Source organism: Eikenella sp. NML99-0057 (genome assembly GCF_001648535.1).
GTDB classification, from domain to species: Bacteria; Pseudomonadota; Gammaproteobacteria; order Burkholderiales; family Neisseriaceae; genus Eikenella; species Eikenella exigua.
In genome coordinates this window covers 1-56,696 of sequence record NZ_LXST01000005.1, presented here as the reverse complement: position 1 = coordinate 56,696, position 56,696 = coordinate 1, and the positions used below count along the sequence as shown (strand labels likewise).

The 56,696-nt window shown below is 54.5% G+C and carries 54 protein-coding genes, 1 tRNA gene, 1 other RNA gene and 2 pseudogenes (1 of these 58 running past the window's edge); 25 read left to right on the top strand and 33 right to left on the bottom strand.

The annotated features are described in order from the left end of the window. Together hslU and A7Q03_RS07040 are read left to right on the top strand one after the other, a co-directional pair. Positions 1-623: the final stretch of an ATP-dependent protease ATPase subunit HslU gene (hslU, locus tag A7Q03_RS07045; protein WP_197474753.1), read on the top strand. Its footprint begins 715 nt before the window's first position; 623 of the gene's 1,338 nt are visible here — the last part of the coding sequence; the start codon falls outside the window, past its left edge; the stop codon is at positions 621-623. A gap of 261 nt (positions 624-884) precedes the next feature. Beyond that, complete coding sequence (locus A7Q03_RS07040; protein ID WP_067448529.1) at positions 885-1,091, top strand: hypothetical protein; 207 nt, start codon at positions 885-887, stop codon at positions 1,089-1,091. Positions 1,092-1,196: 105 nt separating this feature from the next. Here the strand turns inward: A7Q03_RS07040 and A7Q03_RS07035 are convergent, their stop codons facing one another. Beyond that, a complete protein-coding gene (locus A7Q03_RS07035) occupies positions 1,197-2,984 on the bottom strand; it encodes a M48 family metalloprotease (RefSeq protein WP_067448528.1) in 1,788 nt (595 codons plus the stop codon). 261 nt (positions 2,985-3,245) lie between these two features. Here A7Q03_RS07035 and A7Q03_RS07030 point away from each other — a divergent pair, with 261 nt between their 5' ends. From A7Q03_RS07030 to metK, 15 genes are all read left to right on the top strand, one after another. Further along, positions 3,246-3,677, top strand: coding sequence for an HIT family protein (locus A7Q03_RS07030; protein ID WP_067448525.1), 432 nt, complete (start codon positions 3,246-3,248; stop codon positions 3,675-3,677). Positions 3,678-3,849: 172 nt separating this feature from the next. Next, complete coding sequence (locus A7Q03_RS07025; protein ID WP_067448523.1) at positions 3,850-5,034, top strand: LD-carboxypeptidase; 1,185 nt, start codon at positions 3,850-3,852, stop codon at positions 5,032-5,034. 114 nt (positions 5,035-5,148) lie between these two features. Next, positions 5,149-5,775, top strand: a complete 627-nt coding sequence (recR, locus tag A7Q03_RS07020; protein ID WP_067448521.1) for a recombination mediator RecR — start codon at positions 5,149-5,151, stop codon at positions 5,773-5,775. 163 nt (positions 5,776-5,938) lie between these two features. Continuing rightward, positions 5,939-6,502, top strand: a complete 564-nt coding sequence (locus A7Q03_RS07015; RefSeq protein ID WP_067448519.1) for a TIGR01440 family protein — start codon at positions 5,939-5,941, stop codon at positions 6,500-6,502. A 176-nt stretch (positions 6,503-6,678) separates the two neighbouring features. Further along, on the top strand, positions 6,679-7,299 hold the full coding sequence (locus A7Q03_RS07010; protein WP_067448517.1) for a DUF4189 domain-containing protein: 621 nt from the start codon (positions 6,679-6,681) through the stop codon (positions 7,297-7,299). 126 nt (positions 7,300-7,425) lie between these two features. Next, a complete protein-coding gene (locus tag A7Q03_RS07005; RefSeq protein ID WP_067448515.1) occupies positions 7,426-9,444 on the top strand; it encodes a prolyl oligopeptidase family protein in 2,019 nt (672 codons plus the stop codon). Positions 9,445-9,722: 278 nt separating this feature from the next. Continuing rightward, positions 9,723-9,959, top strand: a complete 237-nt coding sequence (gene acpP, locus A7Q03_RS07000) for an acyl carrier protein (RefSeq protein ID WP_003824915.1) — start codon at positions 9,723-9,725, stop codon at positions 9,957-9,959. 117 nt (positions 9,960-10,076) lie between these two features. Further along, the gene (gene fabF, locus A7Q03_RS06995; RefSeq protein WP_067448513.1) at positions 10,077-11,324 is read left to right on the top strand and encodes a beta-ketoacyl-ACP synthase II; all 1,248 of its coding nucleotides are present in this window, start codon (positions 10,077-10,079) and stop codon (positions 11,322-11,324) included. Positions 11,325-11,558: 234 nt separating this feature from the next. Then, on the top strand, positions 11,559-12,539 hold the full coding sequence (locus A7Q03_RS06990; protein WP_067448511.1) for an NAD(P)H-dependent glycerol-3-phosphate dehydrogenase: 981 nt from the start codon (positions 11,559-11,561) through the stop codon (positions 12,537-12,539). Positions 12,540-12,700: 161 nt separating this feature from the next. Then, on the top strand, positions 12,701-13,036 hold the full coding sequence (locus A7Q03_RS06985) for a hypothetical protein (RefSeq protein ID WP_067448509.1): 336 nt from the start codon (positions 12,701-12,703) through the stop codon (positions 13,034-13,036). Then, positions 13,033-13,329 (top strand): cell division protein ZapA, encoded by a 297-nt coding sequence (locus tag A7Q03_RS06980; RefSeq protein ID WP_064105706.1) that lies wholly within the window; start codon positions 13,033-13,035, stop codon positions 13,327-13,329. The genes A7Q03_RS06985 and A7Q03_RS06980 overlap by 4 nt, the downstream gene beginning before the upstream one ends. A 17-nt stretch (positions 13,330-13,346) precedes the next feature. Next, a non-coding RNA gene (ssrS, locus tag A7Q03_RS06975) (6S RNA) lies at positions 13,347-13,525 on the top strand. A 169-nt stretch (positions 13,526-13,694) separates the two neighbouring features. Further along, on the top strand, positions 13,695-15,554 hold the full coding sequence (gene hscA / locus A7Q03_RS06970) for a Fe-S protein assembly chaperone HscA (protein ID WP_067448507.1): 1,860 nt from the start codon (positions 13,695-13,697) through the stop codon (positions 15,552-15,554). 188 nt (positions 15,555-15,742) lie between these two features. Beyond that, complete coding sequence (locus tag A7Q03_RS10745; protein WP_255361311.1) at positions 15,743-15,865, top strand: hypothetical protein; 123 nt, start codon at positions 15,743-15,745, stop codon at positions 15,863-15,865. 49 nt (positions 15,866-15,914) lie between these two features. Next, positions 15,915-17,084: a methionine adenosyltransferase gene (gene metK, locus A7Q03_RS06965; RefSeq protein WP_049258140.1), complete on the top strand. Its 1,170-nt coding sequence runs from the start codon at positions 15,915-15,917 to the stop codon at positions 17,082-17,084. A 107-nt stretch (positions 17,085-17,191) separates the two neighbouring features. Here the strand turns inward: metK and A7Q03_RS06960 are convergent, their stop codons facing one another. The 3 genes from A7Q03_RS06960 to A7Q03_RS06950 form a co-directional block, all read right to left on the bottom strand. Beyond that, on the bottom strand, positions 17,192-17,743 hold the full coding sequence (locus tag A7Q03_RS06960; protein ID WP_067448505.1) for a hypothetical protein: 552 nt from the start codon (positions 17,741-17,743) through the stop codon (positions 17,192-17,194). A 221-nt stretch (positions 17,744-17,964) separates the two neighbouring features. Continuing rightward, entirely contained in the window at positions 17,965-19,872 is a 1,908-nt protein-coding gene (gene thrS / locus A7Q03_RS06955) for a threonine--tRNA ligase (protein ID WP_067448504.1), read from the bottom strand. 363 nt (positions 19,873-20,235) lie between these two features. Beyond that, positions 20,236-20,312: transfer RNA gene (locus tag A7Q03_RS06950), tRNA-Val, on the bottom strand. Between the two features lie 212 nt (positions 20,313-20,524). Between A7Q03_RS06950 and tgt the strand changes: the two genes are divergently transcribed. From tgt to A7Q03_RS10740, 3 genes are all read left to right on the top strand, one after another. Then, positions 20,525-21,640: a tRNA guanosine(34) transglycosylase Tgt gene (gene tgt, locus A7Q03_RS06945; protein WP_067448502.1), complete on the top strand. Its 1,116-nt coding sequence runs from the start codon at positions 20,525-20,527 to the stop codon at positions 21,638-21,640. A 223-nt stretch (positions 21,641-21,863) separates the two neighbouring features. Next, complete coding sequence (locus tag A7Q03_RS06940) at positions 21,864-23,489, top strand: DUF4874 domain-containing protein (RefSeq protein ID WP_067448500.1); 1,626 nt, start codon at positions 21,864-21,866, stop codon at positions 23,487-23,489. Positions 23,490-23,781: 292 nt separating this feature from the next. Continuing rightward, positions 23,782-23,907 carry a hypothetical protein gene (locus A7Q03_RS10740; protein WP_255361310.1) on the top strand — a complete coding sequence of 42 codons (126 nt, stop codon included), beginning with the start codon at positions 23,782-23,784 and terminating at the stop codon, positions 23,905-23,907. A gap of 181 nt (positions 23,908-24,088) precedes the next feature. On the opposite strand, the gene guaA is transcribed toward A7Q03_RS10740, so the two are convergent. From guaA to A7Q03_RS06905, 7 genes are all read right to left on the bottom strand, one after another. Next, positions 24,089-25,657, bottom strand: coding sequence for a glutamine-hydrolyzing GMP synthase (guaA, locus tag A7Q03_RS06935; RefSeq protein WP_067448498.1), 1,569 nt, complete (start codon positions 25,655-25,657; stop codon positions 24,089-24,091). Positions 25,658-25,774: 117 nt separating this feature from the next. Further along, complete coding sequence (locus A7Q03_RS06930; RefSeq protein WP_067448496.1) at positions 25,775-26,128, bottom strand: hypothetical protein; 354 nt, start codon at positions 26,126-26,128, stop codon at positions 25,775-25,777. Between the two features lie 90 nt (positions 26,129-26,218). Continuing rightward, positions 26,219-26,524: a hypothetical protein gene (locus A7Q03_RS06925; RefSeq protein WP_067448494.1), complete on the bottom strand. Its 306-nt coding sequence runs from the start codon at positions 26,522-26,524 to the stop codon at positions 26,219-26,221. Further along, on the bottom strand, positions 26,521-27,057 hold the full coding sequence (locus A7Q03_RS06920) for an RNA pyrophosphohydrolase (RefSeq protein ID WP_067448492.1): 537 nt from the start codon (positions 27,055-27,057) through the stop codon (positions 26,521-26,523). Before A7Q03_RS06920 ends, A7Q03_RS06925 begins: the two co-directional genes overlap by 4 nt. A gap of 131 nt (positions 27,058-27,188) precedes the next feature. Then, a complete protein-coding gene (gene xerD, locus A7Q03_RS06915; RefSeq protein ID WP_067448622.1) occupies positions 27,189-28,094 on the bottom strand; it encodes a site-specific tyrosine recombinase XerD in 906 nt (301 codons plus the stop codon). Further along, the gene (locus A7Q03_RS06910; RefSeq protein ID WP_067448490.1) at positions 28,088-28,549 is read right to left on the bottom strand and encodes a methylated-DNA--[protein]-cysteine S-methyltransferase; all 462 of its coding nucleotides are present in this window, start codon (positions 28,547-28,549) and stop codon (positions 28,088-28,090) included. The genes xerD and A7Q03_RS06910 overlap by 7 nt, the downstream gene beginning before the upstream one ends. Before the next feature lie 12 nt (positions 28,550-28,561). Further along, positions 28,562-29,008 carry a peroxiredoxin gene (locus tag A7Q03_RS06905; protein WP_067448488.1) on the bottom strand — a complete coding sequence of 149 codons (447 nt, stop codon included), beginning with the start codon at positions 29,006-29,008 and terminating at the stop codon, positions 28,562-28,564. 128 nt (positions 29,009-29,136) lie between these two features. On the opposite strand from A7Q03_RS06905, the pseudogene A7Q03_RS06900 reads away from it, so the two are divergent. Further along, positions 29,137-29,687 (top strand): annotated as a pseudogene (locus A7Q03_RS06900) (nitroreductase family protein). Positions 29,688-29,921: 234 nt separating this feature from the next. Here A7Q03_RS06900 and A7Q03_RS06895 read toward each other — a convergent pair. The 5 genes from A7Q03_RS06895 to ligA all read right to left on the bottom strand — a co-directional run bounded on the left by A7Q03_RS06895 (position 29,922) and on the right by ligA (position 35,921). Then, positions 29,922-30,224, bottom strand: coding sequence for an integration host factor subunit beta (locus A7Q03_RS06895; RefSeq protein WP_067448486.1), 303 nt, complete (start codon positions 30,222-30,224; stop codon positions 29,922-29,924). A 12-nt stretch (positions 30,225-30,236) separates the two neighbouring features. After that, positions 30,237-31,913: a 30S ribosomal protein S1 gene (gene rpsA / locus A7Q03_RS06890; RefSeq protein ID WP_067448485.1), complete on the bottom strand. Its 1,677-nt coding sequence runs from the start codon at positions 31,911-31,913 to the stop codon at positions 30,237-30,239. A 164-nt stretch (positions 31,914-32,077) separates the two neighbouring features. Continuing rightward, complete coding sequence (gene cmk, locus A7Q03_RS06885; RefSeq protein ID WP_067448483.1) at positions 32,078-32,731, bottom strand: (d)CMP kinase; 654 nt, start codon at positions 32,729-32,731, stop codon at positions 32,078-32,080. Between the two features lie 222 nt (positions 32,732-32,953). Next, on the bottom strand, positions 32,954-33,499 hold the full coding sequence (locus A7Q03_RS06880) for a ClbS/DfsB family four-helix bundle protein (protein WP_197474752.1): 546 nt from the start codon (positions 33,497-33,499) through the stop codon (positions 32,954-32,956). Between the two features lie 85 nt (positions 33,500-33,584). Beyond that, positions 33,585-35,921 (bottom strand): NAD-dependent DNA ligase LigA, encoded by a 2,337-nt coding sequence (gene ligA / locus A7Q03_RS06875; RefSeq protein WP_067448481.1) that lies wholly within the window; start codon positions 35,919-35,921, stop codon positions 33,585-33,587. Positions 35,922-36,056: 135 nt separating this feature from the next. Here ligA and A7Q03_RS06870 point away from each other — a divergent pair, with 135 nt between their 5' ends. The 3 genes and pseudogenes from A7Q03_RS06870 to metE form a co-directional block, all read left to right on the top strand. Next, on the top strand, positions 36,057-36,506 hold the full coding sequence (locus A7Q03_RS06870) for a hypothetical protein (protein WP_067448479.1): 450 nt from the start codon (positions 36,057-36,059) through the stop codon (positions 36,504-36,506). Between the two features lie 318 nt (positions 36,507-36,824). Continuing rightward, positions 36,825-37,346 (top strand): hypothetical protein, encoded by a 522-nt coding sequence (locus A7Q03_RS06860; RefSeq protein ID WP_067448476.1) that lies wholly within the window; start codon positions 36,825-36,827, stop codon positions 37,344-37,346. A gap of 317 nt (positions 37,347-37,663) precedes the next feature. Further along, positions 37,664-39,904, top strand: a pseudogene (gene metE, locus A7Q03_RS06855) (5-methyltetrahydropteroyltriglutamate--homocysteine S-methyltransferase); the annotation flags it as partial. A gap of 78 nt (positions 39,905-39,982) precedes the next feature. Here metE and rfbD read toward each other — a convergent pair. The 17 genes from rfbD to minC form a co-directional block, all read right to left on the bottom strand. Then, entirely contained in the window at positions 39,983-40,855 is an 873-nt protein-coding gene (gene rfbD / locus A7Q03_RS06850) for a dTDP-4-dehydrorhamnose reductase (protein WP_067448474.1), read from the bottom strand. Between the two features lie 236 nt (positions 40,856-41,091). Beyond that, positions 41,092-41,220: a hypothetical protein gene (locus A7Q03_RS10735; protein WP_255361309.1), complete on the bottom strand. Its 129-nt coding sequence runs from the start codon at positions 41,218-41,220 to the stop codon at positions 41,092-41,094. A gap of 114 nt (positions 41,221-41,334) precedes the next feature. Then, positions 41,335-41,523: a hypothetical protein gene (locus tag A7Q03_RS06845; RefSeq protein WP_067448471.1), complete on the bottom strand. Its 189-nt coding sequence runs from the start codon at positions 41,521-41,523 to the stop codon at positions 41,335-41,337. 20 nt (positions 41,524-41,543) lie between these two features. Continuing rightward, positions 41,544-42,410 carry a glucose-1-phosphate thymidylyltransferase RfbA gene (rfbA, locus tag A7Q03_RS06840; RefSeq protein ID WP_067448469.1) on the bottom strand — a complete coding sequence of 289 codons (867 nt, stop codon included), beginning with the start codon at positions 42,408-42,410 and terminating at the stop codon, positions 41,544-41,546. Positions 42,411-42,483: 73 nt separating this feature from the next. Further along, positions 42,484-42,858: a hypothetical protein gene (locus A7Q03_RS06835; RefSeq protein ID WP_082880716.1), complete on the bottom strand. Its 375-nt coding sequence runs from the start codon at positions 42,856-42,858 to the stop codon at positions 42,484-42,486. Between the two features lie 14 nt (positions 42,859-42,872). Then, positions 42,873-43,943 carry a dTDP-glucose 4,6-dehydratase gene (gene rfbB / locus A7Q03_RS06830; RefSeq protein WP_067448467.1) on the bottom strand — a complete coding sequence of 357 codons (1,071 nt, stop codon included), beginning with the start codon at positions 43,941-43,943 and terminating at the stop codon, positions 42,873-42,875. A gap of 21 nt (positions 43,944-43,964) precedes the next feature. After that, positions 43,965-45,026, bottom strand: a complete 1,062-nt coding sequence (locus tag A7Q03_RS06825) for a glycosyltransferase family 4 protein (RefSeq protein WP_067448465.1) — start codon at positions 45,024-45,026, stop codon at positions 43,965-43,967. Next, the gene (locus A7Q03_RS09870) at positions 45,019-46,125 is read right to left on the bottom strand and encodes a glycosyltransferase family 9 protein (protein WP_067687250.1); all 1,107 of its coding nucleotides are present in this window, start codon (positions 46,123-46,125) and stop codon (positions 45,019-45,021) included. The genes A7Q03_RS06825 and A7Q03_RS09870 overlap by 8 nt, the downstream gene beginning before the upstream one ends. A 21-nt stretch (positions 46,126-46,146) precedes the next feature. Further along, entirely contained in the window at positions 46,147-47,358 is a 1,212-nt protein-coding gene (locus A7Q03_RS06820; protein WP_167508165.1) for a glycosyltransferase family 9 protein, read from the bottom strand. A 29-nt stretch (positions 47,359-47,387) separates the two neighbouring features. After that, entirely contained in the window at positions 47,388-48,461 is a 1,074-nt protein-coding gene (locus A7Q03_RS09865) for a glycosyltransferase family 9 protein (RefSeq protein ID WP_082880715.1), read from the bottom strand. A gap of 32 nt (positions 48,462-48,493) precedes the next feature. Further along, positions 48,494-49,405: an FkbM family methyltransferase gene (locus A7Q03_RS06815; protein WP_197474140.1), complete on the bottom strand. Its 912-nt coding sequence runs from the start codon at positions 49,403-49,405 to the stop codon at positions 48,494-48,496. Between the two features lie 129 nt (positions 49,406-49,534). After that, positions 49,535-51,598 carry a glycine--tRNA ligase subunit beta gene (gene glyS, locus A7Q03_RS06810; protein ID WP_067448459.1) on the bottom strand — a complete coding sequence of 688 codons (2,064 nt, stop codon included), beginning with the start codon at positions 51,596-51,598 and terminating at the stop codon, positions 49,535-49,537. A gap of 112 nt (positions 51,599-51,710) precedes the next feature. Then, positions 51,711-52,622, bottom strand: coding sequence for a glycine--tRNA ligase subunit alpha (gene glyQ / locus A7Q03_RS06805; protein ID WP_067448457.1), 912 nt, complete (start codon positions 52,620-52,622; stop codon positions 51,711-51,713). A 238-nt stretch (positions 52,623-52,860) separates the two neighbouring features. Next, positions 52,861-53,781, bottom strand: a complete 921-nt coding sequence (locus A7Q03_RS06800; protein WP_067448455.1) for a hydrogen peroxide-inducible genes activator — start codon at positions 53,779-53,781, stop codon at positions 52,861-52,863. 3 nt (positions 53,782-53,784) lie between these two features. Further along, positions 53,785-54,057 carry a cell division topological specificity factor MinE gene (gene minE, locus A7Q03_RS06795; protein WP_067441713.1) on the bottom strand — a complete coding sequence of 91 codons (273 nt, stop codon included), beginning with the start codon at positions 54,055-54,057 and terminating at the stop codon, positions 53,785-53,787. A gap of 3 nt (positions 54,058-54,060) precedes the next feature. Next, positions 54,061-54,873: a septum site-determining protein MinD gene (gene minD, locus A7Q03_RS06790; protein ID WP_067441717.1), complete on the bottom strand. Its 813-nt coding sequence runs from the start codon at positions 54,871-54,873 to the stop codon at positions 54,061-54,063. Positions 54,874-55,007: 134 nt separating this feature from the next. Continuing rightward, positions 55,008-55,727 (bottom strand): septum site-determining protein MinC, encoded by a 720-nt coding sequence (gene minC, locus A7Q03_RS06785; protein ID WP_067448453.1) that lies wholly within the window; start codon positions 55,725-55,727, stop codon positions 55,008-55,010. A gap of 208 nt (positions 55,728-55,935) precedes the next feature. Here minC and ruvC point away from each other — a divergent pair, with 208 nt between their 5' ends. Beyond that, on the top strand, positions 55,936-56,472 hold the full coding sequence (gene ruvC, locus A7Q03_RS06780) for a crossover junction endodeoxyribonuclease RuvC (RefSeq protein ID WP_067441723.1): 537 nt from the start codon (positions 55,936-55,938) through the stop codon (positions 56,470-56,472). Positions 56,473-56,696: the final 224 nt, after the last annotated feature.

Here is a 56,696-nt window from a genome sequence, read left to right as displayed (position 1 = left end):
TTAACGAAGAAGAACTGCGCGAACAGGCCGTACACGCCGTCGAGCAGCATGGCATCGTATTCCTCGACGAAATCGACAAAATCGCGGCCGACAGCAACCGATACGGCGGCGACGTATCGCGCCAAGGCGTGCAACGCGACCTTTTGCCGTTGGTGGAAGGCACCACCGTGCAAACCAAATACGGCATGATTAAAACCGACCACATCCTCTTCATCGCTTCCGGCGCCTTCCATTTAAGCAAACCCAGCGACCTGATTCCCGAGCTGCAAGGCCGCTTCCCCATCCGCGTGGAATTGAGCAGCCTTACTGTGGAAGACTTCCAAGCCATCCTCACCAGCACCGATGCCAGCCTCACCAAGCAATACCAAGCCCTGCTGGCTACCGACGGCGTAGAGCTCGATTTCGCCCCCGACGGCATCACCCGCCTGGCCGAAATCGCTTTCCAGGTGAACGAGAAAACCGAAAACATCGGCGCCCGCCGCCTGCACACCGTGCTGGAAAAACTGCTGGAAGACGTATCTTTCCACGCCCCGCAAGGCACTACGCAGATTACTGCCGCCTATGTAGACGAGCGGCTGGCCGAAGTAGCCGAACAGGAAGATTTGGCGCGGTATGTGCTGTAAGCCGTTCGGATAAGGAAAAGGCTACCTGAAAATTTTAGCTTCGCAGAAACTCGCGAGCTCGTTTTCAGGTAGCCTTTTCCTCTGTATACAGCTTTATTTCAGTCGGCCGCAGGCAGCTTTAGCTTCAGTTGGCTAGGCGTTCGTTTTCGGGGGCGTTCGGTGGCGAAGCTGTAGTATTGGGCGAGGCGGGTGGCGGCGGTAGTGTCGCCGTTTTCGGCTTTGGTTTGCAGGCGGGCGAGTTGATGTGGTTTGAGCTGGAAGATGCTGCTGGTAAATCAAGGGGGCTTGGGGGATGTCGTGTTGTTCGTCCAACACTGTTTGCAGGCATGGTGGCAGGGCAATGCCGCGCTATTTGAGCCGGTATGCCCAGCTGGCAGCATCAAGATAGTGGTATTGAGCGAGGAAGCTTTCGGTGGCGGCGAGCTGGGTTGGGCGTTGAGCATAGCGGGGATTTTTGGCAGGTGGTGAAGGAAGAGGGGGCAGGTGTTGTATGGTTATTTGTCTATGCTCTGGCAGTTTTGTATTGGATAAAGGCTACCTGAAAAATCGAGTCGGCGAAGTTTTAGGTGGTTTCTAACCTTTACTGCCTGCTATACCGAAGTGCCAGGCACCGATATCGAGGCGCACACAGAGGTAGCGCCAGAGCAGGGGGCGGCGAACGGGGAGGGTGGCGGCAAGGGGGCGTAGCAGGGCGATTTTGGCGGGATCGGTGAGCAGTAACGCGCCTTTCACGGCGGTTTGCAGTTGTTTGGGCGAGAGCTCGCCAGCGCGGGTTAGGGCTGCGGCAGCAGGATGTTGCGCGAGGCGGCTAGTTGGCGGGGTGGGGGCAAGATAGGCTTTGAGCAGCAGCCAGAGATAGGCTTGCTCGAGGTTGGTGCCGTGTTGGTGGAAGCGGTTGCGGATTTGGTCGAGTAGGGCTTGCAGGACATGCTCTTCCTGCATTACGAGGGCGGGCAGGAGATGTTCGAGCAGCTCGGTGCTGGGCAGCAGGGGATGCTGCTGAAGGCGGGCGAGCTGCTGCCAAACGAAGGGGCTGATGCCGCCGTTGTGTTCGGCCTGGTGCCAGCAGCTGGCGGGCAGGGCGGGCACTTGAAACAGGCAGAGCAGGGCGGCAGAGGCATATTCGCCATCGTAGGCGGCGGCTTGCCAGTCGGCTTGCAGGGGCAGATACGGGGCAGACGGGCGGTGGCGGTGGATGCGCGCCTGCATCAGGGCCTGCCGCTGGCGGTAGAGGTTTTCGGCTTCTTCAGCTTCGGCGCTCATCGGTTGCGGGGCGGCGAAGCTGAGGTGAACGGGGGAAGGCAGGGTGAGGCTGTCAGCGTCGGCCAGTTCTCCGGCCAGTCGGCGGGCAGCGGTGGCATCGAGCCTGCGGATGCGTTCGATAAGTGGCGGGTGGGTGGCGGCGAGGCTGCCGGGGCGGATGCGGCCGAACATCAGGTGGGCGTATTCGGGGGCTTCGGGGGAGGCGAGGCGGCAGGAGGCGGTGCGGGCGCTTTTGCGCAGGGCTTCGATGAGCGGGGCAGTTTGGCGGGTGAGCTGCACGGCGGAAGCGTCGGCCATAAATTCGCGCTCGCGGCACACGGCGGCCTGCAGCCAGAGGGCAAACACGCTGCCCACCGAGCCTAGCGCAATCAGAAGTGCGCCGAGGGCTTGCAGCGGCAGGGTTTGCATGATGATTTCCACGCCGTTGTCGAAAGGATGGTTGTCTACATTTTTGCGGCGGCGGTATTCCAGATAATGTTCGTTGTCGCGGCCGTAAAGGAAATAGCGCCCGCTGCTGGCGATGCCCTGCAGGCCGTGCAGCCAGGCGGCCAGATAGCAGTTGAGCCGCATGTCGCCGTTGCGGATGTGGCTGAATTCGTGGGCAACGATGGCTTGCAGCTCGTCGCGTGTGAACAGGTTGATGGCGCCTTGGGTAACGCCGATTACGGCGCTGCGCGGGCTCATGCCGGCGGCAAAGGCGTTGATGCTGCCGTCGCGGCGCAGCAGGTACACCGGCGGGGTGGGCAGGCCGGCGGAAAGCGCGGTTTCCGCCACCACGTTGAGCAGCCGCCGTTCGGCAAAGGTGGCGTCGGCCAGCAGCAAGGCCTCGCCGCCCAGCCGCTTGGCTATCGCTTCGCCGCCACGCCGCAGCTCGCGCAGGCGGTGCAGGCTCAGACCGATGGTGAGCGCACACACAAACAGGGCAGGCGGCAGGTAGTACCACCACAGGCTGTGCCGTACTTTGGCGCTGAACAAAAACGGCAGGCTGCCGAGCCCGGCGGAAGTGATGGCGACTGTGCCGATCAGAGCCAGCACATAGAACACCACCAGCCGCACGGTGCGGCGGCGCGATTGCTGCTGGCGGTGGAAGAAGCGCATGGGGAAATCCTTGGGAGGGGGAATATGGCTAAAATCATGATTTCTTCCTACAAGGCGAGCTAACGCAGTAGGAAGGAAGCTATCGCTTGAATATAGCCAATCTGGCGGAGGAGGTAAAGGCTACCTGAAAAGAGGATTTGCACTTGTTTTAACTTCGTTGAAGCTGCGCTTTCAGGTAGCCTTTCTCCCGCTCCACTTGGCAAACCTGTCGTCGTGCTATACCCTTGCCCCGATTCGTTAAACCACCTTGAAGGAACTGAAATGCCTGCCTCCTGCCCGCTGTGCCGTGCTGAAAATGAAACCGTGCTGTGGCAAAACAGCCGATTGCGCGTGATTGCCGTAAACGACACGCCCGCCGCACCCGCGTTTTGCCGCGTGATTTGGCGCGACCATGTGGCCGAGATGACGGATTTGCCCGCAGCAGAGCGGCAGGAAATGATGGCGGCGGTGTGGCGCACCGAAGCGGCGATGCGCCGGGTGTTGCGCCCGGCTAAAATCAATCTGGCCAGTTTCGGCAACCAAGTGCCACACCTGCATTGGCATGTGATTGCCCGCTTTGAAAACGATGAGTTTTTCCCCGATTCGATTTGGGCCGCCCCGCGCCGCGAAGCCGTGCCCGAGCTGCCGGAAGGCTGGCAGCGGCAGGTGGCCGAATTGTTGGCCAAGGAAGGGGCGGCGGACGGGCTGGTATAATGCCCGCCGTCTGCCAAATTTGAAGGCTACCTGAAACATGGTTGGCACAACATTTTCAGGTAGCCTCCACACCACTAACAGGTTGTCTGAACCTCAGTTTGATTTTTCGTTTTAACTGCGTTGAAGCTTGCGCTTTCAGGTAGCCTCCACTCAATGATTAAGGAAACCCGCCATGCTGTTCCCCCATCTTTCCCGCCGCCGTTTTCTCAGCGCCTCCGCCACCCTGGCCGGAGCAGGCGTGTTGCAGGCGTGCAGTGCTCCCGCCATGCCCGTGCTGCCGACCAACCAGAGCAGCACAGGCAGCGGCAATACGTCAGCCCGCCCTGCCCGCAGCGGTAGCGGCACCACCTTGCGCGTGGTGGCTCCTTCCGGCTTCGCGCCCAAGCCCGAACAGGCGCAGGCCGGGCTGTTGCGCCTGTATAACGCCGGTTTCACCATCACCAACCAGCAGGCTGTGGAGCGCCGCAGCCAGCGGTTTGCCGGCACCGACGCCGAACGCATCGCCGATTTCCAAGACGTGGCTTCCGGCAAAGTGCCCACCCCGCAAGTGCTGATGGGCATGCGCGGCGGCTACGGCGCAGTACGCTTGCTGCCCCATATCGACTGGCCTTCGCTCGGCGCACGCATGCGCGAACACGGCACCCAGCTTTTCGGCTTCAGCGACGTGTGCGCCATCCAGCTCGCCCTGCTCGCCCAAGGCAATATGTGCAGCTTCGCCGGCCCCATGCTTTATAGCGGCTTCGGCAAAGCCCAGCCCTCGGTATACACCATGCAAGCCTTTATCGACGGCAGCACCCGCGCCGATTTGAGCATTCAAGTATCGGAAGTGCAGGCCGCCAACGTGCCCACCCTGCACGGCACTATGTGGGGCGGCAACCTCAGCGTGATTGCCTCCCTGGCCGGTTCGGCCTACCTGCCTCAGCCCGAAGGCGGCATCCTCTTCCTCGAAGACGTGGGCGAACAGCCCTACCGCCTCGAACGCATGCTGCAAACCCTGCATCTGGCCGGCATCCTCAAACGCCAACAGGCCATCGTGCTCGGCAACTTCCGCATGGGCAGCGCGCGCGACGTGTACGACGGCGGCTATGACCTCTCCAGCGTGATCCGCACCCTGCGCCGCATCAGCGGCATCCCCGTGCTCACCGGCTTCCCCTTCGGCCACATCAGCGACATCGCCACCTTCCCGCTGGGCGTGCAAACCACCATCCGCGGCAACAGCCCCGGCGGCTACAGCGCCTCCTTCAGCGGCCACCCCACGCTCAACCCCGCCGCCCTCACGCTCAGCAACCTGCTGCCGCCCCCGCCCTCGTTCGACAGCCCCGCCGCAGCGGAAGACAACAGCGAAGCCAGCGAATAGCCGTAGGATTTCAGGTAGCCTTCTCAAAGCAAAAAGGCTACCTGAAAAATAACAAGCAGAGCGTATTCTGCCGCCCAATCCCTTGCCAGCCAAAGGCTACCTGAAACCCAAACCATGACCCGCAAAAAAAACGACGCCTTTACCCGCCTCACCCAAGCCCTCGAAGTTTTGCCCAACGTCGGCCCCAAATCCGCCCGCCGCATGGCCTACGAACTGTTGCGCCACAAGCGCGAAGGCGCCGCCGAGCTAGCCGCCGCCCTGCAGCACGCCCTCACCGCCGTGCAGCATTGCCGCCTGTGCAACACCTTCTGCGAAGGCGAGCTCTGCGCCATCTGCGCCGACCCCGCGCGCGACGGCCGCCGCCTGATGATTGTGCACCTGCCCGCCGACGTGGCCGGCATGGAAGCCGCCCATTGCCACGACGGCCTCTATTTCGTGCTCATGGGGCAAATCAGCCACGCGCAGGGCATGGATTTGCAGCACATCGCGCTCGACAAACTCGTTGCCCGCCTGCAAGAGAGCGAAGTGGAAGAAGTGATTATCGCCACCGCCTTCACCCCCGAAGGCAATGCCACCGCCTATGTGTTGGCCGAGCTTTTTAAAAATCTGCCCTACCGCGTGAGCCGACTGGCGCAGGGCATGCCGCTGGGCAGCGAGCTGGAATACATCGACGCCGGCACACTGGCGCAATCCGTGTATGAACGGCGGCTAGTGAAAGAGCAGGGAGGAAAGGGCGAATAGCCAGTGGGCAGGAAAGGAAAAGAGGCTACCTGAAAGGTTCAGGCAGCCTTTTCCGCACACCGCCAAGCCGTATTTTATTCTTTATCAAAACCACTTCCGCCCGAAGCTGCTAAAATCCCTCATGCCGCACAGTTTGCGGCGATCAGCATAAAGGAGGCATCTCATGGATCTAACCCGATTAGCCGAACAAACCCGCGCCCTTGCGCTCGATATCCTGCACCAATCCGCCATCGGCGAAGGGCAGATTTTCGTGCTCGGCCTTTCCACCAGCGAAGTGGTCGGCGGCCGTATCGGCAAAAATTCCAATCAGGAAGTGGGCGAAGTGATCGTGAAAACCCTGCTCGACATCCTGAACGAACGCAAAATCTACCTCGCCGTGCAAGGCTGCGAGCACATCAACCGCGCCTTGGCCGTGGAGCGCGAGCTGGCCGAACAATACGGGCTGGAAATCGTGAACGTATTGCCCGGCCTGCATGCCGGCGGCAGTGCGCAGCTGGCCGCCTTCAAATATATGCGCGACCCGGTGGAAGTGGAATTCATCACCGCCCACGCCGGGCTCGACATCGGCGATACTTCCATCGGCATGCACATCAAACACGTGCAAATCCCCCTGCGCCCGCAACAGCGCGAACTGGGCTCCGCCCACGTCTGCGCCCTGGCCAGCCGCCCGCGCCTGATCGGCGGCGAACGCGCCGGGCACTATAAAGACAGCATCCGCCGCGTGTGAAGCCAACCGGCAGGACAAAGGCTACCTGAAAGTATGAGCCGCAACGCAGTTCAAATCACGGCACGCTTTTCAGGTAGCCTTCAAGCAGCGGGATAGATGTTTACAATATCTTGTTTTTTGTTACAATCCGATCATCGGCAATACCCTTATTCCCCTTTCCAAACAGGAGCGGCAAGATGAAGCAAACCATGATGAACACGGCAGCGGGCGTATTGGCGGTGCTGCTATTGGGCAGTGCGGGCTTGGCTTGGGCACAACTCACACCAGCGCAAATTCAGCAACAAGAATTCCAGCGGCAGCAAAACGAAATCGGTATGTATTACCAACAGCAGCAGAATAATCAGCAAGCTACTCCACGCGGCCCCACCGCCGCCGAAATACGCGCCTGGGAGCAGCGCGAGGCGGAGGTGCAAGCCGAAATCGCGGAACTGCGCCGCACGCCGTTTTATGGAGTGGTTGCGTTTGATTTTTCTGCCAGCAAGTTGGTATGGGTAGCCGGTTTTAAGAGTGAGCAAGTGGCACGGCAAAGGGCAATGCGCCGGTGCTCGACATCCGATTGCCGAGTGGTGGCGGTATTCAACAACACCTGCGCGGTGCTGACCACGCCAGACAGCGGAGTGAAGGCACCGTCTGATTTATTCTTCGGCTACGACACAGACGACAAACTCGCGGCAGAAAAATCCATGCAGCAATGCGAGCTGGCAAACGGGCGGGGTAATTGTGGATATTCCTCCGTGGAAACGAAACATGGCACGGCATTCTGTACGGGCTACGATTACAGTGCGTACGGGCAGTAGATAAAATCCCCGGTTGGAGGCTGAAAAGGCTACCTGAAATATTTTCAGGTAGCCTTTCCTCTTGCCGGCCCGCCAATACTGCTACAATGCCCGCCTTCCGAAACCACCTGCCAAAGGCTACCTGAAATGTCTGCCGACCGTTATGCCGTGTTTGAAAACCTAAACACTCCCGAAACCAGTGCTTTCGCTGCCGCCGAACATGCGCAAACGCAGGCCTGGCTGGAGAGCCGGCCGGATTACGAGCCGATGCGCCGCGATATTTTGGCGGTGTTGCAAGACGAGCAGCAGATTCCGTTTTGTCAGGAGCACCGCGCGCGGATGTATCACTTTTATCAGAGCGAGGAGTTTCCGAAGGGCGTGTACCGCGTGTGCAGCACGGCTTCGTATCGCGCCGGGCTGCCGGAATGGGAGGTGTTGTTTTCGGTGGCGGATTTCGATGAGGTGTTGGGCGCGGATGTGTATTTAGACGGCGTGTCGCACTATGTGGAGCAACCGAACCGGGTGTTGCTCTCGCTCAGCCCGGGCGGCGGCGATGCGGCGTTTACGCTGGAATTCGATTTGGAAACGCGCCAAGTGGTGCCCAACGGTTTCCACTTTCCGGCGGGCAAAAACCATATTGCCTGGCGTGATGAAGACAGTGTGTGGGTGTGCCCGGCTTGGGACGAGCGCCAGCTTACGGCTTCGGGCTATCCGCGCGAGGCGTGGCTGTTGCGGCGCGGGCAGAGTTTCGAGGAAGCGCAGCCGCTGCTGCAAACGGCGGCGGAATCGGTGTGGGTGCACGCTTGGCGTTATCTGGATGCGCAGGGCGCGCCGCTGGATTTGCTGGAAGAAAGCACGGGCTTTTTCAGCCGCCGTTATTTTCAGGTAGCCTCCGACGGGGCGTTGCTGCCTTTGGGGCTACCTGAGACTTGCGAAATCTGCGGCTATTTGGGCTGCTGGCTGCTGGTGTTGCTCAAGCACGACTGGCAGCGGGCCAACCAAAGCTATGCGGCGGGCAGCCTGGTGGCGGTGAAGCTGAACAAGGGCGTGTTGGGGAAGGCGCAATGCCTGTTTGCGCCGCAGTCGGGGCAATCGGTGGAGGGCGTGGAAACCACGCGCCATTTTGTGGCGGCCACCTTGCTGGATAATGTTTCAGGTAGCCTCAAAGCCTGGCGTTTGCAGCAGGGGCAGTGGCAGCCGGCCGAAGTGCCCGAACTGCCTCTGGAAGGGGCGGGCGTGCTGGAATTTGCCGACCAGCCTTGGGGCGGTGATGTGCTGTATATCGCGGCCAGCAGCTTCCTTTCGCCGCTCACGCTCTATACGCTGGATTTGCAGAGGCAGGAGTGGTGCGTGATGCGGCGGCAGCCTGCGCAGTTTGATCCGGAGGGGTTGGGCGTGCAGCAGTTGCACGCTGTGTCGGCCGACGGCGAGCGCATTCCGTATTATCACGTGGGCAACGGCGAGCCGAAGGCGCCCGCGCTGGTGTATGCCTACGGCGGCTTCGGCGTGCCGGAACTGCCGTATTATTTGGGCATCATCGGCCGGCATTGGCTCGCGCAGGGCGGTGCGTTTGTGTTGGCCAACATCCGGGGCGGCGGCGAATTCGGCCCGGCTTGGCACGCTGCCGCCCAAGGCGCGGCGCGCAAACATAAAAGCGCGGAAGATTTGGTGGCTGTGGCGCAGGATTTGGCCGTGCGCGGTTTGTCTGCGCCCGAACGCATCGTGTTGCAGGGCGGCAGCAACGGCGGATTAGTATGCGCCGCTGCTTATTGTGCCGCGCCGCAGAGCATCGGCGGCATGGTGTGCGAAGTGCCGCTCACCGATATGTTGCGCTATCCGCACCTCTTAGCCGGCGCTTCGTGGCAGGAAGAATACGGCAATCCCGATGCCGAGCCGGATAGGGGCTACCTGAAAAAACTTTCGCCCTACCATAATCTGCACGATGGCCAAACCTACCCGCCCGCCCTCATCACCACCAATCTGAGCGACGACCGCGTGCACCCCGCCCACGCGCTCAAATTCCACGCCCGCCTGCGTGAAATCGGTGTGAATAGCCGCCTCTACGCCCCCGAAGCCGGCGGTCATGCGGGCAATGCCTCGCAGGAAGAAGTGGCTGCCGAGCTGGCTGCTGTGCTGGTGTTTTTGCGACAAACGGTGGGCAAATAGCGGTATGGCTGCAGCGGATACCGGGTTGGCGAATGCCGCAGCGGTTGCCGAAATTTCACTATAAAGGCAGATGCCTGCTATTGCTTGTTGATATCGGCTTTTTGGCGCAGTTTGCAAAGGCCGTGCGCTATGCTAATATGCGCACCGTTGTTTTCAGGTAGCCTCAAATCTTTGCAGGGCACGGATAGCAAAACGCATATAAATCCGTTACAATGCCGTTTTTAGAGAACTACCTTTAAAAATTTTTTCCCCGTTTATTTAAGGACAAGGACCCCGCAATGGAAAATATCGAACAACGTGTGAAGAAAATCGTTGCCGAACAATTGGGTAAGAGCGAAAGCGAAGTGAAAAACGAATCTTCTTTCAGCGAAGATTTGGGCGCCGACTCTCTGGACGTGGTTGAGCTGGTAATGGCTTTGGAAGAAGCTTTCGGCTGCGACATCCCCGATGAAGAAGCTGAAAAAATCACTACCGTTCAACAAGCCATTGACTTTGTTACTTCCCGCTCCAACTAATCGGCAGCAGGTTTAACAGCAGAATATCAGCCTCTGCCCCGGCGCATTTCCCGCCAAGGGCAGGGGTTTTTGTTATTGCGGCCGCTTTTGGGCAGGCCGGAGGATAGATAACTAATCATGAGTCAGAGAAGAGTGGTGGTAACCGGGCTGGGGCAGATTTCCCCGGTGGGCAACAACGTGGCCGATGCCTGGCAAAACCTGTTGGCCGGCGTGAGCGGCATTGGCCGGATTACCCGTTTTGACGCGGGCGAATTAAGCGCCCAAATTGCCGGCGAAGTGAAAGATTTCCAAATCGGCGATTATATCGGCGCCAAAGAAGCGCGACGCATGGATGCCTTCATCCACTACGGCATTGCCGCTGCCTTGCAGGCTGTGGCCGACGCTGGGCTGGACGACTACGCCGCCTTGGATAAAACCCGCGTGGGTGTGAACATCGGTTCCGGCATTGGCGGCCTGCCTTCCATTGAAGAAACCGGTATTGTGGTGCACGAAAACGGCCCGCGCCGCATCAACCCCTTCTTTATTCCCGGCTCGTTGATCAACCTGATTGCTGGCCACGTCACCATCCTTAAAGGCTACCAAGGCCCCAGCTACGGCATTGTATCTGCCTGTACCACCGGCGCGCACTGTATCGGCGATGCCGCCCGCATGATTCAATACGGCGATGCCGACGTGATGTTGGCCGGCGGTGCCGAATGCGCGGTGTGTATGCTTGGCGTGGGCGGTTTTGCCGCCATGAAGGCGTTGTCTACCCGCAATGACGACCCCGCCACTGCTTCCCGTCCGTGGGATAAAGACCGCGACGGCTTCGTGATGGGCGAAGGTGCCGGCGTGCTGGTGTTGGAAGAATACGAACACGCCAAAAAACGCGGCGCGAAAATCTACGCCGAACTGGCCGGTTTCGGCATGAGTTCCGATGCGCACCACATTACCGCGCCGAATGCCGAAGGCCCCGCCTTGGCCGTGGCACGCGCCCTGAAAGATGCCGGTCTCAATCCGAGCGACATTGATTATGTGAACGCGCACGGCACGTCTACCCCGCTGGGCGATGCCAACGAAACCACTGCGCTGAAACTTGCCTTCGGCGAACACGCCAAAAAACTGGTGGTCAATTCCACCAAATCCATGACCGGCCACCTGCTCGGCGGTGCCGGCGGCGTGGAGGCCGTGTACTCTGTGTTGGCGCTGTACCACCAAAAATCACCGCCCACCATCAATATCTTCGAGCAAGACATTGAAGGCGGCTGTGATTTGGATTACTGCGCCAACGAAGCCCGCGACCTGCCCATCCGTGCAGCTATTTCCAACTCATTCGGTTTCGGCGGCACCAACGGCACGCTTGCGTTCAAACGTTTTAACGGCTGATTAAGCACCGGTATTTAGAGTATAAAAGGCTACCTGAAAACGCAACGAAGCGGAGTTTCTGCAAAGCTAAAACCCGTTTGCCGTTTTTCAGGTAGCCTTTATAGCAAATAAATACACTGTCGATACCGGACAGCGAGCCATGGGCAGTGCAGATAGCACGGCAAGGTAAGCCAACACAGTGGCGAAAGTTAAGTTAATTTGGTATATCACCAGCAATCAACACAGGAGCACACCATGCAAATCTGCATCATCGGCGCCGGCGCTTGGGGCACGGCATTGGCCATCCACTTTGCCCAAAACGGCCAGCAAGTTTGCCTGTGGACACGCGAAACCGAACATGCCGCCACCATGCGTGCCGAGCGCATCAACTCAGGCTACCTGAAAGATTTCCCCTTCCCCGAAGCGCTCAGCATTGCCGACACACCGCCGCCCAAGCCCGAGCTTGTTATCATCGCCACGCCCACCGCCGGCTTGCGTGGCAGCCTGCAAACCATGCGGCAATGGGGCTGGGGCGATATTCCCGTGCTCACCGCCTGCAAAGGTTTCGAGCAAGGCAGCGGCCTGCTGCCACACCAAGTGGTGCGCGAAGAGCTGCCAGATAACCCGCGCATCGGTATTTTGTCCGGTCCCAGTTTTGCCCAAGAATTGGCGCAACAGCTGCCCTGCGCCGTTACCCTCGCTTCCGCTAACACTGCTTGGATTGAATCACTCGCCACCACGCTCAGCTCCGCCGTGCTGCGTCTGTATGCCAACGACGATATGGTGGGCGTGGGCGTGGGCGGTGCCGTGAAAAATGTGATGGCCATCGCGGTGGGCATCGCCGACGGCCTGCAATACGGCCTCAATGCCCGCGCCGCCCTGATGACGCGCGGCCTGGCCGAAATCAACCGCTTGGCGCTGGCTTTGGGTGCCAAGCAAACCACTTTGATGGGTTTGGCCGGCATGGGCGACCTCATCCTTACCTGTACCGGCTCGCTCTCGCGTAACCGGCAAGTTGGCCTCAAACTGGCCGAGGGCAAACCACTGTCTGTGATTTTGTCCGAGCTTGGGCATGTGGCCGAGGGCGTGTACACCATTCGAGAAGCCGGTGCACAGGCTGCCAAACTCGGCATTGAAATGCCCATCACACGCATCCTGAACGAGCTTTTAGGCGGCCGTGTTGATGTGAATGATGTGGCTGAGCGGTTGATGTTGCGTGAAATCCGCAGCGAATAATTAGCGCCGAGCCTATCTTGCCCTTATCATGCGAGTGGGTTAAAGAAGGAAGGCATTTAATTATAAATTTACCCGGTGCTTGTTCCGTATGGCGCAAGTTTCAGTATAATGCGGGCAGGTTGCTGCTTCTGGCGGCCAGAGATTTAGCAAGAGACAGATTCATGAATAATCAACTCGAACATTTGCAAAACTCCATCGAAACGCTGGTAAGCCGTTATCAGACCGCCGTGCGTGAAAAGCAGGCGCTGAGCAAAAAAATCAGCGATATGGATGCTGCATGGCAGAAACAGCGCCATGACCACCGCGCTACCGTGGACGGATTACAACTAGCCTACAGCGAAAGAATGTCGCGCTTGGAGCACGAGCTTTCCAGCCAGATTGAGGCCTTGCAGCAAGAAAATGCCGTTTACCGCAAACTGTTAGAGCAAAGTGCCGCTGATATCCGCGCCTTGCTCCAACGCTTGCCCGTGTCCGCCGCCAAGGAGCAGGTTGTATGAGTATCGAACAAGTCAATGTAGATATCCTGGGGCGCCAGTTTAATATTGGTACGCCCAACAGCGAGAAAGAAACCTTGCTGCAGGCGGTGCATATGCTGAACCAGAAAATTGGCGTGATCCAATCTTCCGGCCGGATTGTGGAAACCGACAAAATCGTGATTATGGCCGCACTGAACCTCACTCACGATCTGCTTAAAATGAGCGCGAAAGACGGTTTGGCAATTGGCGAAATTGAGCGTAGAATAAGCACCATGATCGAAAGTTGCGATAAAGCACTTGATTTGGAAAAGTAAACCGATTATTCTTCTTTATAACCCTGCGGTGTTTGTGAAGGCACACTATTCCTTTGAACCAATAATTTCGCTTCAGGCTGCAGATTGAGTGGTGGGCGTGCGCGTTCCTCGTGGACGTACCCGAAACTGCCGGAAGTGGCCAACCTTGATTCAAGGTTCAAGCGAATCGAGCCAAAGCGACATTCGCGGGGTTACCCATACTAAAAGCCGGTATCGTGGATGCCGGCTTTTGCGTTGGCTGCAAGATTTTCAGGTAGCCTCTATATCCGGTTGAGGCTACCTGAAAGGTTTAATTCCGACCGAAGCACTCAGCCAATATGTTAAAATAACCGCTTATTCCCATACTTAAACACACACCAACCACCATGGCACTCCTACAAATCGCCGAGCCCGGCCTCTCTGCCGCCCCGCACCAACACCGCCTAGCTGTCGGTATCGACTTGGGTACTACCAACAGCTTGGTTGCTACCGTGAAAAGTGGCCACGCTGCCTGCTTGCCCGATGAAGAAGGCCGTTTCCTACTGCCTTCGGTGGTGCGCTATGGTGCTGATGGGCAAATCATCACCGGCCGGGCTGCCCTGCAAAGCCAAACTGCCGACCCGGCCAACACCGTCAGCTCCGCCAAACGCCTGATCGGCCGTAAATTAGAAGATATTGATACCAGCCATCTGCCCTACCGTTTCGGCCAATCCGACCAACTAATCGACCTGCACACCCGCCAAGGTGCGAAAACGCCAATCGATGTATCTGCCGACATCCTGCGTGCACTCAAAGCCCGTGCCGAACAGAGTCTTGGTGGCGAGCTGGTGGGTGCGGTCATCACCGTGCCGGCCTATTTTGACGACGCTCAGCGCCAAGCTACCAAAGATGCTGCCCGCCTGGCCGGGCTGAACGTGCTGCGCCTGCTCAACGAGCCCACCGCAGCCGCCATCGCCTACGGGCTGGATAATGCTGCCGAAGGCACATTTGTTGTGTACGACCTCGGCGGTGGTACCTTCGACGTATCCATTTTGCAGCTCTCCAAAGGCCTGTTTGAAGTGAAGGCCACCGGTGGCAATTCTGCGCTCGGCGGCGACGATTTCGATCACCGCATGCTGTGCCATCTGATTGAAGTGAATCGTCTTTCTATTACCAACGCCCAAGACAGCCGCCTGCTGTTCAGCCTGGTGCGCCGTGCCAAAGAAGAGCTTAGCAGGCTACCTGAAAGCCGTATCCAAGCCGTGCTAAGCGATGGTACATCGATCGACACCATCTTCACCCGTACCCAATTCCATGCCCTCACCCAGCACCTCGTGGCGCAAACCCTTGTGCCGGTGAAGCAGGCGTTGAAAGACGCCGGCATCAGCAAAGGCGATATCGGCGGCGTGATTATGGTGGGTGGTGCCACTCGTATGCTGCATGTGCAACAGGCCGTGGGCAACTTCTTCGGCCAAACCCCGCTCACCAACCTAGATCCCGACCAGGTGGTCGCACTCGGCGCCGCCATGCAGGCCGACGTGCTGGCTGGCAACAAGCGCGACAACGACTGGCTGCTGCTCGACGTTACCCCTCTCTCACTTGGTCTCGAAACTTACGGCGGACTCGCCGAAAAAATCATCCCGCGCAACAGCACCCTGCCTACTGCCCGCGCCCAAGAATTCACCACCTTCAAAGACGGCCAAACCGCCATGACCATTCACGTGGTGCAGGGCGAACGCGAGTTGGTGGCCGACTGCCGCAGCCTCGCCAAATTTACCCTGCGCAGCATCCCACCGATGGTGGCCGGTGCCGCCCGCATCCGCGTAACCTTCCAAATCGATGCCGACGGCCTGCTTTCTGTGTCTGCCCGCGAGCAAACCACCGGTGTGCAGGCGCAAATCGAAGTAAAACCTTCCTACGGCCTCGACGACGAAACCATCACCCGTATGCTGGCCGACAGCATTAGCCATGCCGGCGGCGATGCCGCCGCCCGTGCCCGTGCCGAGGCCGTAGTGGAAGCCGAAAGCCTGATTGATGCAGTGGAAGTCGCGTTGGAGCTGGACGGCGACCTGCTCGATGAGAGCAGCCTGGCCGCCATTCGCGCTCAAATCGCCACCTTACAAAGCCTGCTCCCCGAGGCCGAAGCCAACCCCATCCGCAACGCCACCGCCGCCCTTGCCGCCGGCACCGACGACTTTGCCGCCAAACGCATGGACCGCAACATCCAGCGCGCTCTCACCGGTCAGCGGGTGGAAGATATGGCGTGAATAAGGCAGAGTTTGATAGAGGCTACCTGAAAACGAGGTTTCTGAAAAAAGAAGTGGAGTTTCTGCGAAGCTGAAAATTTCAGGTAGCTTTCTTCCCATTGAGGCTGCCTGAAACCCATCCCATCCCGCCGCTTGCCGCAGCAGACGGGATTTGTTATCATCTGCGGCGCATTAAGAGTTGGGAACCCATGCCAACCTGCCTGCCGCAAACGGCGCGTAAGGTGGACGGCCGAGAGGCCGATGTGGCTCGTCTGAATCAGGCCGGGCAATATCTCTTCCCGCCTGGTGCGGGATTTTTTATTGCCCGTTGAGCCCTCCTTGCTAGGCTGCAAGGTTTATCTATTATCTGAAAGACATATCATGAGCGAATACCTCTTTACCTCCGAATCTGTTTCCGAAGGCCATCCCGACAAAGTGGCCGATCAAGTATCCGATGCCATTCTCGATGCCGTCCTCGCCCAAGACCCCAAAGCCCGCGTGGCTGCCGAAACGCTGGTGAACACCGGCCTGTGCGTGCTGGCCGGGGAAATCACCACCACCGCACACGTGGACTACATCAAAGTGGCGCGTGAAACCATTGCCAAAATCGGCTACAACTCTTCCGAGCTCGGCTTTGATGCTAACGGCTGCGCGGTGGGCGTGTATTACGACCAGCAATCACCCGACATCGCCCAAGGCGTGAACGAAGGCGAAGGTATCGACCTGAACCAAGGCGCGGGCGACCAAGGCCTGATGTTCGGCTATGCCTGCGACGAAACTCCCACTCTGATGCCCTTTGCCATCTATTACAGCCACCGCCTGATGCAGCGCCAGAGCGAACTGCGCAAAAGCGGCCAGCTGCCTTGGCTGCGCCCCGATGCTAAAGCGCAAATTACCGCCGTGTACGACAGCGAAACCGGCAAAGTAAAACGCATCGATACCGTGGTGCTTTCCACCCAGCACGATCCGTCTATCGGCCATGAAGAACTGAGCAAGGCCGTGATTGAGCACATCATCAAACCCGTGCTGCCGCCCGAAATGCTTACCGCCGACACCAAATACCTCATCAACCCCACCGGCCGCTTCGTGATTGGCGGGCCGCAGGGCGACTGCGGGCTCACCGGCCGCAAAATCATTGTCGATACCTACGGCGGCGCAGCCCCGCACGGCGGCGGCGCATTCTCCGGTAAAGACCCGAGCAAAGTAGACCGATCCGCTGCCTACGCTTGCCGTTATGTGGCGAAAAACATCGTGGCCGCCGGTTTGGCGACCCAGTGCCAGATTCAGGTTTCCTACGCCATCGGCATCGCCGAACCCACTTCCATCGCCATCGACACCTTCGGTACGGGCAAAATCAGCGAAGACAAACTCATTGCCATTGTGCGTGAACATTTCGATCTGCGTCCGAAAGGCATTGTGCAGATGCTCGACCTCCTACGCCCGATTTACAGCAAATCTGCCGCCTACGGCCACTTCGGCCGCGAAGAGCCTGAGTTTACTTGGGAGCGCACCGATAAGGCCGCAGCTTTGAAGGCAGCAGCAGGTTTGTAGTCCCGTTTGCCAAACAGATTAGAGGCTACCTGAAAACGAGTAAAGCCAGTTTTCAGGTAGCCTCTTTAATGTGCGGGCAGAATGACTGAAGAACCCTCCAAGCCTACTTATTTATCAGGTCTCTTTTCTCTAAACTCTAAAAATGCATCAAATTTCGCAAACTCTGGCACTTGGATAAGATTCTCCGCCCGTATCATCAATCTATCCCCTTTGCGGACAAATCCGGAGTGAACGGAGAAAATGAAATCGCCGTTTTCCTCTTTGGAGAAATCAGCCACAACCGTGTCTTTCCCATAAAGCAAGCTGGGATTTCCCGCCGTTTGCACCTCATACTTCACCACAAAAGGCACATGCCTGGCCTGATAAAACAAGTTGTCTATCTCTTCTTTTGAAAGATGTGTTCCGGTTTTCGGCTTCAATCTCACCGTGAGTGCAAACAACCCTCGATGCGGAATCGGTACATCGTTCATCGTCTGTTGATAGCCTTCTTGCTGCGTACTGAACGGCACAGAAACCAGCGGCGTGGTACCCACTTCTCTATTCATATCGCTGATATAGTTGCCAACAAACGGGAGGACTGCCACAGTGGCAGCCATACCGATTAGTGCAAACACTATCAACACCGCCAGCGCTATCTTCTTCCAGCGTTTCTGCCCCATCTTCATTCCTCTAAAATACTGCCCAAAAGAATTTTCAGGTAGCCTCATGCAGCCCAGGGCTACCTGAAAAATTGTCCGCCTTCCGTTTGTGGGTTGTCAACGGAAGCCACAGTCAGGGCGTGGATGTTTGGCACAATGTTCCAGAAGAAGTCGGGCATTAATGCCAGGCCTATGTGCCCAAAAATTTTCAGGTAGCCACATAAAAGGCTACCTGAAAATCTTTAAACCACTGCCAGCTCTTGCTGCAAGCGGACAATAAACTCTTCTATCTGCATGCTGCCCAAATCCTCGCCTTTGCGGCGTACGGCCACTTGGCCGTTTTCCATTTCCTTATCGCCCACCACCACTTGGTAGGGGTAGCGCATTTGGCTGTTGTCGCGGATTTTGTAGCCGATTTTTTCGTTGCGAAGGTCGGCTTCGGCGCGCAGGCCGGCGGCTTTGAGTTTGTTGACCACTTCCAGGCAGTAATCGGCCTGTTTTTCGGTGATGTTCATCACCACCATCTGTACGGGCGCGAGCCAGAGCGGGAAGGAGCCGGCGTGCTCTTCAATCAGGATGCCGATGAAGCGCTCCAGCGAGCCCAAAATGGCGCGGTGCAGCATCACGGGACGGGCGCGGCCGTTGTCTTCGGTAACGTATTCGGCACCCAGGCGTTCGGGCAGCACGAAGTCGAGCTGGATGGTGCCGCACTGCCAGGAGCGGCCGAGCGCGTCTTTGATGTGGTATTCCACTTTCGGGCCGTAGAAGGCGCCTTCACCGGGCAGTTCTTCCCATTGCACGCCGCAGGCGGTGAGCGCATCGCGCAGGCCTTGTTCGGCTTTATCCCAAGTTTCGTCGGTGCCGGCACGCTGTTCGGGGCGCAGCGAGAGTTTGATGCTGACGTGCTCGAAGCCGAATTGTTTGTAAATTTTCATCACCAGCTGGTTGAAGGCGCGAGTTTCTTCGGCGATTTGGTCTTCAGTACAGAAGATGTGGGCATCATCTTGCACGAAGCCACGCACGCGCATCAGGCCGTGCAGCGCGCCGGAAGGTTCGTTGCGGTGGCAGGAGCCGAATTCGGCCAGGCGCATGGGCAGATCGCGGTAGGAACGCAGGCCGTGGTTGAAGATTTGAACGTGGCCGGGGCAGTTCATCGGTTTCACGGCGTAGTCGCGTTTTTCGGAGGAGGTGGTGAACATATTATCTTTGTAGTTCGCCCAGTGGCCGGATTTTTCCCAGAAGGTTTTGTCGAGGATTTGTGGGGTTTTGACTTCGCGGTAGCCTGCGGCATCAAGCTCGCGGCGCATATGCTGCTCGATGGTTTGCCACAGCGTCCAGCCGCGCGGATGCCAAAACACCATGCCGGGGGCTTCGTCTTGCAGGTGGAAGAGGTCGAGCTGTTTGCCGAGGCGGCGGTGGTCGCGTTTTTCGGCTTCTTCAATACGGGTGATGTAGGCTTTGAGCTCGTCTTTGGTGGCCCAGGCTGTGCCGTAGATGCGCTGCAGCATTTCGTTGTTGCTGTCGCCGCGCCAGTAGGCACCGGCTAGCTTGGTGAGCTTGAAGTGTTTTAAAAACCGGGTGTTGGGCACGTGCGGGCCGCGGCACATATCCACGTATTCTTGGTGGTGGTACATGCCCATGGCTTCCACTTCGGGCATGTCTTCAATCAGGCGCAGTTTGTATTCTTCGCCGCGCTCTTGGAAGATTTTGATGGTTTCGGCGCGCGGGGTCATGATTTTGACCACATTGTAATCTTGATTAATCAGCTCTTTCATCCGTGCTTCGATGGCGGCTACGTCTTCGGGTGTGAAGGGTTTTTCCATGGCGATGTCGTAGTAGAAGCCTTCTTCAATCACCGGGCCGATTACCATTTTGGCGTTGGGATAGAGCTGTTTCACGGCATGGCCGACCAAGTGCGCGCAGGAGTGGCGGATGATTTCCACGCCTTCCGGGTCTTTGGGCGTGATGATTTGCACGGCGGCGTCTTCGGTAATCGGGTCGCACGCATCGCGCAATACGCCGTTCACTTTGCCGGCCACGGTGGCTTTGGCCAGTCCGGAGCCGATAGAAGCGGCGATTTGGGCAACGGTTACGGGGGCTTCGTATTGGCGCACGGAGCCGTCGGGCAGGGTGATGTTGATTTGGGACATGATGGTTTGTCTTTCTTTGAAATGGATAAACAGATGAATGGTTTGGGTTTCAGGTAGCCTTTATCGTTGCATTAGGCGAAACCGAAAAAGTAAAACAGCAGGAACAGGCCGGCAAATGCTATGGCGGCCAATGCGGCCAGTGTAAGCAATAGCGCAAGCGCGGGAGGTAAACGGCGCATATGGCGGGTTCCTTGCAGCGGTTTGGCCGGAGTTTCAGGTAGCCTTAACAGCAATCCAAAAGGCTACCTGAAACAATGTTTCTAAAGGAAGCCAGGTTTCTGCAAAGTTAAAACTAGTAGCGGGCGGCCAAACAAAAAAGAACAACTGAAGTTCCCCAGAAACCCCTGTTGTTCCCACGAATTCTGGTAGGCACGATTGGATTCGAACCAACGACCCCCACCATGTCAAGGTGATGCTCTAACCAACTGAGCTACGTGCCTGTTTAAGGGGCAGCATTATACTGTTTTCCCACCCCCCGCGCAAAGAAAGCGCAGGGCCGGCGGCGGTTTGCCATATCGCCGAAGTAATCATTTTTTCTGCTAGGCAGCGGGCGGCAGACAATATGGTCAAGACGGTAAGGCGGGCTGACGCAGTAGGAAGAAAGAAGTGCTTTAGCTATAATCGCCGGATTATTGATAACGTGTTATTCCCCATGCTCAAATTTACCCTTCATAAAAAAGACGGCCACGCCCGCCGCGCCACCATCGAACTCAACCACGGCAGCATCGAAACCCCCGTATTCATGCCCGTCGGCACCTACGGCTCGGTCAAAGCCATGACCCCGCAAAACCTGCACGACATCAAGGCCCAAATCATCCTCGGCAACACCTACCATTTATGGCTGCGCCCCGGCTTGGAAGTCATCGAACAATTCGGCGGCCTGCACGACTTTATCGGCTGGAACAAACCGATTTTGACCGACTCCGGCGGTTTCCAAGTGTTTTCGCTATCCGACATGCGCAAACTCACCGAAGAAGGCTGCACCTTCAAAAGCCCGATTAACGGCGATAAGCTTTTCCTCTCGCCCGAAATCTCGATGAAAATCCAAACCGTGCTCAACTCCGACATCGCCATGCAGCTCGACGAATGCACCCCCGGCGAAGCCACACGCGAGCAGGCCGAAAAATCGCTGCAAATGAGCCTGCGCTGGGCGGAACGCAGCAAAAAAGCCTTTGAAGACCTCAAAAACCCCAATGCCCTGTTCGGCATCGTGCAGGGCGCGATGTACGAAGACCTGCGCGAACAGTCCCTGCGCGGGCTGGAACAGCTCGACTTCCCCGGCCTCGCCATCGGCGGCTTATCAGTGGGCGAACCCAAGCCCGAAATGTACCGTATGCTGCGTGCCGTCGGCCCCATACTGTCCGAACACAAACCGCATTACCTGATGGGTGTCGGCACGCCGGAAGACTTAGTGTACGGCGTGGCGCATGGCGTGGACATGTTCGACTGCGTCATGCCCACCCGCAATGCCCGCAACGGCTGGCTGTTCACCCGCTTCGGCGACATCAAAATCAAAAACGCCAAGTACAAACACGATACCCACCCGCTCGACGAATCATGCACCTGCTACGCTTGTACGCATTTCAGCCGCGCCTACCTGCACCACTTGCACCGTGCCGGCGAGATTTTGGGTGCGCAGTTGAACACTATCCATAACCTGCATTTCTACCAAACCATAATGGCCGAAATGCGCGAAGCCATCGAACAGGGCAAATTTGCCGACTGGCAGGAGCAATTCCACGAGAATCGGGGGAGAGGGGTAGATTGAGTTGTAGAAAAGGTTGCCTGAAAACAACCTGAGTTAATTTGGAATGATGAACCAAGCATCAAAAATTTATCGGATTTTTTAAGTTTTAAATAGCAAGTAATGGTTTGGCAAACTTTTTGATAGAACGATTCTGATCATATATAGTCAGAATTATTAAATATGGAATACAGACTTTTGAATTTTTGACAATAAATTGTTTGGTATAGTAGGACTACTAAGTTTTATGGCATTAATTTTAGCAGTAGACGCTTTATTGCAAAGATTTCGGGAAATCGTCATCATGAATAACATGAATAAAAAGTTACTTTCAATTTTGGTTTGTGCTTTGGCCTTATCAGCCTGCAAAAAAGACGAACTCGATGCATCCGGTAATACTGACTCAAACCAGCAGATAACTCAACCTGTGGCAAAGCAAAATGAGGGTACGACTAATCTGGACATACCGGGAATAGGAAACTCTCCCCGGAATCAAAATATTAGTGTAGGTACGGGTAATAGTAATGGAAATAGCAATGGCAACCCCAGAATTACTAATGGCAACAATTCTGGAAATAATGTTGCTAATAATGCCAATAACAATAACAGGAACGATAATAATGGAAATAACAACGTTAAAACCGTCTTCCTGAAGGAAGCAGCTGGTGATGTGCCTGGCTACGGGCGTGGTTTTTACCGTTATGGTAAAGACCCTTCCCAAATTACCGATGCCGACTTGGAAGATGCCTATCGCGCAGGCTACCACCTGATGTATATGCCGGCAGATTTATCTCAATGGCGGAATCAGGATTTGCCCCAGTCGTATCTAAATGCATTGGATCAGGGCTTATCCAGAATGAAAAATGTTAATGCCATTTTGCGTTTCTCATATGATTACACGGCAGCCGGCCAAGATACCAATCTGGCACAGGTTCGACGCCATATTGAGCAGCTGCGGCCCATTTTGGCTAGAAACCGTGACAATATTTTCGTATGGCAGGCGGGCTTCATCGGTGCATGGGGGGAATGGCATTCCTCTGCCAATCATTTGGATACAGATCAAAATAAAGCTGAAGTATTTAAGGCGTTGCTGAATGCAAACAATAACGGCATTTATGCCAAACTTCAGTTGCGTTACCCAGGCGATTTGATGGATTTTCTCAATAACAGTAATTTGCCTAAGGGGGTGGTCTTTACAGGTATGCATAATGACTGTTTTATGGCAGGAACGCACGATGTAGGTACCTATTTCCCACATAACGGGCGTTCATCCGAAGCTTTGCGTAGCTTTGTACGAGCTAATAGCATACACCAGGTATTCGGTGGCGAAACCTGTGAACCGCAAGCAGGCGCTCGTACGAGCTGTGCTGACATTTTGAGAGAGGGTCGTGAGTATCACGTATCGTATCTGAACTACGATTACCACAAAACCTTTATCAATAATTGGGAATCTGGCTCCTGTATGACAGAAGTCCGTAAGAGAATGGGCTATCGTTATGTAGTGGAAGAACTCAGTGCTTATGCTGACCAGCAAAACAGTAATATCATCCATTGGTCGGCAAAAATTGCCAACCGAGGCTGGGCTAATGCACCTGATTGGGGCTATAGACTCTATCTCGTGGTAAACGGTGAAAAGATCTTGTTGGACAAAAGATTCTCAGTGCAACCCAGCACTGCGCAAAGCTTCCGTGGCAGCTTCTTGAAGAGCCAGCTGAACGGAAAAGCGCCGATTCTGCTGATTGATACAGAAGACGCCAATTATTCCGGTCCGCATCCGCTGCAATTTGCCAATGCAGATGATGCCAACGCACAAAAAGTAAAGGACGGCTCATTCAGCACCGGGTTGGCACTCAAATGGCTGTTGTCAATCTAAGCTAATTTGGCCAACACAGCAGGAAACTTCTGTTTTGAAGTTTCCTGCTGCCTGTTTATGACGAACAGGAACAACAGGGTTAGATTTTCAAGTAGCCTTCCCGCGCGACAGGCTACCTGAAAGCATAAATACCATAATCAAATACCCAATCTATCGAGATACGGCTATGTTCCCCAAAAAACTTTGCCGCCTTCTGCCTCGGCGCAATCGCTACTCTGTTCTTGTTTCCCACTCACTATTCTAGTCATCGCCGCCAAGCCGAAATCGAACAGTAAATCAAACTGCTTACTCCATGCAGAAGCAATTGGCCGCCGAGTTGGTCAACGGCGGCATTCGCAGCAGTCTGCAAACCGTTCAGGAAGACTACCCGAGTGTACAGGCGGTGGATGGATTTTGCTGCACACACCTCACGTTTTAAGCAGGAAGCGGTGCTGATTCCGTAAGCAGACGGCGCAGACATCCGCTGGTCGGCACATTACAATGATACGGATCAGGTGGTAGATAGCAGAGCTTTATGTTTTAAATTCAGGTGGCCTTCTCCACCAGAACAAAGCCCTGCCATTCGGCAGGGCTTTGTTGCGTTGTGTTTCAATTCTGGCTTATTCCCACTCGATCGTGGCAGGCGGTTTGCCGCTGATGTCGTACACTACGCGGTTGATGCCGCGCATTTCGTTGATGATGCGGTTGGACATTTTGCTCAGCAGCGAATAGGGCAGTTCCGCCCAGTGTGCGGTCATGAAGTCGCTGGTGATGACGGCGCGCAGGGCGACCACGTAGTCATAAGTTCGCCCATCGCCCATCACGCCCACGGATTTCACGGGCAGGAACACGGCAAATGCCTGGCTGGTGAGGTCGTACCAAGAGGTGCCGTTTTCGTCTTTATGGTTGCGCAGTTCCTGAATGAAAATGTCGTCTGCCTGGCGCAGCAGGTCGGCGTATTCGCGCTTCACTTCGCCCAGAATCCGCACGCCCAAGCCGGGGCCGGGGAAGGGGTGGCGGTACACCATTTCGCGCGGCAGGCCGAGCGCCACGCCCAGTTCGCGCACTTCGTCTTTGAACAAATCGCGCAGCGGTTCGAGCAGTTTCAGCTTCATGTTTTCAGGTAGCCCGCCCACATTGTGGTGCGATTTGATGGCGTGGGCTTTTTTGGTTTTCGCGCCGGCGGATTCAATCACGTCGGGGTAAATCGTGCCTTGCGCCAGCCATTTGGCGTTGGTGAGTTTTTTCTCTTCGGCGTCAAATACTTCGATAAATTCTGCGCCGATGATTTTGCGCTTCTGCTCGGGGTCGGTCACGCCGGCGAGTTTCGCCATAAACTGCTCGCTGGCATCCACGTGAATCACGCGTACGCCCAAGTTGTCGGCAAACATTTTCATCACGTTTTCGGCTTCGTTCAGGCGCAGCAGGCCGTGGTCGACGAATACGCAGGTGAGCTGGTCGCCGATGGCGCGGTGGATGAGCGCGGCGGCCACGGAGGAATCCACGCCGCCGGACAAGCCCAAAATCACTTCGTCGCTGCCGACTTGTTCGCGGATTTTGGCCACAGCTTCGTCGATGTAGTTCGGCATGGTCCAGCTGGGCTGTGCGCCGCAGATGTCGAGCACGAAGCGGTTGATTAGGGCGCGGCCTTGTTTGGTGTGGGTGACTTCGGGGTGGAATTGGATGCCGTAAAAGTGGCGTTCGGCGTTTTCCATCATGGCGATGGGGCAGGAGGGCGTGCTGCCGATGGTGCGGAAGTTTTCAGGCAGCCTGCACACTTTGTCGCCGTGGCTCATCCACACGTCCAAGGTGTTCGGTGCGCCGTCTTGAATGCCGCTGGTGAGCGCGCTGTCTTGCGTTTGCACTTGCGCGTAACCGAATTCGCGCTGGTTGCCGGCCCGCACTTCGCCGCCCAAATGGTGCGCCATAAACTGCATGCCGTAGCAGATGCCGAGCACGGGCACGCCCAAGTCGAACAGCCCCGTGTCGGCTTGATATTCACTGTCGTACACGGAGTTGGGGCCGCCGGAAAGGATGATGCCTTTGGGATTGAAGGCTTTGATGTCGGCCAGCGGCATGTCGTAGGGGTGCAGCTCGCAATACACATGGGCTTCGCGCACGCGGCGGGCGATGAGCTGGGCGACTTGCGAACCGAAATCGAGGATGAGGATTTTGTCGGGGCTGGTCATATCGGTATCTCTGTGTGGATTTGGATAGGATTTCTGGTTTCAGGGAGCCTCTACACGCTTTGGGCGGAAGTTCAGGCTACCTGAAATCTGGGGGTTAAGTGCGGCAGGTTGGTCGGCTTAACGGTAGCGTCGCAAGATGCGCTGAATGTGTGTGCGGCGCTGCCGGCACACCGCCGCTGTGTCTGCATCGGCGCCGGTGTCATAACGGGCGCGCTCAGCTTCCACCTGTGTGCCATTTTGCCACCACCATGCTTCTTGGTCGCGGTTGAAACATGGTTTGCTCAGCTGCATCAGTTTGTCGGCTTGCTGCTCGGCGGCTTTGGGAAGCGCGAAATTATCGTTGTCGGCACAGGCGAACAGATAAGTCATGACCTCGATACTGTCGCGGTTAATCTGCCGGCATTGCTGGGCGGTGGGCTGGGCGGCAGCGGCCAAGGGTAGCAGGGCCAATATCATCGCTAAACGTTTCATGCCTACTCCTTACGTGAGAAAAAAAGCCAAACGAAGCATTGGGATAGTGTTTTCAGGTAGCCTCACCATCATGGCAGGCTACCTGAAAACTCAAGCAAACAGTTTTTTCACTTCCGCGCCCACATCGTCGGCGCGCATGAAGGTTTCGCCGATCAGGAAGCTGTGCACGCCGTGGCTGCGCATGAATTGTACGTCTTCGCGGCTGCGGATGCCGCTTTCGGTAATCACGATGCGGTCTTCGCCGGCGATTTCTGGCAGCAAATCCAGCGTTTGCTGCAGGCTCACTTCAAAGGTGCGCAAGTTGCGGTTGTTCACACCGCGTAGCGGTGAGGAGGTAGCATCGGCGGCTACTTCTTGCTGTTGGGTGGCGAGGATGCGGGTGAGGATGCTGCTCATCGGTGGGTTTGTTCTTCGGGCAGGGCGGCGTGGCGCCGGTTGAATTGCTCTAGGGTTTCCAGATTGTGCAGAAAGCGCGAAAGCTCTCGCAGGGCGTTGGTGTATACGTCTTTTTTGAATTCAATCACTTCGTCGATGGGTGCCCAATAGTCGTGCCAGCGCCAGGCATCGAATTCCGGCTGGCTGCTGGCGCGCAGGTGCACATCGCTTTCGCGGCCGGTGAGCCGCAGCAAATACCAAATCTGTTTCTGCCCGCGATACGCGCCGCGCCATTGGCGGCGCACCCAGTTGCCGGGCACGTCGTAGCGCAGCCAGTCGCGGGTGCGGCCGAGGATTTTCACGTGATGCGGCAAAAGGCCGACTTCTTCGGCCAGCTCGCGATACATGGCGGCCTCGGGGCTTTCGCCGGGCTTGATGCCTCCCTGCGGAAACTGCCAGGAATGCTCCTGCACGCGTTTGCCCCAGAAAACTTCGTTGCGCTGGTTGGTGATGATGATGCCGACATTGGGGCGATAACCTTCTCTGTCCAACATAATATTTTTCGCCCAATTTGAATAATTTTAAACGTACGGATTTTCCCACAAAACGGCACGGCAGGCTACCTGAAAGCTTTCAGGTAGCCTGCCGCCTTGTTCCATTTTCATTTGAATCCGCTATATCTTGTTTACCTACGCGGATGATGCTGTGCTACCAGCTGTTTGAGCCGCTCGTTGGCCACGTGGGTGTAGATTTGCGTGGTGTTCAGGCTAGCGTGGCCGAGCATCATCTGCACGCTGCGCAGGTCGGCGCCGTGGTTTACCAGATGGGTGGCGAAGGCGTGGCGCAGGCCGTGCGGGCTGAGCTCGCTGATGCCGACTTCTGCGGCGTAACACTTCACCATCTGCCACACCAGCTGGCGGCTGATGCCGCTGCGTTTTTGCCCCACGAACACGAAATCGCACGGGGTGTGCTTGAGCAATTCGCCGCGCGCGGTTTTCAGGTAGCGTTCCAGCCAATGCACGGCTTCCGCGCCCAGCGGCACGATGCGCTGCTTGTTGCCCTTGCCGATTACGGTAACCACGCCGCGCTGCAAGTCTAAATCCTGCAGCTGCATTTGGGCGGCTTCGGACACGCGCAGGCCGGTGGCATACAGCGTTTCCAGCACGGCTTTGTCGCGCAGGCCGAAGATGGTTTCCGTGTCGGGCGCGGCCAACAGCGCGTCGATTTGCGCTTCGCCGATCAGCGGCGGCAGGGCGCGGCCTTGGCGCGGCGGGCGCAGGTGTTGCGCGGGGTTGTCGCTGCGGCGGTTTTGTAGCTGCAAAAAGCCGTAGAGCTGTTTGACGGCGGAGAGGGCGCGGGCTTGGGAAGCGGGTTTTTCATCCGGGGCATACACGGCATCGGCCAAGGCGTCGGCATCGGCCTGCTGCCAATCCAATCCTTGCGCGTGCAGGCGGCGGGCGACTTTTTCCAGGTCGCGCCGGTAGCCGGCCAGGGTATTGGCGGCGAGGCGGTGGGTGAGGAAGAGCTCGTCCAGCGTTTGCTCGATGGGCTCTTGCCAGGCGGCGGGCAGCGGTTTGGCCGGATTCACAATGCCACTCCTTCGTGCGCGAGCAGCCAGCGTTTCACTGCTAGGCTGCGCTCGGCATCGCCGCCCATGCTGAAGCCGCCCAGCCCGTTGGTTGAGAGCACGCGGTGGCAGGGGATCAGCAGCGGCAGCGGGTTTTTGCCGCAGGCGCCGCCCACGGGGCGCGGGTGGCTGCCGATGCGCCCGGCAATCCATTGGTAGCTGCGGGTTTCGCCGAACGGAATCTGGGCAATCTGCGCCCACACGGCCTGCTGAAACGCCGTGCCTGCGGGGGGCACAAACGGTGGCAGCGGGGCAGGGCTACCTGAAAAGTAGCTGTCCAGCCATTGTGCCAGCGGGGTTTCGTTTGGCAGTGCGGGCAGGAAGGGCGCGGCGCTGTGCTGCAGCAGGATTTCGGTGGGCAGGTCGTTGTGCAGGCGGCACAGCAGCGTGCCGAAGGGGGCTTGGTAGCAGTATTGCATGGCGGTGTTCCGCTAGGCTGTTTCACGCAGCGCGTCGAGCACGGCTTGGGCGTGGCTGGCGGTTTTCACTTTGCGCCATTCGCGCGAAATGTTGCCTTGTGCATCCAAAACGAAGGTGCTGCGTTCGATGCCGAACACTTTTTTGCCATACATGTTTTTCTCTTTGATGACATCGAACAGGCGGCACACGGTTTCATCCTTATCCGACAAGAGCGGCACTTCCAGCGCGTATTTGCATACGAATTTCTGGTGGCTGGCCACGCTGTCGCGCGATACGCCGGCTACCTGAAAACCGAGCGCCTGAAATTCGGGCAAGAGCGCACTGAATTCCTGCGCTTCGGTGGTGCAGCCTGGCGTGCTGTCTTTGGGGTAGAAATACAGCACCAGCGGCAGGTGGTCGGCGGCGGCGAAATCGTTGCCGTTTTGGTCGGGCAGGGTGAAAAGGTAATTGGTGCTCATGGCGGCTCCTAACGGGATGAAATCGGCTGGCATTATAACGTTAAACCGGGGCGTGTGTTTCAGGTAGCCTTAATGTGTGGTATAAGCACGGCGTTTTGTTTTCAACGCACACTTTAAGGATTAACCCCATGAACGCAATCGATTTGCTCACTACCCGCCGCTCGGTGCGACACCTTGCCGAACCCGCCCCTAACGATGCTCAGCTGGAAATCATTTTGCAGGCTGCCACGCAAGTGCCTGACCACTGCAACCTCACGCTGTGGCATTTTGTGGTGGTACAAAGCGAAGCGAGCCGGCCGGCATTCCGCCATATTTTGAAGCAATGTGCCGAAGAAATCGGCGGCGAAGCGGTGCGCAAGGCTGAAGTGGTGGGACAGATGGCGCCGATGGTGATCGGCGTGGTGTCCAAGCCCAAGCTGGACTGCCTCAAGCCGAAGCCAGAGTGGGAGCAGATGCTCAGCGCCGGCTGCGCTGCCTATGCCGCCCAACTGGTTGCCAAGGCGCAAGGCTTTGACAATGTGTGGATTACCGGCCTGTGGGTTAACATCGCCGCGCTGCGTGAAGCCTTCGGCCGCGGCGCACACGATAAAATCATCGGCCTGTGATGATCGGCACGGCACAGAAAGAGGCCGACGGCCCGAAAAATACGGATTTGAGCGGATTGGTCAGCCGTTGGTAATTAAGAATTTCAGGTAGCCTTTTGCCGACTCTTTACTGGGAGCAGATGGTTCCAACTTATCGTGGAATTGCAGCTGATGTGCGGGAGCCCAAGCTGCCCGTTACTTGGCTTTAGCTTTGTTGCAGCTGAAGCTTTCAGGTAGTCTGTTGCATAGCACTATCTGGATTGTCCAAACAACAAAAAGGCTACCTGAAATTTTCAGGTAGCCTTTTATTATTCAGCTTAATGCCAATCTTACTTGGCAGCTTGGTCTACGCGTTCGCGCAACTCCTTGCCGGCTTTGAAATGTGGCACGTATTTTTCAGGTACGTTTACTTTCTCGCCGGTTTTCGGGTTGCGGCCGATACGTGCCGGACGGTGGTTCAGGTCGAAACTGCCAAACCCACGAATCTCGATACGCTGACCACGAGCCAGTGCCCGGGTCATGGCGTCTACCAAAACCTTCACGCTTTGCTCCACATCCTTAACAGTTAGGCGGGAATGCCCTTGAGCCAGGTACTTCTCGGCCAGATGGCCCATCAACTCTGATTTGGTCATTTTGTGCTATCCTTATTCATTTTCGCCGCCAAGCTTGGCCTTGAGCAAATCGCCCAGGCTGGTGGTGCCGGCATGGCTAGCCGCTGCGTTCACGGTGTTGAGCGCTTCGCGGTTTTCTTTGGCAGTGCGGGCTTTTACTGACAGCTTGATATTGCGGTTTTTGCGGTCTACAGTAACGATGACAGCTTCCACTTCGTCGCCTTCTTTAAGCTTGGTGGTTAAGTCTTCCACGCGCTCACTGTCGAATTCGGAAGCGGGTAGGTAGGCTACCACTTCATCGGCCAGCTGCACTTCGGCACCTTTGGCTTCAACGGATTTCACGGTGCCTTTCACCAAGGCGCCTTTGTCGTTGATGCTGATGTAGCTGCCGAAGGGGTCGCCTTCGAGCTGTTTGATGCCCAAGCTGATGCGTTCTTTCTCTACATCGATAGACAATACAACGGCTTCCACATCCTCGCCTTTTTTGTATTTACGTACGGCTTCTTCGCCGCTTTCGCTCCAAGAAAGGTCGGAGAGGTGTACCAGGCCGTCGATGTTGCCGGGCAGGCCCACAAAAATACCGAAATCGGTGATGGATTTAACTGCGCCGGTGAGTTTGTCGCCTTTGTTGAAGTTGGCGGCAAATTCTTCCCACGGATTAGCCTGGCATTGTTTCATGCCCAGGCTGATGCGGCGGCGGTCTTCGTCGATATCCAGAATCATCACTTCTACTTCGTCGCCCAGCTGAACCACTTTGCTCGGGTGAACGTTTTTGTTGGTCCAGTCCATTTCGGAAACGTGTACCAAGCCTTCGATACCCTGTTCGATTTCAACGAACGCGCCGTAATCGGTGAGGTTGGACACCTTGCCGAACAGGCGGGTGCGGGCAGGGTAACGGCGGGCGAGGCCGCTCCAGGGATCTTCACCCAGCTGTTTCATACCCAAAGATACGCGGCTGCGGTCTTGGTCAAATTTCAATACTTTAGCTTCTACTTCCTGGCCCACTTCCAGCACTTCGCTGGGGTGTTTTACGCGGCGCCATGCTAAATCGGTGATGTGCAACAGGCCGTCGATACCGCCCAAGTCTACGAATGCACCGTAGTCGGTAATGTTCTTCACGATACCTTTCACCACGGTGCCTTCCTGCAAGCTTTCCAGCAGGGCCTGGCGCTCTTCGCCCAGGGTTTCTTCCAATACAGCGCGGCGGGATACCACTATGTTGTTGCGTTTTCTATCCAGCTTAATCACTTTGAATTCAACTTCTTTGCCTTCAAAGTGAGAAGTGTCTTTCACCGGGCGCACATCTACCAAAGAGCCGGGCAGGAAGGCACGGATGCTGTTGATCATCACGGTGAGGCCGCCTTTGACCTTGCCGTTGATCACGCCGGAGAGGATCTCGCCGCTTTCCATGGCTTCTTCCAAAGCCAGCCAATCGGCAGCGCGTTTGGCTTTTTCGCGGGAGAGTTTGGTTTCGCCGAAGCCGTTTTCTACGGATTCGATGGTTACGGTAACGAAATCGCCGACTTTAACTTCCAGTTCGCCTTGGGTGTTTTTGAATTCGTTCAAATCAATCAGGGATTCGGATTTCAGGCCGGCGTTCACGATAACGTGTTTGTCGGTAATCGCCACCACTTCGGCGGTAATCACCTCGCCCTGATTCATTTCTTGTACGGCTGAGTATTCTTCCAGTAACTGGGCAAAATTTTCCATAAGGTTTTGTCTTTTCCACGCACGGCCAAGGAGTGCGGAGGGTTGGAGTTGATAGAAGCCTGCCACCCTTGGCGCGGCAGGCGTGAGTTAAATCAATTGTTTATGCAACACAGCCGCGCCCAAGCGGAGCGGATGCGCCGAAAACGCAGCATTATACAGTAACTTTATTTTTCCCGATACCAATCAAGCACTTTTTTTACCGATTCTTCAATCGTCAGCGCCGAAGTGTCGAGCAGATGGGCTTCAGGTAGCTTTTGCAGCGGCGCAACGGCGCGGTTGCGGTCGGCTTCGTCGCGCGCTTCGATGTCGGCCAAAATACGCTCGAAACCCGCGCCCGCAAGCGGTACGCCGATTTGTTTGGCACGGCGTTCGGCACGCACCTGCGGCGAAGCAGTGAGGAAAACCTTGAGCACGGCATCGGGGAATACCACCGAGCCCATATCGCGCCCGTCGGCCACCAGCCCCTGTTCGGTTAGAAACGCACGCTGCCGCTGCAACAAAGCCGTGCGCACCGCCGGCAGCGCCGCCACCCGTGATGCCCCCATGCCGATTTCTTCGCTGCGGATAGCGACGGAAACATCTTCCCCGTCCAACAGCACTGCGCCCTCGACAAATTCCGCCGGCAAAGCCTGCGCCAGCGCGGCCACCGCAGCTTCATTATCCCAAGCGGTTCGGCGGTTGCGCGCATAGAGCGCGGTGATGCGGTAGAGCGCGCCCGAATCCAGATAACGCCAGCCCAAGGCATCCGCCACCCGCTGCGCCACCGTGCCTTTGCCCGATGCGCTCGGCCCGTCGATTGCGATTACTTTTTGCGGCATAGCTGTCTCCGAAAAAAGATGCCATCTTACCCGAGATTGCCGATGAGCGGTGCAGGGATGTCGCAGATAGGGGAGGTGTGGGCAGGAAAGGCTACCTGAAAAAAGGGGCGGCTAAATGGTAGGAAACAGGTTTTCAGGTAGCCTTTAAGACTGTTTTAGCAGGGTACGAAACTTGTGCACATGGGTAGTATTTCTAATTGAGTGTGCCTCTACAGCATGTGCCTAGCCATGCAGATTCTGCTTTTTCCATTTGCGGATATGCACTCGGAAATTGGTAAACGGCGCAACCGTATTGATGTGCACCCATTTCCAGATCGGCCATTTTGCCTGGTTATCTGCCCATCTGCGCTGGTTAGGCTCAAATAACTCCTGTTCGGACAGCGTTTCCAGCCATGTGCAGATTTGGGCAACCTGCTCGCGCAGTCGGGCTTGAGCCTCTTGCAGCGTGAGACTGCCGTATTGCCGGTAAAACTGCTGGTACAGCCCGCTCAAATCGTTCCATTTGTAGCCTTCGGCGGGCGTATGAACGGTTTGGCCTGCCTGCTCGTCTCGCTCCCATTGCAACAACAGGCTGGTCCAACCGAGTTGGTAGGCCAGATGTTCGGCCGGAGTTTTGCCGTCGGGCACGGCGCGGTGGTGTTTGTCGACTTCGGCAATGTCGGCAAATTCGGTGAGGTATTTGTCTAGCGCGGTGTGGATGGCTGTAATCAGTTCGGCGGCGGTGGCGTAGGTTTTCATGGAGCTGTCTTTGTGTTGATTTGCGGGCATGTAATTTGGGTTATCGCCTAGTCAAACCATCATGCGCCCAAACGGGTTGCAAATAAGGAAACAGGTTTTCAGGTAGCCTTTGAAGCTAGTTCCCCAGCATCCCCAGCAACTCTTCCTCGCTCAACACCGCCACGCCCAGTGCCTGCGCCTTTTCCAGTTTGCTGCCTGCGGCTTCGCCGGCCACCACGAAATCGGTTTTTTTGGACACGCTGCCGCTCACTTTGCCGCCGGCGGCTTCGATGAGGGCGGCGGCTTGGTCGCGTTTCAGGGTGGGCAGGGTGCCGGTCAGGACAAAGGTTTTGCCGGCGATTGGGCTGTTTTCGGGGTGCAGGCTGCCTGAAACGTCGCCTGTGCTGTTTTCAGGTAGCCCTTCGGTGAAGGCGGTGATTTCTTGCAGCAAGGCGGCGTGTGCAGGCTGCTTGCGCCAGTCTTGCCATTCTTGCGGCAGGGCTTGGTCGGTTTGCAGGGCGTGCAGGCTGCCTGCGAGTTGCCAGAGTTCGGCGGCGCGTTTTTCGCTGAGTTTGATGTTTGGCAGGCGTTGCAGCCATTGTTTGGGCGCGGCGTGGGCGCGGGTTTGGGGCGACGGGGCAGCGGCTTGGGGGGCGACGTGTTGCAATAGGTCGTCCAGCATTTTTTGCTGTGCAGGCTGCCTGAAATAGTGGGTGATGGCGTGGGCGACGACGCTGCCGATGTCGGGCAGGCAGGCGAGTATGGGTTCGGGGGCGCGGCGCACGGTGTCGAGATTGCCGAATGCGGCGGCCAGCTGTTTGGCGGTGCTTTCGCCGACGTGGCGGATGCCGAGGGCGAACAGGAAGCGGGCGAGCGGCGGGGTGCGGCTTTGGGCGATGCTGTCCAAGATGTTTTGCGCCCATTTGGTGGCGGCGGATTTGCTGTCTTTGATGGTTTGCAGTTTGGCGATATCCAGTTGATAAATATCGGTAAAACTGTGCAATACGTCGGCGGCGACGAGGGCTTCGATTTGTTTGTCGCCCAGCCCGGCGATGTCCATGGCTTTGCGGCTGGCGAAGTGGATAAGCCCTTGTGCGCGCTGGGCTTGGCAGAGCATGCCGCCGGTGCAGCGGGCAACGGCTTCGCCTGCTTCGCGTTCGACGGCGCTGCCGCACACGGGGCAGGTTTCAGGTAGCCTGAACGGCTCGTACTTCGCTTCCATTTGTTCGCCCAATAAATCAACGGGCTGCATCGGGCGGCGTTCGGGCAGCACGCGCACCACTTCGGGAATCACGTCGCCTGCGCGGCGCACGACCACGGTGTCGCCCACGCGCACGTCTTTGCGCGCCACTTCGTCTTGGTTGTGCAGCGTGGCGTTGGTCACGGTAACGCTGCCCACGAACACGGGCGCAAGCCGTGCCACGGGGGTAACCGCGCCGGTGCGGCCGACCTGCACGTCAATCGCTTCCACGGTGGTGAGCGCTTCTTCGGCGGGGAATTTGTGCGCAATCGCCCAACGCGGCGCGCGCGACACGAAGCCGAGTTGTTGCTGTTCGTCCAACGAGTTCACTTTGACGACCATGCCGTCGATTTCATACGGCAGGCGGGGGCGGTGTTCGGCCAGCCGTTCGTATTCGCGCAACACGGCCGCCGCGCCGGTGTACGCGCCGAAATAGCCTTCGGGCAGCGAAAAGCCGAGTTCGTGCAGCAGCGCGAGTTCTTCGATGTGGCTTTCAGGTAGCCTTTGGATGCCGGAAAGCTGGGCGATGCCGTACGCGAAAAAATGCAGTTTGCGCTGCGCGGTGATTTTGGAATCGAGCTGGCGCAGGCTGCCTGCGGCGGCATTGCGCGGGTTGACGAAGGGCTTCTGCCCAGCCTCAAATTGGCACTCGTTGAGCGCGGCAAAATCGGCTTTGAGCATCAGTACTTCGCCGCGTACTTCAATGGTTTCGGGCAGTGTGTCGCCGTGCAGTTTCAGCGGGATATTGCGCACGGTTTTGATGTTTTCGGTAACGTTTTCGCCCGTGGTGCCGTCACCGCGCGTGGCCGCCTGCACCAGTACGCAGTTTTGATACAGCAGGCTGACGGCCAGCCCGTCAAACTTCGGCTCGGCGGCGTATTCAACCTGCGATACGCCCAATTCCTTGCACACGCGCTCGTCAAACGCCAAAAATTCGGCGTGGTCGAACGCGCCCGTTTCGTCGTCGCGCGGCGAAAACGCGTTGTTCAGCGACAACATCGGCACGGCGTGCACCACGGTTTCAAAGCCGTCCAGCACCGCGCCGCCCACCCGCTGCGTGGGGCTTTCGGGCAGCCTGAACTGCGGGTATTCGGCTTCCAGGGCTTCCAGCTCGCGGTAGAGCCGGTCGTATTCGGCATCGGGCACGCTGGGCGCGTCCAAAGTGTAGTATTCATGGGCGTAGCGGTTGAGCGTTTGCACGAGGGTGCGGATGCGGTGTTGAGGGGTGGACATGGTGGCGGGTGGTGTGAACAAAAAAGACGGCGCATATTATCACGCGCCCAAGGGGAAGAGGCTACCTGAAAGGAAGGAATAAAGGCTTTCAGGTAGCCTGTATAATACGCGGCATCTCTAAAGAAGGAGCCTGCCATGGCCGAACTGAACGACCATACCTACGAGCAAATCACCGCGCTGTGCGAACAAAGCGACGAGCTGGCCGATGCGGAGCGCTATGCCGAAGCCATCGAACGTTTTTGGCAGGCATGGGATTTGCTGCCCGAGCCGCAAACCGAATGGGAAGCCGCCACTTGGATACTGGCTGCGGTGGGCGACACCGAATTTTTGCGCGGCAGCCACGAAGCCGCCCGCGAAGCCCTCAGCCACGCCATGCGCTGCCCAGATGCCATCGGCAACCCCTTTTTGCATTTGCGGCTCGGCCAGGCGCAATTTGAGTTGGGCAACTTCGAGCGCGCCGCCGACGAACTCATTCGCGCCTACGCGTTGGGCGAAGAGGAAATGTGGGCGGGCGAAGACCCGAAATACCTCGACTTCCTTGCCACTGTGTGCGAGGACATCGAAAACTACAGCCGTAAACATTGAGCCGCGTTGTTTTGCCATTTAAGGCTACCTGAAAGCACAGCTTCAATGAAGTTATAGTGAATTAAATTTAAACCAGTACAGCGTTAGCTCGCCTTGCCGTACTATTTGTACTGTCTGCGGCTCGCCGCCTTGTCCTGATTTAAATTTAATTCACTATAAAACAAGGCTTTCGCAGGAGGCTGAGTTTCTGCGGAGCAGGCCGAGGCCGCAACGAATTGAAGCAAGCCGAGTTTCTGCATAGTTAAACTGTAAGCTATTGTTTCCATATAGCCAGCAACTTTCAGGTAGCCTCTTACCCTATGGATTGATAAACCACCCATGCCCCCACGTTCCCGCCCGCTCACCCCCGCCGAAACCAAACTCGCCCGCAGCGTGTTTGGCAGCGGGTTGCGTTATGAACGCATCCGCCTGCACGGCGGCGCGTGGTGGCTGCTTACCCGCAATATTGCCATTGCCCCCTTCGGCCACGTTTACTTCCCCGCCAACCGCTTCTGCCCCGATTTCGCCAAGCGCCCCTTGATCGAACGCGCCTGGCTGGTGCACGAGCTGACGCATGTTTGGCAGCATCAAAACGGCTTCCCCGTGTGGCTTGGCGGCAGTTTGCAGGCTTTGCGTTTGGGCTACCTGAAAAATCGCGCCTACCGCCTGCCCATGCTCGATACCGTACCGCACTTAAACCGCCTCAATATGGAGCAGCAGGCTGAAATCTTCGCCCTGTATTACCGCGCCGCTCTTTGCTGCGACCCAGTGGCCACCCCCTACCTGCTGCAGCTGCAACGCCTGTTGCAGCCGTTTTTCGCCAATCCGAAAAGCCGCGAACTATGGCCGAAGTGGTTTTGAGGGCGGGAGTGTAGCTGTTTTTTCAGGTAGCTTTTTGTGGGTGATGGAAAGGCTACCTGAAAATATCCAGCTTAGACTTTTTTCTCCTATCCATTTGTTTATAAAGATGGGAAATGGTTGAAACTAGGAAGAAATTTTAAAACTGACTCAATAATTTGAAAAATAATAGAAAATCAAGCTGTTTGCATTAATTGCATTCTTGCAAAGCAGCAGATTTATCGCTTGCATATTGCCGTGCCGCAAACTTACTCACTGAGAAATTTTACGCATGGTGTTTTATTATTCACCTACTTTTGAAGGAGTATCCATAAACACCATTCCACCTCTCCGGCTACCCGCGCATCGGCACGAAGCGCGAGCTGAAATTTGTTGTTGAAGCCTTTTGGAAGGGTGTGAAATGCGAGGCTGAGATTTAAGCTGTAGCGGTCGACATTTGTCGCATCAACTTGGCCACCCCAAAGCTACTGGTGCGGATTTGCTGTGTATTCTGGGCGGTATTCCCTCTCGTTTCGGCTTCGACGCAGCCAAACTAACCCTGCCGGAATACTTCCAGCTGGCACGCGGCAACGCCACCCAGTTTGCGATGGAAATGACCAAATGGTTCGACACCAACTACCACTTCATCGTGCCCGAATGGTCGGCCGATACTGAATTTAAGGTAAACGCCAAAAACCTGATTGCGCAAATTAAAGAAGCCAAAGCGCAAGGCCATGACATCAAGCCCACGCTGGTGGGCCCGGTTACGCTGGCTTGGTTGGGCAAGAAAAAAGAGGACTTCGGCTGCCGCGTAACCAAACTGCTGCTGCCCAAATTGCTGCCTGCTTATGCACAACTCTTGCGCGAGCTGGCTGTCGAAGGCGTGGATTGGATTCAGATTGACGAACCGATTTTGGCTGCCGAAGCTTCACAAGTGTGGCTGGACGCATTCGCCCCCGTGTATCAGGAACTGGCCAACACCGGTGTGCGCATCGTTGTCGGCACTTATTTCGCCTCCGTGGCTGAACATCTGAACTTGCTGAAATCCCTGCCCGTACACAGTGTGCACATCGATTGCGTGCGCGCACCGGAGCAGCTCTCCGTGTTTGCCGACGGCTGGCCGGACAACCGCGTGCTGTCTGTGGGCTTGATTGACGGCCGCAACGTATGGCGCGCCAACCTGAACAAGGTAATCGACACGCTCGAGCCCGTGAAAGCCAAATTCGGCAATAATATTGTGGATTGCCTCCTCCTGCTCGCTGCTGCACAGCCCGCAAGACTTGGCCGTGGAAGAAAAACTGGACGGCGAAATCAAATCTTGGATGGCTTTTGCCGCACAGAAACTGGTGGAACTGGGCGTGGTGAAACAAGCGCTGGCACACGGCAAATCTGCTGTTCAGGTAGCCTTGAACGAATCCGATGCCGCTGCCGCCGACCGCGCCACCAACAAGAAAATCCACAATGCAGCCGTGCAAAAACGCGTGGCCGACCTGCCCAAAGGCGCCGATCAACGCAAATCGCCGTTTGCCCAGCGCATTAAGGCACAGCAGGAATGGATGAAGCTGCCCGTGCTGCCCACCACCACCATCGGCTCCTTCCCGCAAACCACCGAAATCCGCCAAGCGCGCGCCGCGTTCAAGAAAGGCGAGCTCTCCGCTGCCGACTACGATGCCGCGATGAAGAAAGAAATCGCCTACTGCGTGGAAATCCAAGAGAAATTGGAACTGGACGTGCCCGTACACGGCGAAGCCGAGCGCAACGATATGGTGGAAGACTTCGGCGAACAGCTGGCCGGTTACTGCTTCAGCCAATTCGGCTGAGTGCAGAGCTACGGCAGCCGCTGCATGAAACCGCCGATTATTTTCGGCGATGTATCCCGCCCGAATCCGATGACCGTTTATTGGTCTACCTACGCGCAAAGCCTCACCAAACGCCCGATGAAAGGCATGCTCACCGGCCCGGTAACCATGTTTAAATGGTCGTTTGTGCGCGACGACGTGCCGCTGAGCGTGGTGGCTAAGCAAATCGCACTGGCGCTGAACGATGAAGTGCTGGATTTGGAAAAAGCCGGCATCAAGGTTATCCAGATCGACGAGCCCGCCATCCGCGAAGCCATGCCGCTGAAAAAAGCGCAGTGGGACGAATACCTGGCCTGGGCTTGCGAAGTCTTCCGCTTGAGCAGCACCGGCGCGGAAGACGGCACCCAAATCCACACCCATATGTGCTATTCCGAGTTCAACGACATCCTGCCCGCTATCGCCAGCATGGATGCAGACGTGATTACCATTGAAACTTCACGTTCCGACATGGAATTGCTCACCGCGTTCAGCGACTTCAAATACCTGAACGACATCAGCCCCGGCGTGTACGACATCCACAGCCCGCGCGTGCCCACCGAAGCCGAAGTGGAACGCCTGCTGCGCAAAGCCATGGAAGTGGTGCCCGTAGAGCGCCTGTGGGTCAACCCCGACTGCGGCCTGAAAACCCGTGGCTGGAAAGAAACCTTGGAACAGCTTGAAGTGATGATGGAGGTTACCAAGAAACTGCGCAAGGAATTGGCGGATAAAAACGTTACCCGCTAAATACTGAGGCAGTTGGAATAATAGGCTACCTGAAAATGAGCGACGCGAATTTCTGCGAAGCCAAAATTTTTGGATGCTTTAAAGATAGTCGGCCAGATTGCCCAATGCACTTTGCCAATCGCTGGGGGCGATGCCGAAGGCGGTGTGGATTTTGCTACAGTCAAGGTGGGAGTCGGCGGGGCGGCGGGCAGGAGTGGGATAGTCGGCGGTGGTGATGGCATGTAGTTCGGGCACGCGGGGCAGGATGCCTTGCTCGGCGGCGTGGCGGAAGATTTCGGCGGCAAAGCCGTGCCAGGTGGTGTAGGGGCTACCTGAAAAGTGGTAGAGGCCGTAGGGGCAGTTTTCGGTTTGGGTGCGCCCGGCGATGTGCAGCAGGGCGGCGGCGATGTGGCCGGCATAGGTGGGGGCGCCGCTTTGGTCGGCTACGATGCCGAGGCTGTCGCGTTCGCGGCCGAGGCGGAGCATGGTTTTCACGAAGTTGTGGCCGTGTTCGCCAAACACCCAGGCGGTGCGCAGGATGATGTGGCGCGGGCAGGTTGCCTGCACGGCTTGTTCGCCGGCCAGTTTGCTTTGACCGTATACCGTTTGGGGATCGGGAGTGTCGGTTTCGAGGTAGGGGCGTTCGGTGCGGCCGTTGAAAACGTAGTCGGTGGAAATATGCAGGATGGAGGCGTTTACGGCGTGGGCGGCGCGGGCAAGGTTTTCGGCACCTTCGGCGTTGGCGGCATAGGCGGCGGCCGGTTCGCTTTCGGCTTTATCCACGGCGGTATAGGCGGCGGCATTGATGATCACGGCGGGCTGCTCGCGCTCGACGGCTTGCAATACGGCGGCACGGTCGGCGATGTCCAGCTCGCTGCGGTCGTAAGCGGCTACCTGAAAATTGTGGGCGGCGGCCTGCTGGATGAGGGCTTGGCCAACTTGGCCATGGTGGCCGGTGATGAAGAGTTTCATGGTTAGGTTGGTTTCAGGTAGCCTTATTTGCTTTGAGGTTACCTGAAAATAGGTTTAGGGGTGTGTTAGGATTTTGTAAATATATTGACGGTGTTGGCGCGTAGGGCGGCGCGGATACGGGCTTGCAATTCGGCTTTATTTTCTTGCTGCACTATGCCCAGCATAGGTAGTGTAGTAGGCTCGGATTTTATTTTGCAGCACCTGCCAGATTTTAGGCTGGCGTCGGCAGGCATGGTTCAGCGGCTATATTGGTTGCGGACATTTTCCATTTCTTGCAGCAGGTGCATATAGCGGGGGTAGAGCGGTGCGATGCGGGCGCGGTTGGCAGGGCTGCAGAATTGTTGCAGGCGCTCAGGGTTGTGCATAATGGCTTCGTAGTGCTTTGTTAAGTCGGAGAGTTCTTGGCGTTGCTCTGGAGTAAGGGCGCAGCGGTTGAATTCTTCATTGCCAGATTTGCTGTTGAGCTCGCCAATGGCATACTAGCCGATTATGGCTTGGCGGCGGGTTTGCTCAGTGTCGGCTTTTTCGCAGTAGCGGCCGTCAACATACATTTTCATGCTGTCGATAACGGCTTGTTTGCATTCGGCCGTGCTCATGGGATGAACAAAGGAGATGTCAGCGCAGGCGAATGGGGCAGCGAGCAGGAGGATGAGGAGGATTGGTTTCATGATTGGTAAGCAGAGGGAGGTTATTTTTCTAGCAGCCGCAGCAGGTATTGGCCGTATTGGTTTTTGGCCATAGATTGGGCCAAATCGGCCAATTGCTCGTTGGAAAGCCAGCCGTTACGCCAGGCGATTTCTTCGAGGCAGGCTACCTGAAGGGCTTGCACGTTTTGGATGGTGCGCACAAATGAGGCGGCTTCGTGCAGGCTTTCATGTGTGCCGGTGTCGAGCCAGGCGAAGCCGCGGCCGAGCAGTTGCACGGAAAGGCTACCGTCTTCGAGATAGAGTTGGTTGAGGTCGGAGATTTCGAGCTCGCCGCGTGCGGATGGTTTGATTTGTTTGGCGAATTCAACTACGCGCTTGTCGTAGAAATAGAGGCCGGTTACCGCCCAGTTGGATTTGGGTTGTTTGGGTTTTTCTTCGATAGATAGGGCTTTGAGGTGCGGGTCGAATTCGACCACGCCGAAGCGTTCGGGGTCTTTCACTTGGTAGGCGAATACGGTGGCGCCGTGGGTTTGGGCGGCGGCTTGCTGCAGGGTTTGGGTGAAGGATTGGGCGTAGAAGATGTTGTCGCCCAATACGAGGCAGACGTTGTCGCCGCCGATAAATTCTTCGCCGATGATGAAGGCTTGGGCAAGGCCGTCCGGGCTGGGTTGTACGGCGTATTGCAGGCGGATGCCGAAGTCGCTGCCGTTGCCGAGCAGGCGGCGGAAGGCGGCGTTGTCTTCGGGGGTGGTGATGATGAGGATGTCGCGGATACCGGCCAGCATTAACACCGATAGGGGGTAATAAATCATCGGTTTGTCGTATACGGGCATGAGTTGTTTGGCTGCACCACGTGTAATGGGGTACAGCCGTGAGCCGCTGCCGCCGGCGAGAATAATGCCTTTCATACGGTTGCCTTTCTGTGACAGAAGGCTACCTGAAAACAAATGTTTCAGGTAGCCTTTTTATGGTTTGCTGTGCCTATTCCGCGCCCAGTAGTTTGCCGTTGTAGCGGCCGAAGAATTCGCTGATTTCAAAGAATACTTCTTTGCGCTCGCCGTTCGGGCCGACTACGCTGATGCGGTCGTAGATGCCGTTTTGCCCTTGAACCAGGGCTTGGCCGACTTTGCGGTAGCCGGGCATGTTTTGGGCAATCCAGTGGTTTTCGGCGGCAATACCGCGCGGGGTGTCGTTTTCGTGGATAACCACGGCGCGCTCTTGGCTGCTGCCGTCGGCACGTTGCTGCTGCTGGGCGGCGGCAGGTGCGCGGTGGGGGCGGGTTTTGGCTTCCACGCTGCCGGAGAGGGCAAGGCCGAGGGCAAGGAAGCCGAGTAGTGTGGTGTTGCGGATGTTCATGAATAGGCTCCAATTTATCGGATTGATGAATGGCCGAGCCGTTCCAGGCGGTAGCGGCCATCGAGGATGCGGTGCCACCAGATTTTGTTATCCAAGTACCATTGTACGGTTTTGCGCATACCGGATTCAAATGTTTCCTGCGGCTGCCAACTCAGCTCGCGGCCGATTTTGGCGGCATCGATGGCATAGCGCAGATCATGGCCTGGGCGGTCGGGCACAAAGGTAATCAGGTCGACATAACGCGACACGCCAATAGGTTTTTCGGGAGCAAGTTCTTCCAGCAGGGTACAGATGGTTTGTACCACTTCAAGATTGGTTTTTTCGTTGTGGCCGCCGATATTGTAGCTCTCGCCGATTTTGCCTTGGGTAATGACTTGATACAGCGCACGGGCATGGTCTTCCACAAAGAGCCAATCGCGGATTTGCTGTCCGTTGCCGTAGACAGGCAGGGGTTTGCCGGCTAGGGCGTTCAGAGTCATCAGCGGAATGAGTTTTTCGGGGAAGTGGTAGGGGCCGTAGTTGTTGGAACAGTTGGTAAGGATGGCGGGCAGGCCGTAGGTATGTAGCCAGGCGCGCACAAGGTGGTCGCTGGAAGCCTTGCTGGCAGAATAGGGGCTGGACGGGGCATAGGGCGTAGTTTCTGTAAACAAATCGCTGGTGCCGTGCAAGTCGCCAAACACCTCATCGGTGGAGATATGGTGGAAGCGGAATGCCACGCGGCGGCTTTCAGGTAGCCTTTGCCAATAGGAGCGGGCTGCTTCGAGCAGGTTAAAGGTGCCGACAATATTGGTTTGGATAAATTCGCCAGCGCTGTCTATGCTCCTATCCACATGGCTTTCTGCTGCCAGGTGCATCACCGCGTCGGGCTGATGCTGGGCAAATATGCGGTCGAGCTCGGCACGGTTGCAGATATCAATTTGCTCAAAGGTATAACGGGGGCTACCTGAAACTTCTGCCAAGGATTCGAGGTTGCCTGCGTAGGTGAGCTTGTCGAGGTTGATAACAGAATCTCGAGTGTGATGGATGATATGGCGGATAACTGCCGAGCCGATAAAGCCGGCTCCACCGGTGATGAGGAGGTGCATAAAGCAGATACTTGGAGTGTTCTAATTATGTTCCAGCTCTTCCAGCATGGCATAGAGCTTGGTTATATGATACTCAAGAGTAGGATTGTAAGCTAATGCCGATAGTGGTTTGTCGATTTTATGTCGGCCTTGCTGTTTAAGAGCAACAGCTTGGCGAATAGCTTGATCCAAACTGTGCTTATCTTCCCGCGAGAAGAAGAAGCCTGCCTCGTTATTCATAACTTCGCAGCATGCTATATTTTCCGATAAAACAACACGAGTGCCACATAACACTGATTCCACGCCCACTAAGCCGAAAGGCTCATATAGCGAGGCCATGATGGTGTAATCAGCGGCGCGGTAAAGATCTGGCATATTTTTGCAAAAGCCTAATTCCTGCACGTTTGCAATCGGATAAGGAAGCGGTGACCCGGCAACGGCAAGCCGGATGGGCAAGGTAATAGTTTTAAAATAATCTGCCAATAAATCTAATCCTTTGCGTTTATGGCCTGTGGACGGGAATAGGAAAATAACATCCTCATCTTTCCACCCATATTGTTGCCGGATAGAGGCAATTCCTTCTGAATGGCGGGTGAAGCGGTTTGTATCGGCAGGCGGGTGGATTGTTTGGATTTTTTGTGCCGGAATATTATATAGATTAATCAGCTCCTGACGCATCATTTCTGAGTGCGCCATAATGGATTTTGCAGTGGTATAATTGGTACGATTTCGATATACAGCCAATTTGTCAATCAAGTTTGGCGATTGCTCCATGGCTTTTAGGTAGCCTAAATGAGTCCCACCACAAATATAAATATCGGCATAATCAGAAGGGTTGCAGGCAATCAGATATTCATCAGTGTGATGAATTTTATTTAGCTGTCTGGTAAAGAAAAATGGCCGCAGTTTTTTCAGAGTATGTTTTTGATTAATTAATACTGGTTGAATTTTGGAGTATTCCGGTAAGCTATGATCAAATTTCGAGGCATAAACCTTAACTTTTTTTCCATCATTTGAAAGCTGCTTTGCCAAATCAATCGTATAACTTTCTATTCCACCACCAGTGGCGAATTTATGGGTACTTAATGCGATGGGTTTATGCATTTTGTTGCTCCAAAATGGTGGTGATTTGTTGGTTTAACCAGTTTGCAGCTTTTGCAATAGGGAAATCTCCACGATGTTGCCAGCTAATTTCCTCACTTTCTGAAAAACATTCCTCAGAGTGGGAAACTGCCATAAAATGGGGAACATCTTTGTGATGCAGTGGGCCCCATGTATTTATATTATGGTCAACATAAAAACTTAGAAGAGGTTTTTTCAGGGCACACGCTAAATGCACTGTACCACTATCTACCCCAATAACAATATCAGATGATGCTGTTAGCGCAATATATTCCTCTAGTGAGGTCTTTGGAGCAAGTGATAAATCAATGTCAGAAGTACATAATAGTTTTAATTTTTTAAAATATTCTTCTGAGTTTTTAGTGTTGCATACAATAAATTTAGCTTGACTAAAATAATTTTTATTGAACAAGTTCAGTAACTCTGATAACTCTTTTTCTGGCAAGCATTTAAAAGGAACGCTACCCTGCGGTGCTAAAAATATACGAATCTTCTTTTCGGTATCACATTGCCAGAATTTCCCAGAAATTTGTTCAGTTAGATGGATTTTTAATTCTGGGATAGCCTCTGGGATAGAGAAGTATTGGGAAAAAGATGATGTATGTAAATGTCGAACTACGTGATCATTTGGATTGTAGGGACAGTAAAAGTCATAGTTATGAACATTTTGCATAGAGTAATATTTACGTGCCCGTTTTTTAAAAATCATAATAGCACGAGGAGAAAGAATAGATGAAGCGGTAATGCTTCTACTATCCAGGCATTCACCAAAATCTAGGAGTAAATCCCATTTTTTTCGCTGCCTAAGATAGTTGATAGGAGTTCTATCTATCGTTTTATCTATTAATGGAGAGTTGGAAAAAATATTTTTATTTCTATTAGTAACCAGTACGCCTAATTGGATATTTGAGTAAATGTTTTTTAATTGCTTGGCATAAGCTAGATTGATAATTGCATCGCCGACAGCATCCCCTAATGGGCGGATTAGGATGGATTTTATATTATTAAAATCAAAGCCAATAGAGTGTCGCTTTTGACCAAACAGGCGGATAATAATTTTTTTTGAAAATGGAATGTTCATAATGTTAATGGTAATGAATTACTAGAACACTTCTAAAGAGTCGATGGCTTCATTGATGCGGTAAGTTAAATCTATTGAGCTAGCTTTGGATATATAGTCATAGTCCACAACAATTTGTATGCTGTTTGGGTTATTTGGATGCCAGAAAACCGTGCTAATAGAGAAGAAGTTAGATATTTTGTTAACTGGTATGCCATATAAACCATATTCCATTTGGGTGTAATATAGCCAGTAGTTGTATTTTATTAGATCTAATTCGCTCTGTGGAGGGCTTGGTATATGAACTTTAGATGAGTGTGGGTAAATGGCGATGGTATTCTTATTGAAAGTGGTTGCAATATGAATAATTGATGTGTCAACACTAACAATTAACTTTGCTTTCTTCACCAAAGGAATTATATCAATAATATTTCTAGATTGAAAAATAATGCTTTCGCTAAATCCTAGTATGCTTAGTTTTTCTTTTTCTCCAGTAATAAAGATTTTATACCCTAAGATATTCAGTTGATCGTATATGCATTGAGCTTGTTTTGGGGATAAACAATGCGTGTTTTTACTACCAAGTGGATTAAATATTATGAAATTTTTCTCAGATACTTGGCTTGCAACATAGTCCTCTTCAGCTTGAGAAAAAAATAAGTCATAAGACATGTCTCTATAAGTTATATTTTTACCAAATATATCTAATATTCTTCTTAAAGGTTCGATTACATGTACTTGTTGCAATTTGCAAGGGATAGTTACATTAAAAGTTTTAAACATATCCTTATTACAACCAATTAATATTGGTGATTTTATCAATGCATGATAAAGTAAGTCTTTATAGGAGGGTTTTCTCGCAATGCGTACTTCGATGGCTAAATCAAAATTCTTTTTTCTAAGTAATAATAAGGAGTAAAAGAAATTTGTTAGTTTGTTATCATTGTAAAGAAAGGTTTCTTTTATATAAGGGTTATATTTTAATAAATCCAAAGATTGCTTTCGTGATGAAACAGAAACTTCATAACCTAATTCTACTAAATTTCTAAGCAGGCCAGTACAGACTACAGTGTCACCAATTACATTATTGAATATTAATAATATATTGCCTTTTTTGGGTAAGTTGGATACAGGTTTTCTTGCAAATATTGTGTCGATAGCTAATAAAGGTAAGTAATAGAAGAAAATTTTTGCCTTCTTGTAGGTAAATTTACGCTTGTAATTCCATAATTTTAACTTATATTTAAGTGACATTTTGATCTTTATTATACAACCAACCGACATTACGAAACTTGTTGGGATAACCATTTTACTGCCAACTCAATAGGGAAATTTTCAGTAGCTACTGGGTTGTTATTGTTTTGAGAGGCAGTAATCATCAAGTGAGGAGTGTTTGGATTTGATAATGGATGCCAAGTATCTATATTATGTCGTGCATAGAAGCTTAATAATGGTTTTTGTAATGCACACGCTAGATGGACAGTTCCGCTATCTACGCCAATGATAATATCTGCTGATGCTGATAAAGCTAAATATTCTTTTAAAGTAGTGGGTGGTGATAGACCTAATAGTATGTCATAACGGCATAATTCCTTGAGGGTTTGGAAATATTCTTTGCTACCAATTGTGTATCCCATTAATACCCTGATTCTGGAGAATACGGGAAGACTTTCGTTAAGTAGTTGTGCTAACTCTGAGGGGGGAACTTGTTTTTTCAATTGAGCATTCCCTTGAGGGGCTAGCAGTATATTTAGAGTCTTGCCAAGATTAGCAGGTAGGGTAAATAGCCTATCCCAAATAGGCGACACTTTATCTATTTCCACGTGTGGAATTGTTAATTTCGGAATAATTCTCGGTAAGTCGAAATATTGACCAAATATAGAAGTCTGAAGATGATTTACGACATGACTATTTGGATCAAACGGGCAGCAGAAATCATAATTAGAAATTGTCTCGCGATTATAGTATTCTTTATCTTGTTTAGAGAAAATTATTGTCGTCTCAGGAGATAAGATTTTATCAGCGATTAAATCAGGGGTATTGTATGTTTCTCTGAAGTCTAATAGTAACTGCCATTTTTTATGATTTTTCGTATATTCAAGAAAATTACAAGGAATAATTTTATCAAAGAGATTACTTGCTATAAATAAATCTCGGTTTCGTCCAGCCATAATGCCTAACTTTAGATTTGGATATATACTCCTTAATTGTTCTGCAAAAGCGAGATGTATCAGGCTGTCACCTAAGGCAAAACCAAATGGGCGAATTAGAATTGATGATATATTATTCAAATCAAAGTTGTTGCACTTCTTTTTTCTCCCAAATAAATAAGCAATAATCACTTTGGATAATTTCATATAATTATAAGCCGTTAATTAAGATAAATTGTTTAAAAGTTTGGCTTGTCTACGTCAGGATGAAATAAATGGACATCTGTAAGCTCATTATCCTTATTTATTCGCTGTTTCAGATATATTGCATAATAGTGTAAGGCTTCAGAATGTTCTTTTTTTTGCCATAGCCGTTTGGAAAGTAAGCGGTATTCACTATGCCCTACCTTAAGGTGATCTAAGATTGGGTCACTTTTGTGAATGGCTAATAGGTTGATATCTTTGGTGAAGAATGTGTATCCAAGGCTTTGGAAAAAATCAACTATTTTATCTCCGCCAGATTTTAAGATTTCGACCAACATAACGGGTCTATTTTTTTTAATGCTATCTGTTGCGCCATTTAACACTTCTATTTCCATTCCTTCCACATCCATTTTGATTAAGTCAATTCGTGACAAATCTAAAGTGTCAATAGATAGTAATGGTACTTTTTGCGTATGCTTCTGATAGTCTATTTGTTGGCCAATAAACTCATTATGGTCAGAAGGGCGTAGTTCTAAGCTACCAAACGATGCATGTTTGGTGTAGTCAGGAACTGGTATATCCAAGAAGTGGGTAGATGGATCTGGTAGTATTTTGGTATTACCTAAAGCAGCGTGAATGGCTTTTACATTGAAACAGTTATTTAAAGCTATGTTTCCTGCTAAGGCATAATAAATACGTTCTTGAGCTTCAAAAGAAATAACGTTACCCCATCCTGTCATTTCTATGCCCCAGGCAATGGTATGTGCACCTATATTCGCACCACAATCTAGTGCAACCACTCCTTCGCCATGATAATTCTTACGTAAATTCAGTAGGTTCAGAACTAGTTCGATTTCGGAAGGGTCGAAACTACCTTGGCTGAGATATTGATATCCTACTCCATAACAATTACCTTGTTGATCATAGGCATAATCTTGGTGATTCACGATCATTGCTCCGGTATTTGTAGATGTCAGCACGAATGGTAACGGGCGGTGAATATGCTTCATAAAATTATTTCCAAGTATTAAAGTTGAGATTAGTAATAAAATGCTTGATATTTCAGGTAAATTTAGCTACTCGCTCAACACAGCAATATCCGCCACCGCGTTCATCTGCTCTGCCAAGCGGTTCAGCAGGTTCAGGCGATTTTGTTTTACGGCGGGGTCTTTCGTCATTACCATCACGCCGTCGAAGAAAGCATCGACTTGCGGCTTGACAGAGGCCAGTTCGGATAAGGCCGTCTGGAAATTGCCTTCGGCAATGGCGGCGGTAATTTTCGGTTGCAAGCCTTGAGTGGCGGCGTACAGGGCTTTTTCTTCGTCCTGTTTCAGCAGGCTTTTATCGACTTCTCCCAGCGAGGCATCAGCTTTTTTCAGCAAGTTTTGTACCCGTTTGTTGGCGGCGGCGAGCGCAGCGGCTTCGGGCAGTTGTTTGAACGCGGCGACGGCTTGTAGTTTGGCAGTCAAATCGTCCAAACGGCGCGGCTGTTTGGCAAGTACGGCGGCAACGATGTCTTGCGGATAGTCGTTTTGCAGCAATATGGCAAGGCGCGCTTGCATGAAGTCGGCGGTTTCAGACGGCGTTTTCTCGTTGAGCAAACCTTTGGGGAAGCTGTCGAAGGTCGTCTGAATCAGCTCGTTCACGTCCAAACCATACTGCATCAGCATCCGCAGAATGCCCAAAGCGGCGCGGCGCAGGGCGTGGGGGTCTTTGTCGCCGGTCGGGATCAAACCGATACCCCAAATGCCGACCAAGGTTTCCAGCTTGTCGGCCAGCGCTACGGCGGTGGCGGTTTTGCTTTCAGGTAGCCTATCGCCGGCAAAACGCGGTTGATAGTGCTGCTCGATGGCATCGACGATTTCTTCGGTTTCGCCGTCCAAGCGGGCATAGTATTTACCCATCGTGCCTTGCAGTTCGGGGAACTCGCCAACCATTTCGGTAACCAAGTCGGCTTTTGCCAAACGCGCGGCACGCTCGGCTGCGGCTGCATCCGCGCCCAATGCTTTGGCGATGTGGGCGGCGATGCTTTGCAGGCGTTCGATGCGTTCGGCTTGTGAACCGATTTTGTTGTGGTACACCACGTTCGCCAGCTTGGGCAGGCGGCTTTCCAAAGTCGCTTTCTGGTCTTGCTTGTAGAAGAATTCGGCATCAGATAGACGCGCGCGCAAAACGCGTTCGTTGCCTTGGATGATGTGCGACGGGTCTTCGGTTTGCAGGTTGGAGACCAGCAGGAAGCGGTTCATCAGTTTGCCGTTTTGGTCGAGCAGCGGGAAGTATTTTTGGTTTTGTTGCATGGTCAGAATCAGGCATTCTTGCGGCACGGTGAGGAAATGTTCTTCAAAACCAGCTTCCAAAACAATGGGGTATTCGACCAGCGCGGTTACTTCGTCCAGCAGCGCTTCATCGGCGGCAACGGTAGCTTTCAGACGATCTGCTTGTTCGTTCAAGGCCGTCTGAATCGCGGCCTTGCGCTCGGCAAATGAAGCGACGACTTTGCCTTGCTCGAGCATTTGTGCGGCGTAGCTGTCGGCATTTTCAATGGTGATTTCGCCGTTGAACAGGAAGCGGTGTCCCAAGGTTTGATTGCCGCTTTGCAGGCCCAAAACACTGACGTTTACGATGTCGCCGCCATGCAGCACAATCAGCCCGTGAACGGGACGCACGAAGGTAAATGTGCTGCTGCCCCAACGCATTACTTTCGGAATCGGCAGTTTCTTAACTGCTTGATTGATAATGTCTTCCAAGAGTTCGCCCAACGGTTTGCCGGTTTGGATATATTCGTAGGCGTACACGTCTTGCTTGCCGTCGTGGATGATGGTCAAGTCTTCGATTTTTGCTCCCGCGCCGCGCGTAAAACCTTCCAAAGCCTTGGTCGGCGCACCGTCTTTCATGGCATTCGACACGGCAGGGCCTTTTTTTACGATTTTCTGATCGGCTTGCACGGCTTTGACGTTTTTGACTTGAACGGCCAAACGGCGCGGTGAAGCGTAGGCGATATATTCTGCTGCGCCGTCAATCAGTTGCGCTTTTTCCAAGCCTTCGGCAACAGAAGCAGCGAAGTGGTTGCCAAGATTGTTCAGAGCCTTGGGGGGGAGTTCTTCGGTGAGGAGTTCGATTAAAAGGGTTTGGGTGTTCATTGCAGCGTGTCGTTTGGTTTCAGGTAGCCTGCCGTTGCTGTAGAGGGTGCTGGGCTTTTGATCAGGAGGCGGGCGGCACTTGTTTGTTAGGTTGGTGAGAATTCTAGCATTTTCAGGCTGCTTGCGCCTTGTTTTTAATCAGCGGGAAGCCCAGTTTCTCACGGCTTTCCACGTATTTATGCGCCACGGTGCGGCTCAGCGCGCGGATGCGGCCGATGTAGGTGGCGCGTTCGGTAACGGAAATGGCGCCGCGTGCGTCTAAGAGGTTGAAAGTATGGCCGGCCTTGAGGACGAGTTCGTAGGCGGGCAGGGCGAGGCTGGTGTCTTCCACGGCCAGCAGGCGTTTGGCTTGCGCTTCGTAGTCGTTGAATTGGCGCAGCAGCCAGTCGGCATCGCTGTATTCGAAATTGTAGGTGGATTGTTCGACTTCGTTTTGGTGGTACACATCGCCGTAGGTAACGGTGTTGCCGTCCGGCGTTTTTGCCCAAACGAGGTCGTAAACGTTTTCCACGCCTTGCAGGTACATCGCCAGGCGTTCGATGCCGTAGGTGATTTCGCCAAGCACGGGGGTGCAGTCGATGCCGCCGACTTGTTGGAAGTAGGTGAACTGAGTCACTTCCATGCCGTTGAGCCAAACTTCCCAGCCCAAGCCCCATGCGCCGAGGGTGGGGTTTTCCCAGTCGTCTTCCACGAAGCGGATGTCGTGCACTTTTGGGTCGATGCCCAATTCGCGCAGGGAATCGAGATAGAGGTCTTGAATATTGGCCGGGGCGGGCTTGAGGGCTACCTGAAATTGATAGTAGTGCTGCAGGCGGTTGGGGTTGTTGCCGTAGCGGCCGTCTTTGGGGCGACGGCTGGGTTGAACATAGGCGGCAAACCACGGTTCGGGGCCGAGCGCGCGCAGGCAGGTGGCGGGGTGGGATGTGCCGGCGCCAACTTCCATATCGAGCGGCTGGAGCAGGGTGCAGCCTTGGGCGGCCCAGTAGTTTTGCAGTTTGAAGATGATTTGTTGGAAGGTGAGCATGGTTGTGCAGGAAAGTTGGAAAAAATAATGGCGGTATTGTACTTGGTTTGCCGATTAAACAAAACAAAGCTAAAGGCTACCTGAAAAATGGTTGTTGGGATTTTCAGGTAGCCTTTTCATCTTTAAGGCATGGCTGAAGCACTGTGCTTCATCAGGCATTATGGTTTGCCGCTTGCCGGCCGTTTTAAGGCTACCTGAAAAATAATCAGACGATTTCAGGTAGCCTCTGTCAAACCGGCTAGGCTTCGGCAAAACGCACACCGGTAAGCTGGGATTTCAGAATGGCTTGGCGCAATGCCTGCAATGCCTGCGGGCGTACAAAGTTGCGGCGCGAGGCCAATACGATGCGGCGGTTGGGTACGGGCGGCTCGAAGGGGATGATGGAAAACAGCAGGTGGTCGTTGTCCGTGAGAGCGCTGGAGGGCAGTACGCTGATGCCCAGGCCGCTGGCCACCATATGGCGGATGGTGTTGATGGAACTGCCCTGCAGGGTGTTGGCCAGGCCGAGGATGCGCTGGCGGGAGGCCAATTTGCTACAGCTTTCTAAAACTTGGTCGCGCATGCAGTTGCCTTCGCTGAGCAGCAGCACTTGCTGTTCTGTCAGCTGCTGCACGGATACGGCGTCGAGCTCTTCGAATTCGTGCCCCTTCGGCACGATGACGAAAAACGGCTCGTCATACAGCGGCTCGGTGATGATGCCCGGCTCTTGGAAGGGCTCGGCCACCACGATGGCATCCAATTCGCCTTTTTTCAGGGAATCGGTGAGGTTGGCGGTGTGGTGCTCTTCCAGCATCAGGGGCATATCGGGTGCCACTTTGCGCAGCGATAAAATCAGACGCGGCAAAAGGTAGGGAGCCACGGTAAAAATCAGCCCCAACTTGAACACGCCAGCCAGCTCATTTTGCTCGGAGGCGGCCAGATGTTTGATACGGTCGGCTTCTTCCAAAACACGGTGCGCCTGGGTGATGATGCGCTCGCCGGTTTCGGTGGGTCTGACTTCGTTGCTACTGCGGTCGAATAGCGAAACCGAGAGTTCTTCCTCCAACTTTTTAATGGCGATGGAGAGGGTGGGCTGGCTGACGAAGCAGCGTTGGGCGGCACGGCCGAAGTGGCGTTCTTGTGCAACGGCCACAATATAGCGCAATTCGGTCAGGGTCATGGCTTAGCCTTCTTCGCTTTTGCGTTGGAAGTCAGGCAGGATGATGTTGAGCTCCAGCACGTCCACACCGTTTTGTGTTTCCTGTGAGATACGGATATCGTCGAGGGAAACGTGCACGTATTTCGATAATACCCCCAACAGCTCTTTCTGTAGGGTGGGCAGGTAGTCCGGTGCTTGGGATTTCACGCGCTCCTGTGCAATGATGATTTGTAGGCGGTCGCGGGCGATGCTGGCGGATTTGGGCTTTTTGCCGAACAATATATCAATCAATGACATGGCTTACCCTCCGAACAGGCGTTGCAGGAAGCCTTTTCTCTCTGCTTCCAAAAAACGCATTGGCCGGTTTTCGCCCAGTAGGCGGGCCACCACGTCTTTATAGGCTTCGGCGGCAGGTACGCCTTCTTGATGGATCACAGGCAGGCCAACGTTGGAGGCTTGCAGCACGTTTTGCGATTCGGGAATCACACCCAAGAGCGGGATGCGCAGTACGTCTTCGATGTCTTTTACCGAAAGCATTTCGCCGCTTTCTACACGATCGGGATTGTAGCGGGTAATCAACAGGTGTTCTTTCACCTGTTCACCTTTTTCGGCATGGCGGCTCTTGCTCTGCAAAATGCCCAAAATGCGGTCGGAATCGCGCACGCTGGATACTTCGGGGTTGGTGGTAACGATGGCTTCATCGGCAAAATACAGTGCCATCAGTGCGCCGGTTTCGATGCCGGCGGGCGAATCGCAAATCACAAATTCGAAGTCCATTTTTTCGGTGAGCTCGGTGAGCACGTGTTCCACGCCTTCGCGAGTGAGCGCGTCTTTGTCGCGGGTTTGTGAGGCGGGTAAAATGAACAGGTTGTCGCAGTGCTTGTCTTTAATCAGCGCTTGGCGCAGCGAGGCTTCGTTTTGGATAACGTTGATTAAGTCGTACACCACACGGCGTTCGCAGCCCATGATGAGGTCAAGGTTGCGCAGGCCGACGTCGAAATCGATAACGGCGGTTTTGTGTCCTTTTAGAGCCAGGCCGCTGGCGATGCTGGCGCTGGTGGTGGTTTTGCCCACACCGCCTTTGCCGGAGGTTACTACAATAATTTTTGCCACGGTTATGATCCTTTCCCTTATGTGAATCTGTTTTGTTGAAATGGGTTGTTACGTTTGGCGGGCTACCTGAAGAAGGCTACCTGAAAATGGTTTGCCGCCGTTTGTATTGTGTAGCTAAATAAATATGTGTTGTTTCAAATAATCTTGTTGAGGGCGGCGATGGACAGCCGCTCTTTTTGCAAATATATCTGCACGGCCTGACGGTGGAGGTGCGGCGGCAGCTGTTGGTCGAAAGTGCGGTAGATGCCGGCGATGGATACCAGCTCGGCCTGCATCGATTGGGTGAAAATGCGGGTATTTTGGTTGCCGCTGGCGCCAGCCAGGGCACGGCCACGCAGGGGAGCGTAAATATGAATATGGCCGTCGGCAATGACTTCGGCCCCTTCGTTTACCAAGCCCAGTACGATGAGGTCGGCATTTTCGGCATACACCTGTTGGCCGGTGCGGATAGGTTTCTCCACCACAAGGGTTTGGCGCACGGCAGGAGCGGGCGGTGTGTTGGGCGTTTCGTGTTGCGTGTTTTCAGGTAGCCTTTTGTGTTCTTCACCATTGGCGTTATCGCTGCAAAAGGCTAAGTGATGGGCGCGGGCGGCAGCCTGCCATTGCTCGTCGTGATGGCGCAGGGTGCCGATGGGTAGGCTGTGCTCGGCAAACAGACCGAGCAGGCTGTCTAAATCTAGGTTGTCCGGCGAGTCGAATGCCTGCACGTCAAGCAGCAGCGGCATATCGCTGAGCTCGCGGTATTGTGCGGCGCGCTCGGTGAGGGTTTGTCGGATGGCCGCCAGTTCGGTGGTGTTGAGCTGGATGGCGAGCGCGTCGAGACGGGCGGATTTGATGTCGAATGCTGGCTTCATCGGTGCGATGGAGTCGTAATTTAAGAATTGAAACGGCTTGCAGTTTACCGTTTTATGTAGGCTACTTCAAATCTGTGTGACTCTTGGCTTATATCAGGCTACCTGAAAACTTGGCTTATAATAATGCGGCGAATCGGTTTTCAGGTAGCCTGCTTGACAAGCCGGAGGTTACCTGAAAACCAGTTTGAGTAATTTAAAGGGAAAAACTATGCGGAAGCCGATACGGATTTTGGGCATCGACCCGGGCAGCCGGGTAACGGGATTTGGCGTTATTGATGTGCTGGGGCAGAATCAGAGCTATGTGGCATCCGGCCGCATCAAAACCATTCCCGGCGACGAGCTGGCCGGACGAATCGGCATTATCGTGCAGCACATCGGCGAGATTATCGATACTTATCGACCGAACCAAGCGGCGGTGGAGCAGGTGTTTGTGAACGTCAATCCCGCTGCCACGTTGATGCTGGGGCAGGCGCGCGGGGCAGCAGTGGCAGCGTTGGTGCTGCGCGGGTTGCCTGTATATGAATACACGGCTTTGCAGGTGAAACAGGCGGTGGTGGGGCAGGGTAAGGCAGCCAAGGAACAAGTGCAGCATATGGTGGTGCAGATGCTGAGGCTGTCAGGGAAGCCGCAAGCCGATGCGGCCGACGGCTTAGCCGTGGCGCTTACCCATGCGTTACGTAATCATAGTTTGGCAGCGAAATTGCGCAATGCTTCGCAGATTAAAGGTGGCCGGTTTCAGATTTGATTTTCAGGTAGCCAGTGGTCAGTCGTATTTATGCCGGGTAAATTTCATTTCACCTTAGTGATTTAGTTTTTGTTTGTGGATATTTTGTTTTCCGGTATTTGACAAAATATTCTGGTAGGCGTATAGTCCGCATCTTCGCTGTTCCTTACGGCACGGTTTTGTTGTCGGTTTTACGGTTCAGCAGCTCTTTAACAATCAGATTACCGATAAGTGTGGGTGTTTTA

Bases quoted from the DNA above. Each gene is read 5' to 3' on its own strand.
- A7Q03_RS07040 (WP_067448529.1), top strand. From the start codon at position 885: ATGCTGCTGGTAAATCAAGGGGGCTTGGGGGATGTCGTGTTGTTCGTC.
- A7Q03_RS07035 (WP_067448528.1), bottom strand. From the start codon at position 2,984: ATGCGCTTCTTCCACCGCCAGCAGCAATCGCGCCGCCGCACCGTGCGG.
- A7Q03_RS07030 (WP_067448525.1), top strand. From the start codon at position 3,246: ATGCCTGCCTCCTGCCCGCTGTGCCGTGCTGAAAATGAAACCGTGCTG.
- A7Q03_RS07025 (WP_067448523.1), top strand. From the start codon at position 3,850: ATGCTGTTCCCCCATCTTTCCCGCCGCCGTTTTCTCAGCGCCTCCGCC.
- recR (WP_067448521.1), top strand. From the start codon at position 5,149: ATGACCCGCAAAAAAAACGACGCCTTTACCCGCCTCACCCAAGCCCTC.
- A7Q03_RS07015 (WP_067448519.1), top strand. From the start codon at position 5,939: ATGGATCTAACCCGATTAGCCGAACAAACCCGCGCCCTTGCGCTCGAT.
- A7Q03_RS07010 (WP_067448517.1), top strand. From the start codon at position 6,679: ATGAAGCAAACCATGATGAACACGGCAGCGGGCGTATTGGCGGTGCTG.
- A7Q03_RS07005 (WP_067448515.1), top strand. From the start codon at position 7,426: ATGTCTGCCGACCGTTATGCCGTGTTTGAAAACCTAAACACTCCCGAA.
- acpP (WP_003824915.1), top strand. From the start codon at position 9,723: ATGGAAAATATCGAACAACGTGTGAAGAAAATCGTTGCCGAACAATTG.
- fabF (WP_067448513.1), top strand. From the start codon at position 10,077: ATGAGTCAGAGAAGAGTGGTGGTAACCGGGCTGGGGCAGATTTCCCCG.
- A7Q03_RS06990 (WP_067448511.1), top strand. From the start codon at position 11,559: ATGCAAATCTGCATCATCGGCGCCGGCGCTTGGGGCACGGCATTGGCC.
- A7Q03_RS06985 (WP_067448509.1), top strand. From the start codon at position 12,701: ATGAATAATCAACTCGAACATTTGCAAAACTCCATCGAAACGCTGGTA.
- A7Q03_RS06980 (WP_064105706.1), top strand. From the start codon at position 13,033: ATGAGTATCGAACAAGTCAATGTAGATATCCTGGGGCGCCAGTTTAAT.
- hscA (WP_067448507.1), top strand. From the start codon at position 13,695: ATGGCACTCCTACAAATCGCCGAGCCCGGCCTCTCTGCCGCCCCGCAC.
- A7Q03_RS10745 (WP_255361311.1), top strand. From the start codon at position 15,743: ATGCCAACCTGCCTGCCGCAAACGGCGCGTAAGGTGGACGGCCGAGAG.
- metK (WP_049258140.1), top strand. From the start codon at position 15,915: ATGAGCGAATACCTCTTTACCTCCGAATCTGTTTCCGAAGGCCATCCC.
- A7Q03_RS06960 (WP_067448505.1), bottom strand. From the start codon at position 17,743: ATGGGGCAGAAACGCTGGAAGAAGATAGCGCTGGCGGTGTTGATAGTG.
- thrS (WP_067448504.1), bottom strand. From the start codon at position 19,872: ATGTCCCAAATCAACATCACCCTGCCCGACGGCTCCGTGCGCCAATAC.
- tgt (WP_067448502.1), top strand. From the start codon at position 20,525: ATGCTCAAATTTACCCTTCATAAAAAAGACGGCCACGCCCGCCGCGCC.
- A7Q03_RS06940 (WP_067448500.1), top strand. From the start codon at position 21,864: ATGGCATTAATTTTAGCAGTAGACGCTTTATTGCAAAGATTTCGGGAA.
- A7Q03_RS10740 (WP_255361310.1), top strand. From the start codon at position 23,782: ATGCAGAAGCAATTGGCCGCCGAGTTGGTCAACGGCGGCATTCGCAGC.
- guaA (WP_067448498.1), bottom strand. From the start codon at position 25,657: ATGACCAGCCCCGACAAAATCCTCATCCTCGATTTCGGTTCGCAAGTC.
- A7Q03_RS06930 (WP_067448496.1), bottom strand. From the start codon at position 26,128: ATGAAACGTTTAGCGATGATATTGGCCCTGCTACCCTTGGCCGCTGCC.
- A7Q03_RS06925 (WP_067448494.1), bottom strand. From the start codon at position 26,524: ATGAGCAGCATCCTCACCCGCATCCTCGCCACCCAACAGCAAGAAGTA.
- A7Q03_RS06920 (WP_067448492.1), bottom strand. From the start codon at position 27,057: ATGTTGGACAGAGAAGGTTATCGCCCCAATGTCGGCATCATCATCACC.
- A7Q03_RS06910 (WP_067448490.1), bottom strand. From the start codon at position 28,549: ATGCAATACTGCTACCAAGCCCCCTTCGGCACGCTGCTGTGCCGCCTG.
- A7Q03_RS06905 (WP_067448488.1), bottom strand. From the start codon at position 29,008: ATGAGCACCAATTACCTTTTCACCCTGCCCGACCAAAACGGCAACGAT.
- A7Q03_RS06895 (WP_067448486.1), bottom strand. From the start codon at position 30,224: ATGACCAAATCAGAGTTGATGGGCCATCTGGCCGAGAAGTACCTGGCT.
- rpsA (WP_067448485.1), bottom strand. From the start codon at position 31,913: ATGGAAAATTTTGCCCAGTTACTGGAAGAATACTCAGCCGTACAAGAA.
- cmk (WP_067448483.1), bottom strand. From the start codon at position 32,731: ATGCCGCAAAAAGTAATCGCAATCGACGGGCCGAGCGCATCGGGCAAA.
- A7Q03_RS06880 (WP_197474752.1), bottom strand. From the start codon at position 33,499: ATGCCCGCAAATCAACACAAAGACAGCTCCATGAAAACCTACGCCACC.
- ligA (WP_067448481.1), bottom strand. From the start codon at position 35,921: ATGTCCACCCCTCAACACCGCATCCGCACCCTCGTGCAAACGCTCAAC.
- A7Q03_RS06870 (WP_067448479.1), top strand. From the start codon at position 36,057: ATGGCCGAACTGAACGACCATACCTACGAGCAAATCACCGCGCTGTGC.
- A7Q03_RS06860 (WP_067448476.1), top strand. From the start codon at position 36,825: ATGCCCCCACGTTCCCGCCCGCTCACCCCCGCCGAAACCAAACTCGCC.
- rfbD (WP_067448474.1), bottom strand. From the start codon at position 40,855: ATGAAACTCTTCATCACCGGCCACCATGGCCAAGTTGGCCAAGCCCTC.
- A7Q03_RS10735 (WP_255361309.1), bottom strand. From the start codon at position 41,220: ATGCACAACCCTGAGCGCCTGCAACAATTCTGCAGCCCTGCCAACCGC.
- A7Q03_RS06845 (WP_067448471.1), bottom strand. From the start codon at position 41,523: ATGAAACCAATCCTCCTCATCCTCCTGCTCGCTGCCCCATTCGCCTGC.
- rfbA (WP_067448469.1), bottom strand. From the start codon at position 42,410: ATGAAAGGCATTATTCTCGCCGGCGGCAGCGGCTCACGGCTGTACCCC.
- A7Q03_RS06835 (WP_082880716.1), bottom strand. From the start codon at position 42,858: ATGAACATCCGCAACACCACACTACTCGGCTTCCTTGCCCTCGGCCTT.
- rfbB (WP_067448467.1), bottom strand. From the start codon at position 43,943: ATGCACCTCCTCATCACCGGTGGAGCCGGCTTTATCGGCTCGGCAGTT.
- A7Q03_RS06825 (WP_067448465.1), bottom strand. From the start codon at position 45,026: ATGCATAAACCCATCGCATTAAGTACCCATAAATTCGCCACTGGTGGT.
- A7Q03_RS09870 (WP_067687250.1), bottom strand. From the start codon at position 46,125: ATGAACATTCCATTTTCAAAAAAAATTATTATCCGCCTGTTTGGTCAA.
- A7Q03_RS06820 (WP_167508165.1), bottom strand. From the start codon at position 47,358: ATGTCACTTAAATATAAGTTAAAATTATGGAATTACAAGCGTAAATTT.
- A7Q03_RS09865 (WP_082880715.1), bottom strand. From the start codon at position 48,461: ATGAAATTATCCAAAGTGATTATTGCTTATTTATTTGGGAGAAAAAAG.
- glyS (WP_067448459.1), bottom strand. From the start codon at position 51,598: ATGAACACCCAAACCCTTTTAATCGAACTCCTCACCGAAGAACTCCCC.
- glyQ (WP_067448457.1), bottom strand. From the start codon at position 52,622: ATGCTCACCTTCCAACAAATCATCTTCAAACTGCAAAACTACTGGGCC.
- A7Q03_RS06800 (WP_067448455.1), bottom strand. From the start codon at position 53,781: ATGACCCTGACCGAATTGCGCTATATTGTGGCCGTTGCACAAGAACGC.
- minE (WP_067441713.1), bottom strand. From the start codon at position 54,057: ATGTCATTGATTGATATATTGTTCGGCAAAAAGCCCAAATCCGCCAGC.
- minC (WP_067448453.1), bottom strand. From the start codon at position 55,727: ATGAAGCCAGCATTCGACATCAAATCCGCCCGTCTCGACGCGCTCGCC.
- ruvC (WP_067441723.1), top strand. From the start codon at position 55,936: ATGCGGAAGCCGATACGGATTTTGGGCATCGACCCGGGCAGCCGGGTA.